The sequence below is a fragment of the Streptomyces sp. NPDC002520 genome (genome assembly GCF_053595235.1).
Genome location: NZ_JBSFXG010000017.1, coordinates 56,374 through 114,044, shown reverse-complemented (window position 1 = coordinate 114,044; position 57,671 = coordinate 56,374). Strand labels below are relative to the sequence as shown.

Sequence of the window (57,671 nt, the reverse complement as noted above, 5' to 3'; positions counted from 1 at the left end):
TCGACTAACCACAGACGACCTCGATGCACCCATCGGTTTGACGGTCGACGATCTACGCGACGACCTCTGCTTGTTGCCCCCTGGCACTCCCGAGCTCGATGCCGCGTTCATCGCCGGGTCGATTGAGACGCTCGTGCAGGAAATCAGCAGAGCTGTCTCTGGGCAGTTCCTTTCCACCAACGACGCTAACGGCCAGATTTATCTCGATCTGAAGAAGGACGTTGACTACGAGCAGCAAGTTAATGAGCGTGCGCAGACGCTAGACGAGGAGCAACTCGACAGCGCTTATTACCGAGCCCTGGAGCAACTCCTCGAAGTATCCGCGAGTCCTTACGTTGCAGGTTATCGGATCTGGTCTTACGAGCTGCCGTGGCCAGCTAAAAAGGTCAACCGGCTTGGCTACCTGTTCATGGGCGCACCGAACGAACGCTCAACGGCTCAGCCGCCCCGCGACTTCTATCTCTATTTTCTGCAACCCTACGCGCCGCCGAAGTTCGAGGATCCGATGAAGCCCGATGAGGTGTTTCTACGACTCGAAAGCCCGGACGAGCAATTCACCACGTCTCTGCGCCGCTACGCCGCATCCCTTGCGAAGGCGCAGGAGACGACCAGCCAACACCGTCCTCACTTCGAAGCGCGCGCGAAGAAGCACTTCGATGAAATCAAGAGCTGGCTGCGCATCAACCTTGTTCACAAGCTAAGGGTCACCTACCAGGGTGAGCAGAAGACGATCGCGCAGTGGCTCGCCGGCGCGCAGGGCGCGCGCAAGAGTCTCAAAGAGCAACTCAATACGATCGCCTCTACCGCATTGGCGGGGCACTTCGCGACCCGGTATCCAAACTACCCGGTCTTCTCAGAGCAGCTGACAGTCATGAATCTGTTCAGTGCCGCTCAAGCGGCGCTCGCCCAGCTCGCTGGTAAGGACACTGCCCTCGGGCGCTCAACCCTGTCTGCCTTGGCGCTCCGCGACATCGACGAACAGATCAGCGACACCGGCCCTTATGCATCGGCGTTGCTCGAGACGCTGGCAGCCGCTGATAACTCAGCCGTAAACGAGACCGACCTACTCAGCGAGCGTGATCCTGGCGTCAGGACATGGGGGTCGTGGCACCTCGAACCGCTCTGGCTTGTCGTGATCGCCGCGACGCTTACCTACCTTGGCCGGGCTGAGCTCGGCTTCGCCGGTGGTCAGAAGATCACTGCTTCTAACCTCGACGATCTCAGCCGGATGTCGCAGGTCGACCTTGAGCGACTCTCGTTCATAACCACCCCCGCGGGCGCCGATGCTGCTGGACTTACTCGCGTAGCGACCCTGCTAGGACTTCCGCCGGCCCTTGGCCAGGGCGAGCTGACAAACGAGACAACGACTCAATTCGTTACCAAGGCTGACGCTGAGTATGATGCAGCGAGCGAGCTGAAGGTGTACGTCCAGTCTGGTATACGCCTCTGGGGCGAGGAGCTGTTTGACGACCCTGCAGGTCGGTTGGCCCGTATCACGGCGTATATCGATGTTCTCGCCGATGTACGGGCACGGAACAGCGTCGGTAAGCTCAAGCGACTCAGGCTCGATCAGAAAATGCTTGATGAAGCGGCCGATGGCAAGAAGGAGCTGCGGCGTGTTGGCGATCTGAAGCGAGTTAGCGAGCAACTCACGCCAATTGTTCGCTACCTCGAGGACGCTGCCAACGTCCTAGGCAGCAAGGACCCCTACCGCGAAACGGCCGAGCAGGTGCGCGCCGAAGTTCGGAGCGTCCTGCGAGCACCGGCGCTTGACAAGAGTGCCGCAACCGCGGCGCGGCAGTCTGCCGAAGAGCTGCGCGGCCAGTACCGGGCGTTCGCCGTTGAGCGGCACACCGCCGAGCGACTTCCGGCGTCGGGCGATACCGAAAAGCAGCAGTTGGTAACTGGTCCTGCCTGGGACGATCTGACGAAGTTGTCGACTATCGAGCTCCTTCCGAACGGCCAGTTCGGCGACCTCGATGGACGTCTCATCGGTTTGGTTGCCTGCAAGCAGTTCAGCCCCAGTGACTACGACAGCACCTACACCTGTCGGCACTGTGGGTATCGGCCAGCGCCGTCGTCGGGAGCAACGGCCCAGCAGCGCCTCAGGGCGGCAGAGGACCGGGTCGGTGAACTCTGGACTGGTTGGATCGCGACGTTGCGTGATTCCGTCTCCGCACCAGAAATTGCAGGGCAACTGGATGTCCTCGCAGCCGATGAGCGTGCCCGAGTTCAGGAACTCCTTGAGGACCGCCTCACGATTGGCGGTGTCACTACGGAGCTAGTCGAGACCATCAAGCAGCTGCTCAACAAGTTTGAGATCATCCACGTCACCCCGTTCCACCTGGTGGACGCGGTCTTTCCGACCGGTCGAGCCACGACGGTGCAGGAGGCTGCGAAGGCGTTCGAGGCATGGCTTAACAGCATAAGCGCCCGTACTGGCGGAGACGCGTCCAGCGTCCGGCTCGTCGTCGATCAGGAGCAGCAATGACCGACCGGCTATTTGAAGGCGCGGATACTGGCCGCTCAGAGCTGGCCGCGTCCTCGGCAAAGCTGTTGCGTAAGGAGCTGGAAGCGGGCCATCTGCCGCTCGGACCGGGGCAGAGCGTCGCAGCGGTCGTTGCGATGTCGAGCCCTCCGTGGCACACCGCGACACTAAACCCGTTCATGCGTGAGTGGGTGGCGGCTGCCCCGCGCGATGACGGTGAGCGGCCGGATCCCGGTCCATATCTTGATGACGTCGTTGGTTCGAAGAAGACCCTGCAGTACAAGGCGCATTCGTATCCGACGAAGGTGCCGCCGGAGGTCATCGTTCGCCTGCTCCTGCACTACACGAAGCCTGGCGATGTCGTGCTGGACGGCTTCGCCGGCTCGGGGATGACCGGTGTTGCGGCGCAGATGTGCGCCACACAGGACAGGGCTATCGAGGAAGAGTTCAAGAAGCGAGGCAAGGTACCGCAGTGGGGGGCGCGACGCGCTGTCCTGAACGACCTTGCGCCGAACGCCACTTTTCTTGCCAGCGGCGTCACAGTTCCCGTCGACTCCGACGCCTTTGACAAGGCGAGCAGTCAACTGCTGAAGCGGCTCGAGGACGAGCTCGGCTGGATGTACAAGACGAAGACGCCCGAGGGCGTCGATGCCGACATCGACTACACGGTCTGGTCAGAGGTCTTCACTTGCCCGCACTGCGCATCTGCGATCGTTTTCTACGATTGTGCTTACGATCCAGAGACGCATAACGTCAAGGATAGATTTCCCTGCTCTTCCTGCGGTGCGATGGTCGGGAAGAAGGGGGCGTCCCAGCTCGAAAGGCGCTTCACTACAGTGCGGCTCCTGACCGGTGAGACGATCACGCGTATTGAACTACGTCCAATACGTGTCCACTACCGGTGGAAGTCACGCGGCAATACCGTGACCGGCAGCAAGCCACTCGACGAAGCGGATCTCGCCGTCCTGGAGCGTGTTTCTCGCCTGACTGTCACTGAGGCACCCACCTCCGAACTACCGCTCGGTGAAATGGTGCATGGTAGTCGCCTTGGGCCCAAGGGGTTCACAGCGGTTCACCATCTATACTCGGATCGCAGCTTGGCTGCCTTGACTCAGCTTTGGTCCTGGGCCCAGGAGGAAGTTGATCCAGATGTGCGTCGAGCCTTGAAGTTCTGGATTGAGCAGGGCTTCTGGGGGATGTCGTGGATGAATCGATACGTGCCGAAGCACTTCTCGCAGGTGAACCGGTTCCTGAGCGGCGTCTACTACGTGGGCTCCACAATCGCCGAGTGTTCGCCAACGTACAGCCTGGTCGGCACGCGACCCGCAACTGGCAAGCTGCAGACCCTAGTGAAGCTGTGGCGCACTGTTCCTAGCAGCGCAGATATTCGCATCAGTACAGGTGATGCCGCTGAGCTTCCACTCGACGATGACTCAATTGACTATATTTTCGTCGATCCGCCCTTCGGCGAAAATATCCCCTACTCAGACCTCGCGCAGGTCATCGAAGGCTGGCATGGTGCGCTGACCCAGGTTGAGCGTGAGGCGATCGTAGACAAGGCGCGCAGGAAGGGAAATCAGGAGTACGCAGACCTGATGACTTCATGCTTCCGCGAGTTTGCGCGCGTCCTTAAGTCCGGTCGGTGGATGACCGTTGAATTCTCCAACAACTCGAATGAAGTTTGGGCAGCCCTGCAGGAGGCGCTCAGCGCTGCAGGCTTTGTCGTCGCCGACACCCGCGTGCTGGACAAAACGCAAAACAGCTACCGGCAGGCGACCGCCGTCAACGCTGTCAAGCAGGACCTTATGATCAGCTGTTACAAGCCTGCTGCGGCGACCGTTGAGGCTATCACCGGCAGCGCGGGCAGCTCCCTATGGACGTTCGTCGGCGAACATCTCAAGCACCTACCGATCGTGGAAGACGGTGGGGCCCGAGTTAGAGCTGTACGCGAGCGTAATCCCGACCGCATTTACCATCGGGCGGTCTCCTATTACGTCAGCGCTGGACTGCCTGTTCCAATGACCGCCAGTGAGTTCTATGCAGGTCTGGAGTCGCACTACAACGAGCGCGATGGGATGTACTTCCGACCTGACCAGGTCGAGACGTACGAACGCAAGAAGATGACGTTCAAGGAGCTCGCCCAGGCCGAGCTTTTCATCACGGATGAGAAGTCCGCCGTGGCCTGGCTTCGCCAGCAGCTCAAGCGCAAGCCACAGAAGATATCCGACATCCAGCCTGATTACCTAAAAGAGATCGCTACCTCCGGCGAACGTCCCGATAAGCTACCCGACCTCCGCGAACTCCTAGAGCAAAACTTCATCCAGGACGACAAAAATGCCTGGAGCGTTCCGGATCCACGCAAAGTGGAGCACCTCGACCAGCTCCGCAACCGGGACCTGCTTCGCACTTTCGACTCCTACGCCAGCAGTACCGGACCCCTCAACCGCTTCCGTGGCGAAGCGCTTCTCGCCGGATTCAAGAAGGCGTGGGGCAACAAGGAGTACGAAACCATCGTCAAGGTCGCTGCTCGACTGCCCCAGGACTACCTTGTGGAACTCCCAGCCGTTCTCGCGTACGTCCGTAACGCCCGGTCTCGTCAGAGCCGATGACAGACACCGCGTGGCGTTGGTGGGAGACCGGCCAGCAGGTTGTCCAGGTCCTGGCCGAGCAGCACCTGTTTGGCCAGGACACCCTGGATGTGTACGCTCCGGCGGAAGGCCGGGTCTACGCCGTCGAGGCGGAAGAAGTTCTAAACCTGCGGCACCGGCACTGGAAAGCCACGGAGCTCCTACAGAGGGCAGTAACCCTGCGTGTTCTGTCCGAAGCTCAGTCGCATCCGATCGCTGCCGGAACGCGAGTGGACCTGCTGCCGCATCAGGTCTCGATTTTGCGACGCGCACTGCGCTTGGCTCGGGTGCGGCTCGCTATCTGCTGCGAAGTGGGACTCGGTAAAACCACTACGGCCGGCGCGATCGCCACCGAGCTGGTCGCCCGGGGGCGCATCAGCCGCATCCTCGTTGTCGCACCTAAAGGCGTTCAACTGCAGTGGGTAGCCGAGATGCGCGAAAAATTCGGTGTTGACTTCACTCGAATCGGGCCAGAAGGCGTGCCCATCGACGCCGAAGCTGCGGTCTGGCGAGCCTTCGACTTCGTCGTGACCAGCCTCGATGCAATTAAGCCACTGCGCCGTCGAGCCGGATGGACTCAGCAGCAACTCGATGCATACAATGCCGCGCGCGTTCGCGGCGTCGCTGCTGCGGACTGGGACCTAGTCGTTATCGATGAGGCTCACCACGTCGCGGGCTCTAGTGTCGAGGTCGCTCGCCATCAAGTCGCCCTATCCCTATCCGCAAGCTCTGAGAACTTGCTGCTGCTCAGCGCCACGCCCCATTCAGGGAAGTCTGAGTCCTTTCGGCGATTCCTGGGCCTGCTTGACGAGCGCTTCCGTCACGGGCGCGACATCAATGCCAGCACGGTCGCTGACGTTGTTGCCCGCAGCGACAAGCGAACCGCCGTCGACCACGTAGGAAGGCCACTCTTCCATCCGCGGACCACCCGACTCGAGACTGTCATGTGGGATGGACACCCGCTCCATCGTGAGCTATACGATGCCGTAACCGAATATGTGCGCGAGGGGTACCTAAATGCCCGCGCCGTCGGAGACACCGCTCGCAGTTTCCTAATGCTACTGTTTCAGCGACTTGTTGCTAGCTCCACTGCCGCTATAGTCGCCGCCCTAGAGAAGCGCCTGGAGGCGCTCGAGCATACGTCCCGCGACGAGTCGGAACAGCTTACGTGGGATGAGCTTGACGACGACGAGAGCCAACTGCTCTTCACTCGACCAAGAGTCTCGGCTGGCGACCTCGCTGACCTCAGTCGGCTCGTCAATCTTGCCCGGCATACTCTCAGTGCCGAGACCGATCCAAAGACCGTTCACTTCCTCCGGCTGCTACGTGCGCTTCAGCGCGACGAACATGACCCTGAAGTCAAGATTCTTATTTTCACACAGTTCCGAGCCACGCAACGTGCCATCGTAAAGGTCCTCAATGCCCAAGGCATTCGTACCACGACTGTGGACGGAACAATGGGCCTTGCCGAGCGTGCGGAGGTGCAAGAAGCGTTCCGGAAAGATGCTCAGGTCCTGGTCTCCACCGACGCTGGCGGAGAAGGTGTGAACCTGCAGTTCGCGCACATAGTCGTGAATTGGGACCTGCCTTGGACACCTACGCTGCTAGAGCAGCGCATCGGACGAGTCGACCGAATCGGCCAACGAGTTCCCGTGCGAGCGTTCAATTTCGCACTCGCAGACAGCGTCGACCAACGAGTCCTCGAAGTGCTCGAAGCCAAGCTAGCGTTGATCCTGCAGGAGCTCGGAGTCGATAAGCGTGGCGAAGTACTAACCACCGTCGATGCGCTCGCAGACGACCTCTATATCACCGCCATTGTTGCCCCAGACGCCCTCGCCGCCGCCGGAGAGGCTTTCCTCATATCCACGCGTAGCGAATTGGATGCCACGTTCGAGGAACGGACCTTGCTTACCAACGTTACCGTCGCCCCGCCCCGTCGAGCCCCTTCATCGATACCAGCCCTGCTCGAACGTCTCGACGCGCAGACTGGCGGTAAGGCGAAGGCCGCCCTACGCCGCAACGATATTGTTGTGCCCGGAGAACCGGTCCCTGCTGTGGAGCTGGAAGCGGGCACTGGGTGGCTGGCGATTGCCCGCGTGGCGACCGGTGACAGTAACGCAGCTGTAGCTGCCTTTGCGGTCTTCCTGCCGGATGGCGGCAGGCCCGACCCGCGTCTCGGCCGTGCGCTCCTTGACAGGTTGGCCGACACACCAAGCGTCACTCTATCGACGGTGCCGCTGACCGTGGAAACGCACGCCACCCTGTCGAAGACGCTGACTGATTTCGGCTACCAGCACCTATGCGACCTCGGCAACGGGCGTGTGCCGAAGCTGCCGAGTCTGCGGCTGGCCCTTGTGGTGCGGTGCAAATGACAAGCCCTATCACCATCGCAACCTGGCACACCATGCTAGGCGACATCAGCATGATGACCGGCGAGTTCCTGCTCTACATTGATCCCCACGGGCTCGACAGCATCCACTCCAGTCATGGCGAGACCGCTGTGATCGTCGACCGATGGAGCCTGCGGCGAATCCTCGAGCAGCGACTGCACCTGTACAAGGCGACCGACCCGCCGCTACTTATACACCTGCGGATCCCTGGTCTCACGAGCATCGAAGATCTTCCCTTTGACGCTCGTCACTATGCCCGGCGTGTCCTCGACGTACGCCTGCCTTCCGGTGCTCTCGAAGATGTATACGGCCTGCCAGCTCGCGCGGTGGAACAGCTCACGGCGAATCGGGGGCTACCGGAGAGACTCGCCGCTGTTGCGCGTGAACTCTCAGGACTCTCCTGGCCGCCGACTACCGAAACCGCCATCATTACTGTCGCGCGGTTGCTGCCGCACATGGGGCCGGCCCTGCGCGCGCTCCTCGTTCCTAGCTGTCCCCCCGGGACCGCGGCGCGGATTCTCCGTTCCGAGGATCCACTGGAGGCATTGAGCGACGTACTTGCCGAGTGGGCCCGGATGGGCTCCAGCCACCCGGAGGACGCTGCCCTTCGGGCAGCAGCAGAAGAGATCAGCCAACTCGTTACCGACGGTCAGGTGAGAGCGCCAGCTGGCCAATTGTCCCCGAGCATGCCCAAAGTACTTCGCGAGGTGGTTCGCGAGATTGACGCGCTTCCACAAGTCGAGCGTCTCCTCCACGCAATGCCAGACGCCGGCGATGATCTCGACTCATGGGCCTTGATCGCGGATCAGTGGGCCAAGCTCCGTTGGACACTTGCCGCTTTGCCGCCGACACCCTCCACCGCCGAGCTGGCCGGGGCCGTCTGGAAGCGTTGGGAGGACCTCAACAGTGCCTGGCAGGGCTGGCTTGATGCCCAGTATGCTGTCCTCCTGAGCCGGAACGTGCTGCGCCTGGCGAGCGTTCACCGAATCGCGCCGTTCCTTGCATCTCACGTCGTCGACGCCGGTTCCAAGCTCCTGCTACTGGTGATGGATGGATTGGGCGTCGCGCAGTGGCAACAGATCGTCAGCAACCTGGCATTGAGCCCCGTCGAGGACCGACGAGTGCTGGCGTGTCTGCCGACTATGACGACCGTTAGCCGTCAGGCCATCTTCGCTGGTGAACTCCCGATCAACTTCGCGGGCACCGTCGACAGGACTGACACCGAGCCGGCCCGATGGCGAGCCTTCTGGACGCAGCATGGGCTTACATCTGACGAGGTCTACTACCAGCGCACTGCTGGTTCGGATGCCGCGGCTTGGCAGGATCCACCCGCAGGTGCGGTGGTCAGCGGCGTCGCCGTCAACGCGATTGACGACCTCATGCATGGCGTAAGCGTTAACGGCGATCATCAGTTTTACGCCTGCGTCAAGACCTGGCTTACCGGCGGCTTCCTGGAACGGGCCCTTGACTGGGCAAACCGGAGCAGCGCCCAGGTGTGGATCACAGCCGATCACGGGAATCTGCCGTGCGTCGCACTGGGTGAAACCATTCCAAATGAGGGCGTACGCGTGATAGGTCGTGGCTTAAGATCACGCGTGTACGCCACGGAACTACAGCGAGATTCCTCTGCCCTCTCCGGCAAGCGCTGGACGCCACCAGGCTTCCCGGCCCAGGCCGGAGCCCCCCTCTTCGCGCCGGGCAGAACGCACTTCCGGCGCTCGGGAGGGGTCATCACGCACGGAGGGCTCAGTCTCGACGAGGTCATCGTTCCACTCTCTAGGATCGCCTGATGAGTACCGCAGTTCTAGACCGGGACCTAAGCAGCGTCTGGCTTGACGCGGCGCTGCGCGTCGCCCGGAAGCAGCTTCCGCTTGCGGAAATGCGCGACCAACTGCGGCGCGCTCTCGTAGACGCGCCGCTGAGCGATGCCGCTCTGAAGAAGACTCTCACCGCTCTGACACGAGTCTGGCTCCAACCTGTGGAGCGCCAAGCTGGGCATACTCTGTGGGCGCTCGAGCACGCCGATCGCAGCACAGACTGGCGTCCCTTGCACCTTGGAGCGATGCTCGCCGACGAACCTTTCATTCGCAGCCTTCTGGACGCCTGTGGGCGGGAACAACGCGCCAAGGGCGAGATCAACACTGTGGCGCTCCGGGCTCGGATGCGGGATACATACGGACCCAAGCGCAGCATCGACCGAGCGACACAACGTGGCGTCAAGACACTACGCAACGTCGGGGTACTCGAAGGTCTGCCCCAGGCATCCATCAGTCAGGCGGGTTGCCTCGTGATCACCGACGCTGAGCTTGCAGCGTGGCTCGTAAGGTGCCTCCTCCTCGGCCGGCAGGCCGAGTCGATTGCGGTCGACGACCTCGGACATACACCTGAGCTATTTGGACTGTGCCTGCCTTCGGCCTTGCCGAGATCAGCAGCAGGGGTCAGTAAGCACATGGAGGGTGTGGGTCGGATCGTCCTGGCGCTCGACAGATGACGGGGCGAGGGTTGATGTGTTTTTGGCGGTACATTGACTCACTCAAACCGTGAACGATCTTGAAACTGTCGTGGCGTATGTCATCGTGGTTGCAAGTCCCGCACCCGCCGCGCAGGTACGTGCCCATGCGTTGTGCCCCCTCGTTTCCGTGGTTCCCTGTGGTTTCCCGCTCGATCGGGTACGAATGGGGCCCGGCACCTTCTGATCCGTAGCTCTACAGAGATCGGTCATTGAAGGTCTTTTAGGCTGCTACGAGGGGCGGGACAGTCGATGTTGGGTACTGACGGTTGCTGGGGTTGCTGTACTCCGTTGCTGTACCGCATCACAGATCCACTCGGGTCTCCGTCTCCTGGCTCCCCTGCCGCAGCACGACGTGAGCTGGCCTGAACGGCAGACCACGAAGGGTCGGCTCCATCACCTTGAAGAGCGCGTTGGCGTCCGTCCCGTAGGCGTACAGCACGGCTTCACCTCCGCCGAACTCGTTTCCGTCCACGTCACCGACTCATGCCTCATCGACAGCGGCCGTCATGGTGCGCTCAGCCTCAAAGACCGCCTCCCGCTCGGCACGCGAGCCGTACCGGTCATCGCTCAGCCGGTAGTGAGCAATGACGGCTTCTTCCGGTGTCGCCGGTTCGGGAAGATCAAAGAGTGTGTCCACGCGTGCACGATGCCACCAGGCCCTGACAGTGCGCCCACACTGTGCCGACCGTCCACGCACGTCGGGTCAGTGATTGACGTGGTCGTGCACTGCCGGTCCCTCGACAGCGGTGCCAACTCATCGCCTGTCGGCCTGGATCCGTTTCTCCGGGCCTAGCTGTGCGTGATCTTGTCCTCCTAGGTTGCAGGACCGGCGAAGAAGGCTGATCAATTTTCGTACGAAGAGGGTGCAAAGTACTCACGACTGGCTACCATGACGCATCTAGGCTTTGAGCACAGGGGGACGAGGCGTGTCTGCGTCAAAGTACGAAATCGGATTCGATGTAATTTCAGACTTGGCGGCATCCGATGACGGCTCTAGGGGTCGTAACGAGGCGACCACGCGCATGCATCTTATTGATCGCATTGTTTTTGACGTTTTGCAGTGGCCCAAGGATCAATGTAGGCCCGAAGAAAGCCATGGCGGCTTGTACGCCGACTATGTTCTCGGCTTGCCTAAACGGCAGATGATTTGGGAGGCCAAGAAGGAAGGTGTCTATTTCGAGCTGCCACTGGAAGCCAAAACCAGAGAAGTGTCGCTCCCTTCTCTAGCGCGGAATAATGGAAACCTCGACGCTGCTCTCAAGCAAGTTGGCGGATACTGCACTAGTCGAGGAATTCCGGTGGCCGTAGCCAGTAACGGGCACCAACTAGTTGCTTTTATCGGAAGTCGTATCGACGGCGTTCCGCCGACTCAAGGGCGCGCAATCATCTTTCGCAGCCTCGCCGAAATGAGGGATGACTTCCAGACGCTCTGGAACTGCCTATCTTACCCTGCGATCGAGCGTAGGCATCTTGAAAGTCGTGTCACTAAGGAGGCATTGACGCCACCTCCGGAGAAACTATCTAGCCGACTTTTGCGCTATCCAGGAGTCAAAAGGAGGAATGAGCTCGAACACGAACTTAGAACCCTTGGTGAGATTTTTCTGCAGGATCTCGTAAAAGACGAAGATTTCAAAGATGAGTTTATCGAAAAGTGTTACTGTAGCAGTGGCGCCCTCTCTCAATACGCGCTAATCAGCAAAGAGATTCTCAAAAACCGCTACGCCGCGTCCGGCCAGGGAATGAAAAAGACTGTCACGTCGGCGAGTGACAAAAAGGGAGTTTCGAAGGACCTTCTCAATGCGGTGTTGGCGAAAAGTGTAACGAAGAGGCCCGTGATTCTACTTGGGGATGTAGGCGTCGGCAAAACCAGCTTTATTAAGAATCTAGTATCCGTCGAGGCGAGTGAAGAGCTAAAGCGGGGAATCGTTCTCTATGTGGACTTCGGTAAAGAGCCGGCCTTGCGCACCGACCTGCAGAACTATGTACTGGATTCTTTCGAGCGTCAACTTCGCGACGATCACCAGGTGAACCTTACCAGCGATACTTTCGTTCGCGGTATTTATCATGGAGACTTGCTCGCCCTGCGAGACGGTATTTACGGGTTCCTGCGCAAGGAGAACCCGGTGGCCTATCGACTTAAGGAAGTGGAACTCCTTGCAGCGAGAATCGAAAATAAGAGCGGGCATCTAAAGAAGGCCATCGAGCACCTTACTTCTGGCGAGCGTAGAACCGTCGTCATCTTCTTGGATAATATCGATCAGAGGCAGGATGACTTTCAGGAAGAAGTGTTCCTTATCGCTCAGAGCATGGCCGAGACTTGGCCAGTTACTTGCTTCGTTACTTTGCGGCCTTCTACTTACAACAAGAGCCGGAGACAGGGCTCTCTTAGCGCGTATCAGAATCGCGTTTTCACCATCTCGCCCCCACGTATTGACTTGGTGGTACAAAAGCGACTTGAGTTCGCACTAGAGCAGTTGCACGACGGAGGGCTAACTCTTTCAGGGGAGGGGGTGTCCATCGAAAGTCACATGTTGCGCGAGTACATTGAGGTGATTGTCGACTCGATCGATCGAAATTCCTCTCTCGCCGAGTGTATCGATAACGTTAGTGCGGGCAACGTTCGAGATGCTCTCGACCTGCTGACGATTTTTGTCGGTAGTGGCCATGTGGATACCGGAAAAATCCTCGAGATTAAGATCAAAACCGGGAAATATTTTATCCCATTGCATGAGTTCCTTCGTGCGGTGATCTATGGTGATAATGAGCACTACTCTCCGGATAATTCTTTCGTTGCGAACATGTTCGACGTAATCTCGTTGAATAGCTCAGAACATTTCCTGATGCCTCATATGGTTGACTACTGCTTGAGGTCATCCCAAAGCCCTAAATCTGAGGCGGGTTATGTTTTGCAGAACGAGGTTTTCTCTTATCTGCAGTCGCTGGGATACCGGGACTTGCAGATCAGTTCTGCCTTTGCTCGCGCGGAAAGGGCGAAACTCTGTGACTTCGCGATGGCGGACGAGGAGGCGCCAACTCGGCTCCGAATTACGCAGAGGGGCGCCTACATTCTGAGGAAGCTGGTCACGGAATTCGTCTATGTTGATGCCGTAGTGATTGATACGCCTATCCTTGACGAGGGATTCAGGGAGATCATCACTGATGTCTGGCATATCGAAGATAGACTAGATAGGGCGGCTCACTTTGTAGGCTATTTGGATACCAGTTGGGAAGATGCGCCTCATCCTGAAGGGGGTTTCGACTGGCCTTCTGTCTCCTCTGCGTTGAGCCGCAATATCGAGGAAGTACGCAGAAGAATCGATGCCAGGAGGCGGGAAGACTAGAACGCCGAGGTCGGCGTAGCGGCTTTGGGGTGGCGCTGCTTTGGCGCGAGTGATCATGGCCCCGTAAGCTTGCGGCGCGTCGGGCAGTCTGTGGACCTGCCCGGTAAAACACGACGTTGGGGCCATGATCTTCGAGGCTCGCGCCAAAGTGGCTCCGTAAAGCCGTGGAGCCGACCGCCCGAGCCACGACGTACCCCTTCTCTGGCATCAGGCGACTGATTGCTTAGAGCGCGGCGCGGGCGCCGGCCGGGCTGGAGCGGGGCGGAGACAGGAGCGCAGGCCCGGCAGGGGGCCGGGCCGCGCGCGGTGAGCGGAGCGAGCCGCCTTGAACCCGTGAAGAAAGTTGTTACTCAGATGCCGTCTGGGATGCGCCACAAGGGCGCGTCGTACTGCTCCGGCCGGCTATCGATGAGCAGCTGCCGCAAGTCGTCGCGCTGAGAGCCGCTCAGATCCAAGGCCTCAGTGATGCGGCGGAACGTTGTGTGGCTGACGCCGCGGGCTTGGGCTTCGTGCTCGAACTCCTCGAGCTGCGGCCAGATAGTCGCTGGGTCCAGCTTGGCCGGCTGCCGGTCGTTGAGCCACAGTGCCTTGTTGCGCTCGTAGTCGATTTCCGACGAGCCGCAGATCTCGCGGCTATGAGCTTCGGCCTCATCCAGGTGCGCCGTTGCCATGATGGCTCGGGCCAGCTCGTTCCGGCTGATGGCGTCGTCCAGGTCGACCTCGTGCACCCGCGGGCTCTCATCCGTGAGCGGTACGGGGAGGCCTGCGTCTCGGATCTCGCATGTGCCTCGTACGCCCCGGGCCGCTGCCGCAAGGAGGGCCGTCGCTTCGGACGGGTGCCACTCCAGGACGGCGCTGATCGCGGCTGCGTCACTTGCGGTGAAGGTATAGACGAGGGGACCCAGCACGTCCCCCATGTCTTCCGGCTTGAGCTCGCCGTCCATTCCGGGACCCGCGACCAGGAGTCGCACCGGTGCGTTCACCTGGCAGCATGCGGCAAGCGTGAGTGCGTCAGCTAGTGGGCTCCTGAGTGTCGGCTCGTCGCCCCGCGCGAGGATGTCCCCACCGACGTCCAGGAGGTCGATCGACTCGGGCTCCATGTGGCTCACGAAGTCTTCGAGTTGATAGGTGAGACCTTCGGCGCCCCCGGCCGGGTCGAGTAGCGCCAAGGTGTGCGGGAGGTCCGCTGCGAGCCGGGGGAGCGTGGAGCCTGCGGGCGCGATGGGACGGGCTTCTGCCGGCACTGCCCAGACGGCCGGGGTGAGACGTTGCAGGCCGGTGAAGTCATCGGGCCGCCTCGGGCCCGGTAGCGGGTCGATCAGGAGGCGGTCCCACGCGTACGTGAGGATCACCGCCTGGTCCTCCCCGCCGTAGAGAGCGGCGTGGAGCATTGCGGCGGCGACTGCGTCGCCCCCTCCTCCTGCTGCGACGATCAACCGCGTCATGCGTTCAGACTACGGGTTCACAGGTTGGCCACTCACTCTATAGTGGCTAAAGGCCATAGCCACTTGGACTAGGAGGGGAAGATGCCTCAGATCGAGGAGGCGCAACCGAAGTACCTTCAGATCGCCCACTACATCCGTGACCAGATCCTTCGGGGCGACCTGCGCCCGGGGGACGAGGTGCCCTCGGAACGACAGCTCGCCGTGGACTGGAAGGTCTCCCGCCCTACGGCAGCGCGGTCACTGGAGGCATTGAGCCATCAGGGCTTGGTCGAGAAGCGTCAGGGCTCGGGGACCTATGTCCGCAGTCTCGAAGTGAACCGGCGCGCAAGGGAGTTGTATGGACGGGCGCGGCAGACTGGGAAGATCTATACGCCCGGGGAGTACGCGGTGATTACTTCGGCCGGCTGGCTGGACGCGCCTGACTACGTGGCCGAGGCACTGGGTCTGGTGAAGGATCGTCGAGCTGTGCACCGCCGTCGCGTGACGAACAACCAGGACGGTCCGATCACTCTGTCCACCTCCTGGTTTGCTCCCGAGGTCGGCCAGCGAGCGCCCAAGCTCACGGACCCGGAGCGCATCCAGGAAGGGACGCTCATGTACGTCGAGCGGATGACAGGCCGTCAAGGTAGCTACGCAGAAGACCGTATGTGCGCTCGGGCTGCAACGGACGAGGAGGCGGATGATCTGCGGCTGGAGCCGGGATCCGCGGTCCTCATCGTCCATCACGTCGTCTTTGACCTCCAGGATCGGCCCCTGGAGTTCGCCGAAGCCACCTACCCGCCGCACCGCTGGGCGTTCGAGCAGGGCTACCCGCTCACCTGACGACTCGCCAGTTATGGCGAACCGCTTGCACCTCGCAAGTGGCTAATGCCACTATCCAGAAAGTGGCTAAGGCCACCTGAAGGAGAAGGGGGCACGACGTGACGAGTCGTCGGTCGGTGCAGGGTGCGCGATTAGCTTGCCGGGGGTGTCGGGGGCGTGGCTGGAAGCGCGTCGGCTCTCGGACGGAGCTGGCGCTCTCCACGGCCAACGACCGCAGCCGTGCCACGTCGAAGCGGCGCTGCCTCGACTGTGACGGCAGCGGCAAGGAGTGAGCACCCATGGCGTACACGATCGACCGATACCCGTGCCAGGACTCACCGCGACTCGGAGCGATGACCTTGCATCCTGTTCCAGAGTCCGTGCCGCGGGCCCGGCGCTGGTTCCGGAAGTTCATCGCTCCTCACAACCCAAGCTGCTCGGTTGACGACTGCGCGCTGATGATCTCCGAGCTGGTGACCAACGCCATCAGCTACGGCAAGTCGGATGATCCCTGGCTGGTGCGGGTCGAGTGGTTCCGTGAGGGGACCTCGCTCCGAATCGAGGTTCACAACCCGGGCTTTCCGGCGAACGTGCGGCTGCGGCACCCAGAGGCGAACGACGCGCACGGGCGGGGGCTGCTTCTGGTCGACTCAATCGCCGACTCGTGGCACTCGGGGCCCAGCTGCTTCGGTGGAACGGTCGTCTCCTTCGTGGTGGCCGATGCCTGGCCGGCGTGACGGGATAGCCCACCCCTTCTACTGTCGGTGTGCAAGTGTCGCTAGTCTGGTTGACCAGTTGACTTGGCCAATCCCGACAGGCGGCGTTCATGGCGTATGAAGTGGAGCCACCGAAGTACGTGCGCCTCGCGCAGACGCTTCAGCGTCGTATCGAGGACGGCACCTACGAGCCGGGTAGCCGTGTGCCGAGTGAGAACCAACTGGTGCAGGCCTTCGGGATGTCTCGCCCGACCGTCGTCCGAGCGTTGGAGCTGCTGAAGCGGGACGGTTGGCTCGAGTCGCGGCAGGGGTACGGCACGATCGTCCGCGGTCGTCCGGAGATCGTCGAGCGCAAAGACCGGCGGGGGCGCGAGGCGCTGGAACGCGACGAGTCGCAGGATGCAGGCCAGCTGATCGAAGTCGGGCAGGTGACTGTCCCGGCTCGGGTCGCTTCTGCGCTTGGCCTCCCGAAGGGAACCCAAGTGCTCGTGCGCCGCTTCTTGGTCGAAGAGGGCGGCGAGGCGGTCGAGCTGGTCTCGTCCTACTTCCCCGCCGGCCTTGCCGAAGGTACTGACCTGGGTTCCGGCACGCCTCTGAGTGGAAGTACCCGCGAACACATCGAGGCGCGCAAAAAAGTCCGCTTTGATCACGTGATCGAGCGCGTGTCGGCTCGGCTGCCCGAAGAACGTGAGGCCGAGCTATTGGGGCTGCCGGTCGGCGTCCCCGTTCTGAGCGTCCTGGTTATTGCCTGCGACGCCTCTGGTCGGTCCTTGCAGGTCTCCGACGTGCTCCTACCAGCTGACCAGCACGAACTCGAAGACACCTACCGCCTCAGCTGACACTGCCCTCCGGGTGAAACGCCGTCGATAGCAACTTGACAAGTCAACCTGGCAACTCTAACTTCGAACTTGCTAAGTCAACCTGTCAGGTCGACAGGTTGATCGACTCTAAGAGGGAGAATCCCTGTGCGTGTGATCCGCATCGACGCCTCTGCCGCCACGATCCTGCTCACGGAGGCCCCGGCGCCGAAGGTGCGCGACCGGCAGACGGGCGAGATCGCCAAGGATGCGTTGACCGGCGAAGCGCTGATGACCGTCGGCGTCGTCTACATCGACGAAGGGGAGTCGTCGCTGATCCAGGTCACCGTTCCGACAAGCGGAGTGACCGAGGGCCTGACCGTCGGGGCACCGGTCTCGCTTCCGGGCCTGGTGGCGCGGCCGTGGCAGAGCGTCTTCAACGGCCAGGAGCGACACGGGATCGCCTACCGGGCGACCGCCATCGCTCCGGGTGCCTTCCCGATGGCCCAGGCGGGCTGATCGCTGTGACGGACCTGGTGACGTTGGCGGAGCTGGGCAGTCCGCTCGTCGTGATAGGCGGCGCCGCCTACGTCCGGCACGCCTCCCCGGCGGCGTACTGGTCCACGGTCGGGCTGCCGCTCTCGGTGGCCCGGCTGCTGGCCTCGTACTCCTCGACCATGGACGCCTGCGGCCTGACCGTGGAGCCGTCCCGGTGGCGGGCTCTGGCTGTTCGGGCGACCACCCGCCGTGAGGTGCGGCCGGTGCCTCCTCGTCGGGGCATCATCCGGCCTACGTCGACTGGCCTGCGCATGCGGCTCCGGCTGGTTCCTGGACAGGAGCCGGCGGACGTGGCGGCTTCGGCCGAACGTCTTCGGCATGCCTGGGGCGTCCACGCGGTTCATGTGCGGGACGTGAAACCGGGTGTCGTCGAGTTGCGGCTCGTCGGCTTCGACGTCCTGCGGAAGGTGAGGATGCCCCGTCGCTCCGACAGTCGCCCGCTTGAGGTCCCCGTGGCGTTACGGGAAGACGCGACCGCCTTCGTGCGGGACTACCGGACCGTTCCGCATGAGCTTGTGCTCGGTGCCACGCTTTCGGGCAAGTCCATGTACCTGCGGAACCTGGTGACCGGACTGGCTAGTCAGCCGGTCGTCCTGGTCGGCATCGACTGCAAGCGCGGGGTCGAGCTGGCGCCTTTCGCGCCGCGGCTCTCCGCCCTGGCAACCGACCCGGATCAAGCGGCTGAGCTGCTACCCGTACTCGTCAAAGAAATGGAGGACCGATACGACCTGATCAAGACACGACAGGGCATCGCGCCTGGCACCGCGGAAGAGCTGATCACATCGGACATCTGGGGACTGCCGGAGGACGAACGCCCCGCTCCGCTAGTGCTCGTCATCGACGAGATTGCCGAGCTCTTCATGGTCGCCACGCGGAAGGAGGAGGAACGGCGGGATGAGATGGTCACCCAGCTCATCCGGCTCGCCCAACTCGGCCGGGCCGCCGGCATCTACCTCGAAGTCTGCGGGCAGCGCTTCGGTGCTGAACTCGGTAAAGGCGCGACCATGCTCCGAGCGCAACTCACTGGCCGTGTCTGCCACCGCGTGAACGACGAAGCCTCGGCGAAGATGGCGCTTGGCGACATCGCCCCTGAGGCCGTCCAAGCGTCCTGCGCCATCGCTCCCGAGCTGCCCGGCCTGGCTGTCGTCGGCGACACCTCCGGCGGCTGGTCCCGCATCCGTACTCCCTATCTCTCACTAGCCGACGCTGCGGCCACGTGTCGTGCGACGGCTCTCCTCGCGCCCGACGTCCCGGCGCTCAATCCCTTCCGGCCCTACGTCCCGCCACTGCCGGTTGCGGAGCCTGAGTCCGTGGCCACGGCTCGCCCGGTCACCGAGTAACCGCACTCACTCCCCACGGCTGGCACGGCCATCTCGTGCCAAGTCCCTACCCCTCCATGCCTGGAATTGGAAGGAGTCGCGCCGTGCGTGCCCTGTCCGTCCGCCTCGACGCCGTGCTCGTCCAAGCGGTAATCGCCGCCGCGCTGTCCTTTGCCCACCTGCACGATCTGGCCTCGGCCGCCGGACAGCACGGATGGAAGGCATGGGCCTACCCGGTCTCCGTCGACCTGCTTCTCGTGGCTGCCTGGCGGCGGCTCCGGTGCGGTGGGGCGAAAGCGGCCGGCTGGTGCTGGTTCCTCGTCGCCCTGACCGCCTCGCTCGGCGCCAATGTCTCCACGGCTGGGCTGCTCGACCTGGGCGCCGTACCGGCCTGGCTGCGCATCCTCGTAGCCGGATGGCCCGCGGTCGCCTTCCTTGGCGGAACGCTGCTCGCTCACGGTGCAACCTCCGTCACCCGGGCGGAGGGGCGCGAGTCGGCCCCGGATCCCATGGCACCAGAAGCCTCCGCCTCTGCCCCTCAATTGCCCGCTGCAGAGCCGGAACCGGCTCCGCCCCCCGCTTCTGCCGTTCCGCCAGCGCTCATCACACTCGCGCGCAAGGTCGCCGACGAACACCGGGCCCGGACCGGAACGCCGATCGACATCTCAACCCTTCGAGCCCGGCTCGGCGTTCCGCTGCCGCTGGCCGAAGCCATCGCCACCCAACTCACCTGACCCGGAGGACTCTCCACCGTGCGCCCGTCCACGCTCCGCGCGCTGCAACGCGCCGCCGAGCTGACCCGACAGAACCGCCTCACCGAAGCCGTGCTCATCGCCGAACCGGTGATCCGCGCCGCCGACAGCTACGAGGGCGACGAGATCTTGCGCTGGCTGGCCGAGCACGCCACCGACTTCACCGGCGTAAACCCGAAGGAGACCCGCTGATGACTGCCAATCGCCGCTTCCGCAACGTCACCCGAGTAGGGCCTGTCCAGGTCGCCACCTACTACGACGGTCGAGGCCGCGAGAAGCACACCGCAGCCTGCACGGCTCCTCGCTGCGGCTTCGCCACTGACTACGACAGCCGTGCCGCCGCCGAGCTGGCCGCCCGGACCCACCGCTGCGCCGTCCGCTGAGGGGGCTCCCGTGACGATCTCACTGCCGCTCGTCTTCGTCCTGGGCGTCATCACCTGGGCCGCGATCAAGTTTCTCGGTGTCCGGCTCTGGGTCGCCGTCGCGATCGCGCTGTTCGGCTTCTGGCTCTCGCACACCTTCCTCGCCCCCGCCATCGAGTCCGGCACTCGCTCCGGTGTCGGCGTCGTCGACAGCACCCACAAGTGACAAGGAGGTACGCCGTGCTCCGCCCCAAGCTGCCCGACATCCCGCCCCTGCCGACGACCGCCATCGCGCCTCAGCCGACGCAGGTTCCGCCCTCCTCGGCCGGCCGCTCGGCCACCCCGTTCGTGAGCGTCGGTGTCGGCGCGGTCGCCGCCGTGGTCGTCGTCGGAATCGTGCTCACCGCACTCCTGGCGGCAGTCGCTGTCTCGGCCGTGTCCGTGGCCATCGCCGCCGTGGTCCTGCGCTCCCTCATCAGCAGCGCCGACAAGCGCTGACCGGCCGCCGAGGCGGCAACAAGCCGCCAAGCCTTCCGCCGCCCCGGGGCCGTCCCTCCCAACCGTCGGAACAGCCGAAAGGAACTCCATCATCTCCCGGCAGACTCCGCCGCTGGCGGAACTCTCCATGCTGGCATCCCTCGGCACCATGCCCGAACTGGCCCGCCAACTGTCCGGACTGGGTGGCTGTACCCGCCCGGTACGCCTCGACGGCCACCGCACCGAACATGCGGTGGACCAGACGACCGGCGAAATCGGCCGCGTCCTGCACCATCTGGACTCGTCGAATCTTCCTGCCGGCCAGCTCCTCGTCCGCTGCAACAACCGCCGCGCCACCCGATGCGCGGCCTGCGCCGAGACCTACCGCCGCGACACCTACCACCTGATCACCGCCGGACTCCGAGGCGGCAAGGGCATTCCGGAACGCGTCGCCACACACCCGCGCGTCTTCGCCACCTTCACCGCTCCCGGCTTCGGCGCGGTCCACAACCGGCGCTCCGACGGTCGAAATTGCCGTTGCGGCGTCCAGCACGAGGAAGGTGACGCAGTCGTGGGGACGCCCCTCGACCTGGAGACCTACGACTACGAAGCGGCCGTGCTGTGGAACGCGCACGCAGGGGCGCTCTGGCGGCGGTTCTCGATCTACCTCCGCCGGGAGGTCGCCAAGCGGGCCGGCCTCACTCAGCGGGCGTTCCGAGACCACGCCCGGGTCTCCTTCGCGAAGGTGGCTGAATACCAGAAGCGGGGTGCCGTCCACTTCCACGCCGTGATCCGCATCGACGGCCCGGAGGGCGGCGAATGTCCGCCTCCCGCTTGGGCCACAGCCGAGCTGCTGACCGATGCCGTCCGGGCCGCTGCCACCACGGCGCGAGTCGATGGACCGGTGATCGGCGAACGGGCTCACGCCTTTGGGTTCGGTCGTCAGCTCGACGTCCGCACCATCCGCTCCGCTGACTTCGACGGCGGCCAGGAGCTGACCGAGCGAGCTGTAGCGGCGTATATCGCCAAGTACGCCACCAAGGGCGCCGAAACTGCCACAGGCACCCTGGACCGGCCCATCAAGTTCCTCGCCGAGCTGACCCAAGCACGGATCACGGAACACGCACGGCGCATGATCCGCACTGCCTGGTTCCTGGGCGCACGCCCCGAGCTGGCAGACCTCCGCCTGCGGGCCTGGGCTCACATGCTCGGCTTCCGCGGCCACTTCTCCACCAAGTCACGCCGTTACTCGACCACCCTGGGCGCGCTCCGTGACGCCCGTGCCGACTGGCGCCGGGCTCAGGTGGTTCCGCCCGTACCGCAGGACGGCGAGACCACGCTCGTCCTCGCTCACTGGGTCTTCGCCGGCACCGGCCTGTCCCGCGCCGAAGCCTGGCTTGCTGCATCCCTCGAACCCGCTCCCGGAACGGAAGGAGAGCCGACATGGACAGCCGCCGCGACGAGCTGATGACCGTTCGCCAAGTCCTGAACGAGCTGGGCGGTGTTTCCCGCCGAACGTTCTACCGCTGGCGTGAGTTGGGACAGGGGCCGGCCGCATTCAAGCTCCCCAATGGTGAGCTGCGAGTGTGGCGTAGCGATTTCGCCTCGTGGCTCCGGCAGCTGGAGGAGGCGGCGTGAAGTCTCTCGACGTCAAGGTCTGGGGCGTACGTAAGCGGGACACCAAGACGCCCTCCTACGGAGTGCGCTGGTCTGTTGCGGGCAACGTCTTCTCGGACTCGTTCCGTACCAAGGCGCTCGCTGATCACTACCGAGCGAAACTCATGAGTGCCATGCGGGGTGGCGAAGAATTCGACACGGAGACTGGTCTTCCGGCTTCGATGGACCAGAAGAAGTCGCCGTTGTCCTGGTACGACTTCGCCCTCAGGTACCTGGCGATGAAGTGGCCCCACGCTGCGCCCAATACGCGCGACGGCATCAACGAATCTCTTACGAGCGTGACTATGGAACTTCTCCTGGAGCGGCCAGGGCGGCCGTCCGACGAGGAGATCCGCAAGGTCTTACGCAACTGGGCCTTCGTGCTGCCGGGGCCCAAAGACCGGGAGGTGCCAGATAACGTCCGGAACGTTCTGCACTGGGTGGCAAAGGCATGTCGGCCGCTTGCGGATCTCGCCGAACCGGCAACGGCCCGTGCTGTGCTCGACGGGCTGAAGCTGAAGCTCGACGGCACTGCGGCAGCGGCCGAGACAGTGCGGCGGAAGCGGCGAACCCTCGTCAACGCTGCGAACTACGCGGTTGACCTGGGGGAGCTCCGTGAGAATCCGATCACGGCGGTTCGCTGGCAAAAGCCCAAAGTCTCGAACCAGGTCGATCCGCGCGTTGTCGCCAACCCGGAGCAGGCACGCAACCTTCTGGCGGCGGTGTCCTACGTGGGCGGCTACCGGCGTGCTCGCGGTCGGCGCCTCGTCGGGCTGTTCGCGGCTATGTACTTCGGCGGCCTCCGGCCCGCTGAGGCGGTCGGCCTGGTCGAAACTGACCTTGTCCTCCCGGAGCAGGGCTGGGGATCGGCGCTGCTCCACCGGACCCGTCCTTCGGTCGGCAAGCGATGGACGGACTCGGGGGAGACCCACGACGACCGCGGGCTCAAGAACCGGCCGACTGAGGACGTTCGGCGCGTGCCTATGCCGCCCCAGCTCGTCGCCGTGCTGCGCGAGCACCTGGCGACGTTCGGCACGGCGCAGGACGGGCGGCTCTTCTTCAGTGAGAAAGGTTCGGTTGTCCCGTCCTCGACCTACTACCGCGTGTGGCAGGAGGCTCGTCTCCTGGCGCTTCCGCCGACGGTCGCGGCCTCGCCGCTCGCGAGTAGGCCGTACGATCTTCGGCACTCGGCGCTGTCGACGTGGCTCAATGCGGGCGTGGACCCCACCGAGGTTGCCGAGCGCGCCGGTAACAGCGTTGAGGTCTTGCTGACCCGCTACGCGAAGTGCCTCGACGGACGGCAGGACGTCGCCAACCGGCGTATCGAGGATCTGCTGCGCGAGTACGAGTGAGACTCGCTGCACCCCACCGAGGCCCCGGGCAACTTGTCCGGGGCCTCTTTCATCTCTGTGAACACGGGGGACATCACGGTCCTGGTCGCCGTGTCTCGCGACGAGGGGGTCAGCGCTTGACGCGGTTGCGGACGGCGAGGACCGCGAGGCCCAGAAGGACGGGCTCGGCTAGGCGAGAGGTCATCTCGATGTAGGTGCCGGCGGTGGTTAGGTCCTGGTCGGCGGAGCGGAAGACCACCGAGTTGAGCGTAACGTTCAGGGCCTTCTCGAAACGCTCGCCGGTGAAACGGTTCCCCGTGGGGTTGCGCGGTTCGTCCTTGTCGATCTCGAATGTGATCGTGCCTCCGCCGGTGGGGACGGTGCCGGTCGCTTCCTGCTTCGGGGCGTCCTTGGGGAGGCCGAAGCTCATGAGGAGCACGATGGTGACGAGCATGGCGGCGGCGAGCCAGCCCAGGGCCCGGGATGCGCGCATACCGTAGCCAGACAGTGCCCAGTAAGCGGTCAGAAGGCTTCGCTCGCTTCGGGGGATGTCGTCGGCGTGGCGGCGCATCTCCATCTCCCCGTAATAGAAGTCGGCGGCCCCAGGTTCATGCTTGCCATCCTCGAACGCTTTGCGCAGCGCGCGGTACACCGGCGCCAGTTGCAACGGCCCGACGTGCTCGGCGCCGAACACTGCTACGTTCCAGCCCCGGACGGCCGATGGCTCGCTCGCGCGCCAGTGGTGTTCTTCGGCGAGGGTGCGGCGCTGGGTGAACCGTACGGGGCGCCAGCCCCGCCAATGCACTGCGGGCGGGACCGTGTCGAAGATGCAGGCGCCCTCCAGTCGCAGCTGGTCCAGGTGCACGGTTCCGGTGAACAGGCACCCCGATAGGTCTACGTCGGCAAGGACCAGGTGAGCTGCGTCCACCCCGCGCAACGAGGCCATCCGCACCGCGGCGTCGGGCGCATCGTCAAGAACCCGTTCGTCCACCGGCTGCCCGTCGGGGAGTACGAAGGGGGTGGCCGCCGCGGCGATCGTGAGGGGGTATTCGAAGACAGCGTGGGCGAAGTCCACTGTGGCGTAGCGCAGACGCAACTCGGCCGTTGATGTCCAGCGGGTTCGCAAGCACTCCAGCCGGCGCGCGGCGAACGAGAGGCTCGCTGGGCCGCTGAACGTCGCCTCGGAGAGCACAAACCGCCCGGCGCACACCAAAGGGCCGAGGGTGACCAACCGCTCGAAGGTCGCCTCATCGAACCTAGCGTCGCTCTCGAAAATTGCCGACCTGAAGCGGACGGCACCCTGAAATGTTGCGTACCCGAATGAGGCGTGACCCTTGAAGGTCACCTGCCCGAACTGGCCGGTTCCCTGGAAGGCAGCCCGCACAAAAGAGACGTCCTGGAAGCTCGCGGAGTCGAACCGGGCGAGGTGCTTGAAGGTCGCCGAGTCGAACTTGGTGATGCCCTGAAAGGTCGCCGAGTCGAACCACGCGAGGTCGTGGAAGGTCGCCGATCTGAACCCGGCGTAGCCCTGGAAGCTTGCCGAGTTGAAGTGGGCGTAGCCCTGGAAGTTCGCTGACTCGAAGCGAGCGAGGCCCAGGAAGGTCGCCGAGTCGAACCACGCAAGGCCCTGGAAGGTCGCCGAGTCGAACCACGCGTGGCCCTCGAAGGTCGCGCCTACGAAGTGGGCGTCGTCTTGGAAGGTCGCTGAGTCGAACCGGGCTTCGCCGATGCGGGGGTGTCCGGTGGTGGGATCGAGGAGGGCCGCGAGGAGGGCACCAAGAAGGGAATCGGTGAAGGAGGTACCGCGATGGTCGATGTCGGCGCCAGGTATCAGGCCGTCCAGATAGGTGTCGCGGTCGGCGTCGGCCAGATGGGCGAGGCATGAGGTGTGACCAGGGGCGTGAATCCCGCGGCAGCCGACAGTGTCCTCCGCGGTAGTGCCGTGGCCACAGTGCGGCCAGCCAGGCGGGGTCGGGGGCGGTTCAGGGCTCGGGTGTGGCATACCTGAAGGACGATCGAGCACGGTCGATGGTTGCCGCGCTCGCATCCGACACGGCCAGCACGGAAATCTTCGCTGCGGCACTGAAGGACGTATTGAAATGAATCGTGCGCTACTGAAATCGTTCGCGCGTTTCGACAAGCGTGTTCAGCATCAATGCGAAGCACCACGATAAGCGGGCCGTATGGGGTCGACGATGAGCCTCGTCGTTTACCGGGCCTGTCAAACAGGCCTGGTGGCCTGTTCGGAGGCGAGTAGCCGCTCGAGACTCCTGCGTTCTGTGTCAAGCACAGTGAGCATCCGCGTACGGGTGCGCTCGAAGTCGGGCTCGACCTCGACGCCGAGGTCATGGCGCAGGGTGACCCGCAGTAGATACACCCCGTCGGACAGGGCGCCACTGAACCAGTCTCTGGCCCGGCTGTACGCCTCGACTCGGTTAGGGGCGCTCGGCAACTGCTTTACGACGGAGTACCCGACTCCGAGCGCCCTGTTGAGGGACGAGGCGATTTCGTGGACATCCTTCGGGAGTGCCATCTGTGCCAATGAGTATTGCTCTGCCCAGGCTTCCTTCGCGGCATCGAGGACTGCTGGTTCGACGCTTTCGCCGCGCTCGGCTGCTCGGATCGCGTCTCGGGCAGCGACCCGGTAAGCGCGAGCCGTGGTGTTCAGGCGGGCGTAGAGATCCCGTCTGGCTTCCTGCGCTCGGTCGTGACGGTCCTCCGCTCGTTCACGATCCGCGCGCTGGTTCTGCTCCCGGGTGACGCGCTGGCTGAGCAGTGCTCCACCCAGAGTTCCGCCCAACGTTCCTCCGACGCCGATGAGCGCAACTGCAAGCGTGGTCGCGTCCACGAGATCCCCCACCTCGTCCGATTGACTGTCCGCCGCCCCGCGGCGGTCGAAGACGGCGCGGCAGCACCAAGCAACGCTCAGGCTTCCCATCCTCGGCGCCATCCAATACCGGGATGACGATAACGAGGGGCGCAGCTGCTCGGCTTCGATGTGCGGCATCACCTGCGGGAATGTCTCAAGATCCCGTCCACGCCTCGTCCACAGACCCCGACATAAGCCCGCGCCGGGCCGCACATGCCTGCACATACGCGAAGACCCCGGCCTCAGCGTTTCCGCTGGTGACGGGGTCTTTGGGCACTTCAAACAGGGTGCCCCCGGCAGGATTCGAACCTGCGCACACGGCTCCGGAGGCCGTTGCTCTATCCCCTGAGCTACGGGGGCGTGTCGGGCGCTGAGCTGTTGCTTGCGGCGACGGGTAGAACCCTAGCAGGTCTACCGGGGTGATCAGGAACGCGTTTTGTGGGGTGGGGGAGGGGCGGGGTTCCGGGAAGGGAGGGGGTGGGTCGCGCGGAGGGGTTGGAAGTGGGGAAAAGCCGGACGCGGTGGCTGGTGCGGACCTACTCTCGAGTTGTGCCGGGCGCGTCGGGTCGGGTGCTTGTTGTGGACGACAACAAGGTCATCCGGCAGCTGATCAGGGTCAACCTTGAGCTGGAAGGGCTCGAGGTCGTGACCGCGGCCGATGGTGCCGAGTGTCTGGACGTGGTGCATCAGGTGCGGCCCGATGTGGTGACCCTCGATGTCGTGATGCCGCGCCTCGACGGGCTGCGGACCGCCGCTCGGCTCCGGGCCGATCCGCGGACGCGTGATCTTCCCCTCGCGATCATCAGTGCCTGTACGCAGTACGAGGTCGAGAGCGGCCTCGACGTCGGCGTCGACGCCTTCCTCGCCAAACCCTTCGAGCCGGCCGAACTCGTCTGCCTCGTCAAGAGTCTGATGCAGCGTCGGAGCGGCTCGGACCTCGGTCTCGGTCTCGGTCTCGGTGTCAGTCTCAGCACGGACGGCGAGGTCGGGGACGGTGGCGGGGATGGGGATGGGGATGACGGTGAAGAGGGTGGGGATGGTGACGGGGCGAGTGGCAGTAGTGGGGACGGGGGCAGTCGTGGTGTGAGTGGTGGGGTTGCTGGTGGGGTGGCCTTCGGGGGATAGCACGCCGGGACAGGCCGCCGAGCCGAGTCCCCCAGGGGGCTGTGCGTGGTCGGTGATTGCTCCGGTACGGCCCCGTCCGTGGTCAGTGAATGCTCCAGCACAGCCCCGTCAGTGCCGGCCACCCCCCGCCTCCGCGTAAACCACGCCCCCTCGACATAAACCACGTCGCCTACCCACCCCCCTCCTCCCCTACGCTTGTCCCGTGACACCCGTTGAACTCTCCCGCACCGTGCTGCACGCGGTGCGTCGTGCCGTGGACGGCGGGGAGCTGAACGTGACCGTTCCGGAGCTGGTCGTGGTGACCGAGCCGGGGCCCGGGGGGTGCGGGGACTTCGCGACCAATGTCGCGCTGCAGCTGGCGCGGCCGGCCGGGATGCCGCCGCGGCGCGTGGCCGAGATTCTGCGGCCGTATCTGGTCGAGGCCGAGGGGATCCAGGACGTCGTCGTCACCGGTCCGGGGTTTTTGAACATCAGCCTCAGTGAGCGGGGCGATCTCGCCGTCGGCGTCGTGCGGGAGATCCGGGAGCGTGGTGCCGGGTACGGGCACAGCGACGCGCTCGCCGGGGAGGTCGTCGTGCTGCGCGTGCCGTACGAGGTGCGTGCCGAGGTCGTCGCCGACGCCGTGGCCAGGATCGTCGCGACCCAGGGCGGGCGCGTCGAGATCGAGCATGGGGAGCCCGTCAATCTGCGGCCCGTTCCGGCGCCGGAGGACCCCGCGCCGCTCGGTGCCGATGCCGCCCAGTGGGCGCTGCTGCACCCCGCCGCGCACGACCGGCCACGGATCACCGCCGACCATCTCGTGCAGCGGGAGAGCAATCCGCTGTTCCGGGTGCGGTACGCCCACGCCCGTACCCGAGCCCTCACCCGCAACGCTGCCCGCCTCGGCTTCGCTGCCGAGCCCGGGGACCTGTCCGAGCTGTCCCACGGCGCCGTTCCGGGTACGGCACCGGCCGAGCGGACCGACACCGCGCACCCCGACACCGCTCACCCCGACACCGCTCACCTCGGCTCCGTCCACGCCGCCTTCCCGAGCGCGTCCACTTCCCGAGGCGTCCCCCAAGTCACCCCCCAAATCACCCCCCTCCTCACCACCCTCACCGCCCTCACCGCCCACCCCCGTACGCTCACCGCGGCCGCCACCCACCGTGCCCCGGACCGGCTCGCCCGGCATCTGGTCACCCTCGCCGATGCCGTTCTGCCGTTGCTGCCCTTCGTGCTGCCGTGCGGCGAGGAGAAACCCTCGGCCGCCCACCGGGCCCGGCTGGCTCTTGCCGAAGCCGCCGGGACGGTGCTGGCCGGTGGCCTTTCCCTGCTCGGCATCGACGCACCCGAACACCTCTGACGGCCGTAAGAAGGACACCCATGGGCCCCGGAGAGACACAGAGAGTCTGAGAGTCAACGTCATGAGCCGTTCCGCGCACCCCGCCGGGCCCCGTCACGCCGACGTCCTTCCCGAGGGGCACTATTCGGCCCCGCCCGCGGACCTCAACGCCCTCGATCCCAAGGTGTGGGCGCAGACCGTCGTACGGGACGACGAAGGTGTGGTCACCGTGGGCGGGATTCCCGCCACCCGGCTCGCCGAGGAGTTCGGCACGCCCGCCTACATTCTCGACGAGGCCGACTTCCGGGCCCGGGCGCGCGCCTGGCGCAACGCCTTCGGAGCCGACGCCGACGTCTTCTACGCCGGGAAGGCCTTCCTGTCGCGTGCCGTCGTGCGCTGGCTGTACGAGGAGGGGCTGAACCTCGACGTGTGCAGCGGCGGCGAGCTGGCCACGGCCCTGTCCGCCGGCATGCCCGCCGAGCGCATCGCCTTCCACGGCAACAACAAGTCCCCGGCGGAGATCACCCGGGCCGTCGAGGCCGGTGTCGGGCGCATCGTCCTCGACTCGTTCCAGGAGATCGTGCGCGTCGCCCACGTCGCGCAGGATCTCGGGAAGCGGCAGAAGGTCCAGATCCGGATCACCGTCGGGGTGGAGGCTCATACGCATGAGTTCATCGCGACCGCCCACGAGGATCAGAAGTTCGGGATTCCGCTGGCGGGTGGGCAGGCTGCCGAGGCTGTGCGGCGGGCGCTGATGCTGGACGGGCTCGAGCTGATCGGGATCCACTCCCACATCGGGTCGCAGATCTTCGACATGTCCGGGTTCGAGGTCGCCGCGCACCGCGTCGTGGGGCTGCTCAGGGACATCCGTGACGAGCACGGGGTCGAGCTGCCCGAGATCGACCTCGGGGGCGGGCTCGGGATCGCGTACACGAGCGACGACGACCCCCGTGAGCCGCACGAGATCGCCAAGGCGCTCACCGAGATCGTCACACGCGAGTGCGAGGCCGCCCGGCTGCGCACGCCCCGGATCTCCGTCGAGCCAGGGCGCGCGATCGTCGGTCCCACCGCGTTCACGGTGTACGAGGTCGGCACCATCAAGCCGCTCGACGGGCTGCGTACGTACGTCTCCGTCGACGGCGGGATGTCCGACAACATCCGCACCGCGCTGTACGACGCCGAGTACAGCGTCGCCCTCGTGTCGCGGACCTCCGCCGCCGAGCCCATGCTCGCGCGTGTCGTCGGGAAGCACTGCGAGAGCGGGGACATCGTGGTCAAGGACGCGTTCCTGCCGGCCGACCTGGCGCCGGGCGACCTGATCGCCGTACCCGCCACGGGTGCCTACTGCCGCTCGATGGCCAGCAACTACAACCATGTGCTGCGGCCGCCGGTCGTCGCGGTGAAGGACGGCAGGGCCAAGGTGATCGTCCGGCGCGAGACGGAGGAGGACCTCCTGCGTCTCGACGTCGGCTGAATCGGCTCCGTCACGTACCGGGGGCCGGAAGTTCTCCGGTCGGAGCCGTCCGGCAAGATGAAATAGATGTCTCAGGATCCGGACGAAGGGGAGAAACCTCCGTCCGGTGAGTGAGACTGGTCCAACCATAGAAGTAGAAGGAAACGAGGTCGGATGATGCGTACGCGTCCGCTGAAGGTGGCGCTGCTGGGCTGTGGAGTGGTCGGCTCAGAGGTGGCGCGCATCATGACGACGCACGCCGACGACCTCGCCCAGAGGATCGGGGCCCCCGTGGAGCTCACGGGTGTCGCCGTACGACGCCCCTCCAAGGTGCGCGAGGGCATCGACCCGGCGCTCGTCACCACCGACGCCACCGCCCTCGTCAAACGCGGGGACATCGACGTGGTGGTCGAGGTCATCGGCGGTATCGAGCCGGCCCGGACCCTCATCACCACCGCCTTCGAGCACGGCGCCTCCGTCGTGTCGGCCAACAAGGCGCTGCTCGCCCAGGACGGTGCCGCGCTGCACGCCGCCGCCGGCGAGCACGGCAAGGACCTGTACTACGAGGCCGCCGTGGCCGGTGCGATCCCGCTGATCAGGCCGCTGCGCGAGTCCCTCGCCGGCGACAAGATCAACCGGGTGATGGGGATCGTCAACGGCACGACCAACTTCATCCTCGACAAGATGGACTCCACGGGGGCGGGGTACCAGGAGGCGCTCGACGAGGCCACCGCCCTGGGATACGCCGAGGCCGACCCCACCGCCGACGTCGAGGGCTTCGACGCCGCCGCCAAGGCCGCCATCCTCGCCGGAATCGCCTTCCACACGCGCGTGCGCCTCGACGACGTCTACCGCGAGGGCATGACCGAGGTCACCGCCGCCGACTTCCGCTCGGCGAAGGAGATGGGCTGCACCATCAAGCTGCTCGCCATCTGCGAGCGGTCCGCCGACGGCGGCTCCGTCACCGCGCGCGTGCACCCCGCGATGATTCCGCTGACCCACCCGCTCGCCTCCGTGCGCGGCGCGTACAACGCCGTCTTCGTCGAGTCCGACGCGGCCGGTCAGCTCATGTTCTACGGCCCCGGCGCCGGCGGTTCCCCGACGGCGTCCGCCGTGCTCGGCGACCTCGTCGCCGTCTGCCGCAACCGGCTCAGCGGCTCGACCGGGCCGGGCGAGTCGGCGTACGCGGCCCTGACCGTCTCCCCGATGGGCGACGTCGTCACGCGCTACCACATCAGCCTCGACGTCGCGGACAAACCGGGTGTCCTCGCCCAGGTCGCCACGGTTTTCGCCGAGCACGGGGTTTCGATCGATACGGTTCGCCAACAGGGCAAGGACGGCGAGGCCTCCCTCGTCGTCGTCACCCACCGTGCCTCCGACGCCTCCCTCTCCGGGACCGTCGAGGCACTGCGCAAGCTCGACACCGTGCGGGGTGTCGCCAGCATCATGCGGGTTGAAGGAGAGTAAGCAGCAATGACCCACCAGTGGCGCGGAATCATCGAGGAGTACCGGGACAGGCTGCCCGTCTCCGACACGACGCCGGTCGTGACGCTCCGCGAGGGCGGTACGCCCCTCGTGCCCGCGCAGGTGCTCTCCGAGCGCACGGGCTGTGAGGTCCACCTGAAGGTGGAGGGGGCCAACCCCACCGGCTCCTTCAAGGACCGGGGCATGACCATGGCCATCTCCAAGGCCAAGGAGGAGGGGGCCAAGGCGGTCATCTGCGCCTCCACCGGCAACACCTCCGCCTCCGCCGCCGCGTACGCGGTGCGCGCGGGCATGGTCTCCGCCGTGCTCGTGCCGCAGGGCAAGATCGCCCTCGGCAAGATGGGCCAGGCCCTCGTGCACGGCGCGAAGATCCTCCAGGTCGACGGAAACTTCGACGACTGCCTCACGCTCGCGCGTGCCTTGAGCGAGAACTACCCGGTGGCGCTGGTCAATTCGGTCAACCCGGTGCGTATCGAGGGCCAGAAGACGGCCGCTTTCGAGATCGTGGACATGCTCGGCGACGCGCCCGACATCCACGTCCTGCCGGTCGGCAACGCGGGCAACATCACGGCCTACTGGAGGGGCTACAAGGAGTACGCCGCCGACGGCATCTCCACCCGGACCCCGCGCATGTGGGGCTTCCAGGCCTCCGGCAGTGCCCCGATCGTGCGCGGCGAGATCGTCAAGGACCCCTCGACCATCGCCACCGCCATCCGCATCGGCAACCCCGCGTCCTGGCAGTACGCGCTCGCCGCGCGGGACGAGTCCGGCGGTGCCATCGACGAGGTGACGGACCGTGAGATCCTGCGCGCCTACCGGCTGTTGGCCGCGCAGGAGGGCGTCTTCGTGGAGCCCGCCTCCGCCGCGTCCGTGGCCGGTCTGCTCAAGGCCGCCGAGCAGGGCAAGGTCGACCCGGGCCAGAAGATCGTGTGCACCGTCACCGGCAACGGTCTGAAGGACCCCGACTGGGCCGTCGCCGGCGCCCCGCAGCCGGTCACCGTCCCGGTCGACGCGGCCACCGCGGCCGAGCGCCTCGGCCTGGCCTGAGCAGGGCCGATCCGCGGCGGCCGCACAGGGCCGACTTCCCGGCTCCCGGCCAGGGGCGAATCCCTGACAGGGTGCACAGGGGGCTTGCGACACGCATCGTGCGCCTCCTGTGCGCCCTATGTCGCCGCACAACCTTCCTTCGATAGGCTGTACTGAACCCGCCCACCGCATATGCCCTCGCGTGTGGCACGGCGCCGCGCCGTCTCCGCGGCCCGACGGGTCTTCGTACGTCATCGAATGTCCACATCGAAATGTCCGTCGAGTGTCATTCGGCAGTCACGCAGCTCAAGGAGAGTCTTCGAGCGATGGCCGGTCCAGCGTTCCGCGCCGCCGCCGTCCGGGTGCGCGTTCCCGCCACCAGCGCCAATCTCGGTCCGGGCTTCGACGCCCTGGGCCTCGCGCTGGGGCTGTACGACGACGTCGTCGTCCGGGTGGCCGACTCCGGGCTGCACATCGACATCGCGGGTGAGGGCAGCGAGAGCCTCCCTCGTGACGAGAGCCACCTCCTCGTCCGTTCGCTGCGCACCGCCTTCGATCTGCTGGGCGGCCAGCCCCGCGGCCTGGAGATCGTCTGCGCCAACCGCATCCCGCACGGCCGCGGCCTGGGGTCCTCCTCCGCCGCCATCTGCGCCGGCATCGTCGCCGCGCGCGCGGTGACCATAGGCGGCGAGGCCCGCCTCGACGACGCCGCCCTGCTGGAACTCGCCACCGAGATCGAGGGCCACCCGGACAACGTGGCCCCGTGTCTGCTCGGCGGCTTCACCATCGCCTGGATGGAGGCCGGCGCCGCCCGCGCGATCAGGCTGGAGCCGAACGATTCCATCGTTCCGGTGGTTTTCGTCCCCGGAAAGCCGGTCCTCACCGCAACCGCACGAGGTCTCCTCCCGCGCACCGTGCCGCACGTCGACGCCGCCGCGAACGCGGGCCGTGCCGCCCTGCTCGTCGAGGCCCTCACCCGGCGCCCCGAGCTGCTGCTGCCCGCCACCGAGGACCGTCTGCACCAGGAGTACCGCGCCCCGGCCATGCCGGACAGCGCCGCACTGGTGGAGCGGCTGCGCGCCGACGGCGTCCCGGCCGTCATCTCCGGCGCAGGACCGACCGTCATGGCCCTGGCCGACGCCGACACCGCGGACAAGGTGCAAGCCCTGGCCGGTCCCGAATGGGCCGCCAACCGGCTGAACCTCGACGTCCAGGGAGCGAGCGTGCTGCCGCTTGCGCCCTCCGGTCTGAATTAACTGCGTACGGTTGCCGGATTTGGAGAGGGGGAATGTTTGTTGGATCCGGTAGTGTTAACCTCAAGTCTGCACCCGACCCCACCATGGCGAGGTGCCTCGTGTCCCCGTCCGGGACAGACATTCTTCCGGGAGTCTCCCAAGCCACTTCGTGTTCCGTGCGCCGTACCTGGGCAGTACGTCGTACGCGGGCATTGAGCGGATCGCCGGGCACACTCCGGAATCGGTGCTACCACGCCACGTGACACTGGATGTCACGCTCGCGGAAGCGCCATCACCAGCAAATTCTCTTCCGCCGCATTGGGCGGACCACCGCCCCGGCTTGGTTCACAGAGACAGAACCGAAGCCGGACAGCACAACCGGTCGCCGAGCCAGACAGGCCGACGTCCGCTCCAGGGAAGGACCCTTCGTGAGCGACACCACCGATCTGATGGGCGCACGTGTCGAGGAGACCGCTGCCGCGCCCGCCACGGACGCCTCCGCGCCTGCCGCCGGTGCCGGCTCGCGGCGGCGCCGCGGTACCGGCCTCGAGGGCATGGTGCTGGCCGAGCTGCAGCAGGTCGCCTCGGGCCTCGGCATCAGGGGCACGGCGCGTATGCGCAAGAGCCAGCTGATCGAGGTCATCAAGGAGGCGCAGGCCGGTGGGGGCGCCGCCCCCAAGGCCGAGGCCGCCACCGAGACCAAGCCCAAGCGCCGGACGACCTCCAAGGCCCGCACGGGTGAGGACGCGGAGAAGAAGGCGGAGACGGCGGAGAAGGGCGCGGAGGCCCCCGCCGAGAAGGCCCAGCAGCAGATCGAGATCCCCGGTCAGCCCGCCGGCGGCGAGGACGCCCCGGCCGAGCGCCGCCGTCGTCGCGCCACCGCCGACGCCGGCAGCCCCACCGCGAGCGGCGCCGAGACCGTCGTGGCCGAGGCGAAGACCGAGTCCAAGGCCGAGACGCCCGCCCAGCAGCAGGGCGAGGCCAAGGGCGACGCCGGTGACGGCGAGGGCCGTGGCCGCCGCGACCGCCGTGAACGCGGCCGCGACCGCGACCGTGACCGCCGGGGCAAGGGCGATGAGCAGCAGGGCGGCGGCCGTCAGGACCGCCAGGACCGTCAGGACCGCCAGCAGCAGGGTCAGCAGCAGGGCGGCGGCCGTCAGGACCGCAACGCCGGGCCGCAGGACGACGACGACTTCGAGGGCGGCCGTCGTGGCCGTCGGGGCCGCTACCGCGACCGCCGTGGCCGCCGTGGCCGCGACGAGTTCGGCGCGAACGAGCCGCAGCTCGCCGAGGACGACGTCCTGATCCCCGTCGCGGGCATCCTCGACATCCTCGACAACTACGCGTTCATCCGGACCTCCGGCTACCTGCCGGGCCCGAACGACGTGTACGTCTCCCTCGCCCAGGTCCGCAAGAACGGCCTGCGCAAGGGTGACCACGTCACCGGTGCGGTCCGTCAGCCCAAGGACGGCGAGCGCCGCGAGAAGTTCAACGCGCTGGTCCGCCTCGACTCCGTCAACGGCATGGCGCCCGAACACGGCCGTGGCCGCCCGGAGTTCACCAAGCTGACCCCGCTCTACCCGCAGGACCGCCTCCGTCTGGAGACCGACCCGGGCGTGCTGACCACCCGCATCATCGACCTCGTGTCGCCGATCGGTAAGGGCCAGCGCGGTCTGATCGTGGCCCCGCCGAAGACCGGCAAGACCATGATCATGCAGGCGATCGCCAACGCGATCACGCACAACAACCCCGAGTGCCACCTGATGGTCGTCCTCGTCGACGAGCGTCCGGAAGAGGTCACCGACATGCAGCGGTCGGTCAAGGGCGAGGTCATCTCCTCGACCTTCGACCGCCCGGCCGAGGACCACACCACGGTCGCCGAGCTCGCCATCGAGCGCGCCAAGCGCCTGGTGGAGCTGGGCCACGACGTCGTCGTGCTGCTCGACTCGATCACGCGTCTGGGCCGTGCGTACAACCTGGCCGCGCCCGCTTCCGGCCGTATCCTGTCCGGTGGTGTCGACTCGACCGCCCTGTACCCGCCGAAGCGCTTCTTCGGTGCCGCGCGCAACATCGAGGACGGTGGCTCGCTCACCATCCTGGCGACGGCGCTCGTCGACACCGGGTCCCGCATGGACGAGGTGATCTTCGAGGAGTTCAAGGGCACCGGCAACATGGAGCTCAAGCTCGACCGGAAGCTCGCCGACAAGCGCATCTTCCCGGCGGTGGACGTGGACGCGTCCGGCACCCGTAAGGAAGAGATCCTGCTCGGCAACGAGGAGCTGGCCGTCGTCTGGAAGCTGCGGCGCGTTCTGCACGCGCTCGACCAGCAGCAGGCGATCGAGCTGCTGCTCGACAAGATGAAGCAGACGAAGTCGAACGTCGAGTTCCTGATGCAGATCCAGAAGACGACGCCGACGCCGGGCAACGGCGACTAGTCGCTCCGCAGGGAGAGCCGGAAGACTTCGGTGATCCGCTGACCGCCGAAAGGCCTGCCCCCGTCACTGTTGTGACGGGGGCAGGCCTTTCGGCGCTGAGAGATGTGGGGGGCGTGTCATGTGCCCCGTCCTGCTCGTCTCTCCTGGGGGGAAACACCCTTGTCCACGTCCCAGCCGGGGCGGCACAGGCGGCGCATACGCCTGGCCCTGCCCCTCGCCGCCGCCGGTGTCGCCGGCGCCGTGGCCGCCGCCGTGATCACCGTGTCCGCCAGTGCGGCCACCGCGCTGCCCAAGCCCAGTACCGCGCCGGCGGTCAGTCAGCCGTCGCAGGCCACGCTGGTGAAGCGCATCGCGGGTGCCGACGCCACCAGCAAGCCCGCGAAGGGCGGTACCAAGAGCAGCGGTACCGGCACCAGCGGCGGTGCCGTCTCGCCTGCGATCATCGGCGGCAGCGAGACCACCATCTCCACCGCGCCCTGGATGGCCCAGCTCTGGTACTACGACGACCGGGGCACCAGCGACACCAGCGACGACATCGGCTTCTTCTGCGGGGGCTCGGTCGTCTCGCCGACGAAGATCCTCACCGCCTCGCACTGCCTGCGCGACGAGAACAACAAGGCCTACAACTGGGCGGCCAACGGTGCGGTCGTCACCGGCACCGACCAGCTGCCCACCACCGGCTCCTCGGGCACCACGGACCTGCACGGCGGCCAGGCCACCGGCGTGCTGCGCCAGTGGAACAACCCGTCGTACAACCCGGCGGAGATCGACAACGACATCGCCGTGCTCACCCTGGGCGTCCCGGTCAAGGCCACGCCGATCCGGATGGTCACCTCCGGCGACACGGCCTCCTACGCCGCTGGCACCAGCGCCAAGCTCTACGGCTGGGGCCGTACCAGCTCCACCAGCCAGGACATCTCCCAGACGCTGAAGACGGCCATGTTGCCCGTCCAGTCGGACACCACCTGCGCCGGCTACTACGGCGCGGACTTCATCAAGAATCACATGGTGTGCGCGGGCAGCCCCGCCACCGGCAGCGACAGCGGTACGACCTCCGCCTGCAACGGCGACTCCGGTGGCCCGCTCGTGGTGAACGGCCGGATCGCAGGAGTGGTCTCCTGGGGTGTCCAGGACTGCGTGGAGAAGGGCGCCTACAGCGTCTTCAGCAAGGTCTCCACGTACGTCGGCGCGGTCTACCCGCAGATCGACGACAGCAACCTGAGCTACGCCGACGGCAAGGCCGACCTCTTCGTGCGTAACTCCTCCACGAAGACCGGCTACGAGAAGGACTCCAAGGGCACCTCGCTCGCCACCCGGATCTCCCTGGGCGACTGGAGCGGCGTCAACCTGGTGCTGACGACCGACCTCAACCGCGACGGCTACCAGGACTTCGTCTACCGGGTCAGCTCCACCGGTGACGTGTATTGGGACCACTTCGTGCTCAACAGCGCGCGCACCGACGGTTCGTGGACCTCGACGAAGCTGTTCTCCGGCTGGACGACCCGCAAGCGGATCATCATCCCCGGCGACGTCACCGGCGACTACAAGCCCGACGTGCTCTCCGTCGACTCCAGCGGCACGATGTGGATCTACCCGGGCAACGGCAACGGCACCTTCGGCTCGCGCGTGTCGGTCGGCACCGGCTGGAACCAGTACAACTCGGTGCGCGGCCACGGTGACTTCACCGGCGACGGCAAGGCCGACCTGCTCGCCCGCCAGTCGAGCACCGGCGACCTCTACCTCTACAAGGGCACCGGCAAGTCCGGCACCGGCGCCTTCTTTGCCCGTATCAAGGTGCGCAGCGCCTGGACCGGGTACAACGCCTTCGACGCGGTCGGCGACGTGAGCGGTGACGGCAGGGCCGACTTCCTGGCCCGCACCCCCGGCGGCACCCTGTACCTCTACAAGGGCACCGGCAAGGCGACCAGCGAGATCTTTGCCACACGTGTCTCGCTCGGTACCGGATTCGATCAGTACGACCTTTTCGGCTGAAAACGCAGGTGAGCGGGGCGCGCCTCCGTTTCACCCTCTTACGTACCGTGCCCACCGCCCCACGCGGTGGGCACGGTGCGTTGTGCAACCCTGTCCCGAGTTTCTCCGTCCGACCGGGCGGGGGGACGATGGTGTGGTGATGACCGCATCCGACCCTGAAAGCAGGGGGTACCGACCGGACGAGACCTAGGAGTGACGTGTCCGCCGAGAACACGCCCGAGCCCGGCATAGCGGAGCCGGCCCACACCGGCCCCCCGGCCAGGGGCAGCCGCCGCAAGCCCCGCAGCAAAGGCCGTACGGCCCTGCTCGCCACGGCCTGGACGGCCGCCGGCGTGGTGGTACTCGGCGGCACCGGCGTCGGATACGTCTACTTCAAGCTCAACGGCAACCTCAAGAGCGTCGACATCAACCAGGCCCTCGGCGCCGACCGGCCCACGAAGGTCGACAACGGCTCCCAGAACATCCTGGTCCTCGGCTCGGACACCCGCGCCGGCTCCAACGAGAAGCTCGGCGGCGGCGCCGACGACGGCAGCGCCCGCTCCGACACCGCGATGATCGTCCACGTGTACAAGGGCCACAAGAAGGCCACCGTCATCTCCATCCCGCGCGACACCCTCATCGACCGCCCCGCCTGCACCGACGCCAAGGGCACCACGTATGCGGCCGCGTCCCAGGTGATGTTCAACTCCGCCTACTCCACCGGCGGCGCCGCCTGCGCGGTGAAGACGGTCGAGTCCCTCACCGGCATCCGCATGGACCACTACCTCGAGGTCGACTTCAAGGGCTTCCAGAAGCTCGTCGACGACCTCGGCGGCGTCCCCGTCACCACCACCCGGGCCATCCACGACCCGCAGAGCCATCTGAACCTCCCGGCCGGCACCCACACCCTGGACGGCGGTCAGGCCCTCGGCCTGGTCCGCACCCGGCACGGCGTCGGCGATGGCTCCGACCTGGGCCGCATCCAGCTCCAGCAGGCCTTCGTCAAGGCACTGCTCGACCAGGCCGAGCAGGTCGGCGTCCTCAGCAACCCCAAGAAGCTGTACGACCTCGCCGACACCGCCACCAGGTCCGTCACCACCGACTCCGACCTCGGCTCGGTCAACTCCCTCGCCGACTTCGCGGGCGGCCTCAAGGGCATCGGCTCGTCCCACATGAACATGGTCACGATGCCGGTCCGGTACGACCCGGCCGACCTCAACCGCGTCCTCGTGCAGAAGGCGAAGGCCCAGCTGATCTGGGACGCCCTGAAGAAGGACCGGCCGGTCCCGAAGTCGGCCACGACGGGCACGGCCACAGGAGGAGCCAAGGGCGTGGTGAGTTCCTGAGGGACACCCTCAGCGGCAGGCCCGTCACAGGAATAGAACACCCTCACCCCCGGTTTGGGAGGATGGCCCCAGTCCTGGCAGACTGGTACGTCGGCTCCGGTTCACGCTCCCGCATCCCGCGGCGGCGACCCGGCGCCCTCCCGAACCTAGGAGACTCCCTTGAAGCGCGACATCCACCCCGAGTACGTCGAGACGCAGGTCAGCTGCACCTGTGGCGCGTCGTTCACCACCCGTAGCACGATCCAGAGCGGCACCATCCGCGCCGAGGTCTGCTCCGAGTGCCACCCGTTCTACACGGGCAAGCAGAAGATCCTCGACACCGGTGGCCGTGTGGCCCGCTTCGAGGCCCGCTTCGGCAAGGCCGCAGCCGGCTCCAAGAAGTAGCGAGCCCCATTTCGCCGGTCCACGGTCACGCCCCAAGCCGGGGTGTGCCCGGGACCGGCGTTTTTGGTCGCCCGCCCTTCCCTTCATCGCAGTACAGGAGCCCAAGATGTTCGAGGCCGTCGAGGAACTCGTCGCCGAGCATGCCGATCTGGAGAAGAAGCTCGCCGACCCGTCGGTCCACGCCGACCAGGCCAACGCGCGCAAGCTGAACAAGCGCTACGCCGAGCTCACCCCGATCGTCGCCACGTACCGCTCCTGGAAGCAGTCCGGTGACGACATCGAGACCGCACGCGAGTTCGCCGCCGACGACCCCGACTTCGCAGCCGAGGTCAAGGAGCTGGAGAAGCTGCGCGAGGAGCAGACCGAGAAGCTGCGCCTGCTGCTCGTCCCGCGCGACCCCAGCGACGACAAGGACGTCATCCTGGAGATCAAGGCGGGCGCCGGTGGCGACGAGTCCGCGCTGTTCGCCGGTGACCTGCTGCGCATGTACCTGCGCTACGCCGAGCGCGTCGGCTGGAAGACCGAGATCATCGACGCCACCGAGTCCGAGCTGGGTGGCTACAAGGACGTCCAGGTCGCCGTGAAGACCAAGGGCGGCCAGGGCGCCACAGAGCCCGGCCAGGGCGTGTGGGCCCGGCTGAAGTACGAGGGCGGTGTGCACCGCGTGCAGCGCGTGCCGGCCACCGAGTCCCAGGGCCGTATCCACACCTCCGCCGCCGGTGTCCTCGTGACCCCGGAGGCCGAGGAGATCGACGTCGAGATCAACCCGAACGACCTGCGCATCGACGTCTACCGCTCCTCCGGCCCCGGCGGCCAGTCGGTCAACACCACCGACTCCGCCGTGCGCATCACGCACCTGCCGACCGGTGTCGTCGCCTCCTGCCAGAACGAGAAGAGCCAGCTCCAGAACAAGGAGCAGGCGATGCGTATCCTGCGCTCCAGGCTGCTCGCCGCGGCGCAGGAGGAGGCCGAGCGGGAGGCCGCCGACGCCCGCCGCAGCCAGGTCCGCACGGTCGACCGCTCCGAGAAGATCCGTACGTACAACTTCCCGGAGAACCGCATCTCGGACCACCGCGTCGGCTTCAAGGCCTACAACCTGGACCAGGTCCTGGACGGCGAGCTCGACGCGGTGATCCAGGCCTGCGTCGACGCCGACTCGGCGGCCAGGCTCGCGGCCGCCTGAGGCAGCCAGGACCCACGCAGGACGAAGCACGAGGACCGGAGGACGAGCGTGCAGCAAGACCTCGGGGGGCGACCCCCGACCCCTCGCAGCGTGCTGCTCGCGGAGGTGGCCCAGGCCACCCAGCGGCTGGCCGACGCCGGTGTGCCCTCGCCGCGCAACGACGCCGAGGAACTCGCCGCGTTCGTGCACGGCGTCAAGCGCGGCCAGCTGCACACGGTGAAGGACTCCGACTTCGACGCCCGCTACTGGGAGGTCATCGCCCGCCGCGAGCAGCGCGAGCCGCTCCAGCACATCACCGGGCGGGCCTACTTCCGGTACCTGGAACTCCAGGTCGGCCCGGGTGTCTTCGTGCCCCGGCCGGAGACCGAGTCCGTGGTCGGCTGGGCCATAGACGCGGTGCGCGCCATGGACGTCGTGGAGCCGTGCATCGTCGACCTGTGCACCGGTTCGGGCGCCATCGCGCTGGCCCTCGCCCAGGAGGTCCCGCGCTCGAGCGTGCACGCCGTGGAACTGTCCGAGGACGCCCTGGTGTGGACCCGGAAGAACGTCGCGGGCTCCAGGGTCGACCTGCGCCAGGGCAACGCCCTCGACGCCTTCCACGACCTCGACGGTCAGGTCGACCTGGTCGTCTCCAACCCGCCGTACATCCCGCTCACCGAGTGGGAGTACGTAGCCCCCGAGGCCCGTGACTACGACCCGGAGCTCGCGTTGTTCTCCGGCGAGGACGGTCTGGACCTCATCCGGGGTCTGGAACGCGCCGCGCACCGGCTGCTGCGCCCCGGCGGGGTCGTCGTCATCGAGCACGCCGACACCCAGGGCGGGCAGGTGCCGTGGATCTTCACCGAGGAGCGGGGCTGGGCCGACGCGGCCGATCACCCCGACCTCAACAACCGGCCGCGCTTCGCCACCGCCCGCAAGGCGCTGCCGTGAGCACCCTGACGACTTTCCCCCCGCTGTACGTGTACGAGGAGGCCAGCTAGATGGCACGGCGATACGACACCAACGACGCGACCGACCGCGCGACGGGTCTGCGCGAGGCCGCGTCGGCCGTCCGCCGGGGCGAGCTGGTGGTGCTGCCGACCGACACGGTGTACGGCATCGGTGCCGACGCGTTCTCCTCGGAGGCCGTCGCCGACCTTCTCGCCGCCAAGGGCCGGGGCCGCAACATGCCCACCCCTGTCCTCATCGGCTCCCCGAACACCCTGCACGGCCTTGTCACGGACTTCTCCGAGATGGCCTGGGAACTGGTCGACGCGTTCTGGCCGGGTGCCCTCACGCTCGTCGCCAGGCACCAGCCGTCCCTGCAGTGGGACCTCGGCGACACCCGGGGCACCGTCGCGGTGCGCATGCCGCTGCACCCGGTCGCCATCGAGCTGCTGACCGAGGTCGGCCCCATGGCCGTCTCCTCCGCCAACCTCACCGGCCACCCGGCGCCGGAGGACTGCGACGCCGCCCAGGAGATGCTCGGCGACTCCGTCTCCGTCTACCTCGACGGCGGCCCCACCCCCGGCATCGTCCCGTCGTCCATCGTGGACGTCTCCGGCGACGTGCCGGTGCTGCTGCGCGAGGGCTCGATCTCCCCGGACGAACTGCGGAAGGTCGTACCCGACCTCGAGGTGGCGAATTGACGGCCCCTGAACCGGGGCGTGGCATAGGCAACGGGGAACGTACGGCGGAGCAGACCACGACCTTCGGGTTTCCGCGCGACACCTTCCGCATCCTCAACGTCAGCACCGGCAACGTGTGCCGCTCGCCGATCACCGAGCGCCTGACCCGCCATTTCGTGGCGGAGCGGCTCGGTGTACTCGGCGGCGGGCTGATCGTGGAGAGCGCGGGAACCTGGGGCCACGAGGGAGCCCCGATGGAGGCGAACGCGGAGGCCGTGCTCGCCGAGTTCGGCGCGGACGCCACCGGCTTCACCGGCCGGGAGCTGCTGGACGAGCACGTCATCATGGCCGACCTCGTCCTGACGGCCACCCGCGACCACCGCGCCCAGGTCATCTCCATGGGCCACTCCGCGGGCCTGCGCACCTTCACGCTGAAGGAGTTCACCCGCCTGGTCCGCGCCATAGACCCGACGACGCTGCCTCCGCTGGAGGACGGCGTGGTCGCGCGTGCGCGCGCCCTGGTCCGGGCCGCCGCCGCTCTACGCGGGTGGCTGCTGGCCCCCACGGCGGAGGCCGACGAGGTGTACGACCCGTACGGCGCACCGCTGCCGTTCTTCCGGTCGATCGGGGACGAGATACACGAGGCGCTGGATCCGGTGGTGACAGCGCTGACGGGGGTCACGGCGCGGATGTAGGGCTCCTGAGCGCTCCGAAGGGGCGCGGGGCTGTCCCATGTGCGGCTCCGCCGCGTGGGCGCGACCGGCCACGGCGAACCCGCGGTCGTCATCACCGCGGAGCCCTCCGCGGGCTCCGGAGCGTCGCAAAACCGGGCATCCCGCCCACCCCGGGCCTACATTGGACCTAGGTCCCCCGCCGACGCCCAGGAGCCCACCATGGCGGTCACCCTTGCCCTCGAGACCGACGTCCTGCGGCAACAGGACCCCGAACTCGCCGACATCCTGTTCGCGGAGCTCACACGGCAGTCGACGACGCTCCAGCTGATCGCCGCCGAGAACTTCACCTCGCCGGCCGTGCTCGCCGCCCTCGGCTCGCCGCTCGCCAACAAGTACGCGGAGGGTTATCCCGGGGCCCGGCACCACGGTGGCTGCGAACTGGTCGACCTCGCCGAACGCCTCGCCGTCGAGCGGGCCAAGGCGCTCTTCGGGGCGGAACACGCCAACGTCCAGTCCCACTCGGGCTCTTCGGCCGTCCTGGCGGCCTATGCCGCCCTGCTGCGCCCCGGCGACACCGTCCTGGCCCTCGGGCTGCCCTACGGCGGCCACCTCACGCACGGCTCGCCCGCGAACTTCTCCGGCCGCTGGTTCGACTTCGTCGGGTACGGCGTCGACGCCGAGACCGGGCACATCGACCACGACCAGGTGCGCCACCTGGCCCGCAACCACCGGCCCAAGGCCATCGTGTGCGGCTCGATCGCCTACCCACGCCACATCGACTACGCGTTCTTCCGCGAGGTCGCCGACGAGGTGGGCGCCTATCTGATCGCCGACGCGGCGCACCCGATCGGTCTGGTCGCCGGGGGAGCGGCGCCGAGCCCGGTGCCGTACGCCGATGTCGTGTGCGCCACCACGCACAAGGTGCTGCGCGGTCCGCGCGGCGGGATGATCCTGTGCGGGAGCGAGCTGGCCGAGCGGGTCGACCGGGCCGTCTTCCCCTTCACACAGGGCGGGGCGCAGATGCACACCATCGCCGCCAAGGCGGTGGCGTTCGGCGAGGCGGCGACGCCGGCGTTCGGCGCGTACGCCCATCAGGTGGTCGCCAACGCCCGGGTGCTCGCGGCGGGCCTGGCGGACGCGGGGCTGGCCGTCGTCACCGGAGGCACGGACACGCATCTGATCACCGCGGACCCGGCGCCGCTCGGTGTGGACGGCCGCACCGCGCGCGGCCTGCTCGCGGCGGCCGGGATCGTGCTGGACTGCTGTGCGCTGCCGCACGGGGACCTCAGGGGCCTGCGCCTGGGCACGGCCGCGGTGACCACCCAGGGCATGGGGGAGCAGGAGATGGCCACGATCGCCGCGCTGCTGGCGGGCGTGCTGCGAGGTGAGCGGGACCCGGCCGGGGCGCGTGCGCGGGTGCGTGAGCTGACCGGTAGATTTCCGCCGTATCCCGGCTGAGCGGGGGGTGCGAGGGGTTTCGCACACCCGGAGGTGGACGTCGTGCACAGCCGCACGTGCAACCATCGTCGCTACCCGGAAGTCCTCAACCATATGCGTCCGTCGCTAGGGTGTGAGGCTGAGATGGCCAGCGAGACCTGTGGGGAAGCCCGTGCGTGAATACCTGCTGACGCTCTGCATCACGGCCGCGGTGACGTATCTGCTGACAGGGCCGGTACGGAAATTCGCGATCGTGGCCGGAGCCATGCCGGAGATCCGGGCACGTGACGTGCACCGGGAGCCCACTCCGCGCCTCGGCGGGATCGCGATGTTCTTCGGGCTGTGCGCGGGTCTGCTGGTCGCCGACCACCTGACCAACCTCAACGAGGTCTTCGTCAAGTCCAACGAACCCAGGGCGCTGCTCTCCGGGGCCGCGCTGATCTGGCTGATCGGTGTGCTGGACGACAAGTTCGAGATCGACGCGCTGATCAAGCTGGGCGGCCAGATGATCGCCGCCGGCGTCATGGTCATGCAGGGGCTGACGATCCTGTGGCTGCCCATCCCGGGTATCGGCAACGTGGCGCTGACCCAGTGGCAGGGCACGCTGCTGACGGTGGCGCTGGTCGTCATCACGATCAACGCGGTGAACTTCGTGGACGGCCTGGACGGCCTCGCGGCGGGCATGGTCGGCATCGCGGCGACGGCGTTCTTCCTGTACTCGTACCGGATGTGGTACTCGTACGGCATCGAGGCCGCGGCGCCGGCGACCCTCTTCTCGGCGATCCTGATCGGCATGTGCCTGGGCTTCCTGCCGCACAACATGCACCCGGCGCGGATCTTCATGGGCGACTCGGGCTCGATGCTGATCGGCCTGGTGCTGGCGGCGGGCGCGATCTCCATCACCGGTCAGGTCGACCCGGACGCGCTGGCGCTGTTCACGGGTTCGGAGAAGGCGGCGGTCCACCAGACGGTGCCCGTCTACATCCCGCTGATCCTTCCGCTGACGGTCATCGCGGTGCCGGCCGCGGACCTGGTCCTGGCGATCGTCCGCCGTACCTGGCGCGGACAGTCCCCGTTCGCCGCCGACCGCGGCCACCTGCACCACCGGCTGCTGGAGATCGGCCACTCGCACAGCCGGGCCGTGCTGATCATGTACTTCTGGTCGGCCCTGATCGCGTTCGGCGCGCTCGCCTACTCGGTCAACTCGGCGTCGATGTGGATCGTCCTCGGCGTGGTCTTCCTCAGCTCCATCGGCCTGGTCCTGCTCCTGCTGCCGCGCTTCACGCCGCGTGCCCCGAGGTGGGCGGAGCGGTTCGTCCCGCCGCGCTACCGCAGGCGCCGGCGGGACGCGGAGGCGCCGGCCGGGGCCGAGGACGCCGTGGACGCCGTGGACGCCGTGGACGCCGAGGAAGCCGAGGACACGGCGGCCCTCGAGGACGAGACGGCGGAGGCCGCGGGACGCACTCCGGTCACGGCCGCCGCGTCCGGTGTCAACGGAGCGACCGCGATCGGCCCCCGTTCGCGCATCCGCTGAGGGCGCCAAGGTAAGAATCTGACTAGAGCATTGCCCAGTCATGGGGGAACGAAGTTCCCCAATACCAGACAAAGGGGCTCGGTTTTTGCTCAGACGTGCAGGTTCACTCTCACGTGTGACAGCAAGCACACCTAGCAGGTAAAGACCTCATCAAATAGTTTGTGATACCGTTCACGAGAACCCCGGAGAGAACCGAAGGACCGTAGTGCGACGGCCCCTTGGTGTGAGGTCTCGTTCACTCAGCCCGGGACTACGCTCGTCCATGACGACACCCCTTGCCCCCTGTGAAAAGCGGAGTTGCCGCCATGCCGTCCAATGACGTCCGGATCCTGGCCCAGGCCGCCGTGCCCACGGCTGCCGTCGGCGCGATCGCCGCCGTCGTCAGCGGTGTGGTCGCGGGCGGCAAGGGAGCCATCGGTGCGGTCGTCGCGACGCTGATCGTGATCCTCTTCATGGGGCTCGGTCTCTACGTGCTCCAGCGCACCGCCACATCATTTCCGCAGCTGTTCCAGATGATGGGCCTGATGCTCTACGCGGCCCAGCTGCTGCTGCTGGTCATCTTCGTCGCAGCGTTCAAGAACACGACGCTGTTCAACCCCCGGGCCTTCGCCATCGTCCTCGTGGTCTCCACCCTGACGTGGATCGCCGCGCAGACGCGTGCGCACATGAAGGCCAAGATCCTCTACGTCGATCCCGATGCCTCGTCGAAGGGCGACAAGCCCGAGAAGTCGGGGCACTCGTCGTGAGAGGTAGGCCCGGGATAAAGGCGCACGAGGGATCCTGCTATCGTCCGGTGCCAACTGCGGCATCGCGGGCGCGGGCATCCGAGCTGACGCCTGTTCCATCGCGAGGCGAGATGCCCCACAGCCGCCCCCACATCCGTAACACCAGTCCCGTGCCGAACTGCGGCCGCACGCCGCGCCGACACAACGAGGTTGCCGTACCTATGCGCCACGATGAAGGAGCCCGCGGTGAGTGCTGACCCGACGCAGACGCTCGCTTTCGACACGAGCTGTCACCTGTTCAACGGGTGTGGCTTCGACACCGTCGCCCCGGGCCTCCACTCGTTCCTCTTCGAGCCGCTCTGGGGCAACGCGGACAGCAACGCGTACTTCAACAAGACGATGCTGCTGGCGCTGCTCGGCTCCGTCATCGTCGTGGGCTTCTTCTGGGCCGCCTTCGCCAAGCCGAAGGTTGTCCCGGGCAAGCTCCAGCTGGTGGCCGAGAGCGGCTACGACTTCATCCGCCGTGGCGTCGTCTACGAGACCATCGGCAAGAAGGAGGGCGAGAAGTACGTCCCGCTGGTCGTCTCGCTGTTCTTCTTCATCTGGATGATGAACCTCTGGTCGATCATCCCGATCGCCCAGTTCCCGGTCACGGCGATCATCTCGTACCCCGCCGTCCTGGCCGGCATCGTCTACATCCTCTGGGTCTCCCTGACCTTCAAGCGGCACGGCTTCGTCGGTGCCCTGAAGAACTTCACCGGCTACGACAAGTCGCTGGGCGGGGTGCTCCCGCTCTCGATGACGATCGAGCTGTTCTCGAACCTGCTCGTGCGGCCCTTCACGCACGCCGTCCGACTCTTCGCGAACATGTTCGCGGGCCACACCCTGCTGCTGCTCTTCACGGTCGCCAGCTGGTACATGCTCAACGGCATCGGCATCGCCTACTCCGGCGTGTCGTTCGTGATGGTCATCGTCATGACGGCCTTCGAACTCTTCATCCAGGCTGTTCAGGCCTACGTCTTCGTACTCCTGACCTGCAGCTTCATCCAGGGCGCGCTCGCCGAGCACCACTGAGCCTCCCGACCACCCACCCAGACATCCGGTGGCCAACCCCCACCGGAATTTGAAAGAGAAGGAAGAACCGGCATGTCCGCTCTCGAAACCCTTGCCGCCGGCGTCCAGATCAAGGGCAACCTCGGCTCCATCGGTTACGGTCTCGCCGCCATCGGCCCGGGCGTCGGCGTCGGCATCATCTTCGGTAACGGCACGCAGGCCCTGGCCCGTCAGCCCGAGGCTGCCGGTCTGATCCGCGCCAACCAGATCCTCGGCTTCGCCTTCTGTGAGGCGCTCGCCCTGATCGGTCTGGTCATGCCGTTCGTCTACCCGGCCTCCTGACCCGACCGCCGCGTATCCATAGACGAAAGGCACTGATATGAGCCCCCTGGTTCAGCTGGCGGCTGAGGGACCCGAGAACCCCCTCATCCCGCCGATCCCAGAGCTCGTGATCGGCCTGATCGCCTTCGTCATCGTCTTCGGTTTCCTCGCCAAGAAGCTCCTCCCGAACATCAACAAGGTTCTGGACGAGCGCCGCGAAGCCATCGAGGGCGGTATCGAGAAGGCCGAGGCCGCGCAGATCGAGGCTCAGAGCGTCCTTGAGCAGTACAAGGCCCAGCTCGCCGAGGCTCGGCACGAGGCCGCGCGGCTGCGCCAGGAGGCTCAGGAGCAGGGCGCCGCGCTCATCACCGAGATGCGGGCCGAGGGCCAGCGGCAGCGCGAGGAGATCGTCGCCGCCGGTCACGCCCAGATCGAGGCCGACCGCAAGGCCGCCGCGCAGGCGCTCCGGCAGGACGTCGGCGCGCTGGCCACCGAGCTGGCCGGCAAGCTCGTCGGCGAGTCCCTCGAGGACCACGCCCGCCAGAGCCGTGTGATCGACCGCTTCCTCGACGAGCTTGAGGAGAAGGCCGAGGCCGCGCGATGAACGGAGCGAGCCGCGAGGCACTGGCTGCCGCGCGTGAGCGTCTCGACGCGCTGACGGACTCCACGTCCGTGGACGCGGTCGCGCTCGCCGACGAGCTGGCGGCCGTTACCGCGCTGCTCGACCGCGAGGCCGGCCTGCGCCGGGTCCTCACCGACCCGGCGCAGCACGCGGAGGCGAAGGCCGAGCTGGTCCAGCGCCTGATCGGCGGCCAGGTGAGCGGCCAGGCCGCCGACCTGGTGGCCGGGCTGGCCCGGTCCCGCTGGTCGCAGTCCCGCGACCTGGTCGACGCGCTGGAGGAGCTGGCGGACATCGCCGACCTCACCGCCGCGGAGAAGAACGGCACGCTCGACGACGCCGAGGACGAGCTGTTCCGGTTCAGCCGGATCGTCTCCTCGAACACCGAGCTGCGTGCCGCGCTCACCGACCGGTCCGCCGCCGTCGCGGCCAAGGTCGAGCTGCTGCACCGCCTGCTCGGCGGTCGGGCCAAGCCCGTCACCGAGCGTCTGGTGGTCCGCCTGGTCACCGCGCCGCGTGGACGTAGCCTGGAAGCGGGACTGGAGTCCCTGTCCAAGCTCGCCGCCGAGCGCCGGGACCGTCTGGTGGCGACCGTCACCTCCGCGGTGCCGCTGAGCGACCCGCAGAAGCAGCGCCTGGGCGACTCCCTGGCGAAGCTCTACGGCCGCCGGATGCACCTCAACCTCGACGTCGACCCCGAGGTCGTCGGCGGGATCCGGGTGCAGGTCGGTGACGAGGTCATCAACGGCTCCCTCGCGGACCGTCTCGAGGACGCCGCCCGCCGCATGGCGAGCTAGCAGCAAGCGGTAATCCACAACAGCAGTACGTACTTACGGCCCTGGTTGGGCCGTGCAGAGGATTCACCTCGTTCAGGGGGGAGTCCCCATCCCCCCAAGTGAAACTTCGGGCCCAACAAGGAGAGCAGGGAACCCAGATGGCGGAGCTCACGATCCGGCCGGAGGAGATCCGGGACGCGCTGGAGAACTTTGTCCAGTCGTACAAGCCGGACGCGGCCTCGCGCGAGGAGGTCGGTACGGTCACCCTTGCCGGCGACGGCATCGCGAAGGTCGAGGGCCTGCCCTCGGCCATGGCCAACGAACTTCTGAAGTTCGAGGACGGCACCCTCGGCCTCGCGCTCAACCTGGAAGAGCGCGAGATCGGCGCCATCGTCCTCGGTGAGTTCAGCGGCATCGAGGAGGGTCAGCCGGTGCAGCGCACCGGTGAGGTCCTCTCCGTCGCGGTGGGCGAGGGCTACCTCGGCCGCGTCGTCGACCCGCTCGGCAACCCGATCGACGGCCTCGGCGAGATCGAGACCAGCGGTCGTCGCGCCCTCGAACTGCAGGCCCCCACGGTCATGCAGCGCAAGTCCGTGCACGAGCCGATGGAGACCGGCTACAAGGCCGTCGACGCGATGACCCCGGTCGGCCGTGGTCAGCGTCAGCTGATCATCGGTGACCGCCAGACCGGCAAGACCGCCCTGGCTGTCGACACGATCATCAACCAGCGCGACAACTGGCGCACGGGCGACCCGAAGAAGCAGGTCCGCTGCATCTACGTCGCCATCGGCCAGAAGGGCTCCACCATCGCCGGCGTGCGCCGCGCGCTGGAGGAGAACGGTGCCCTGGAGTACACGACCATCGTCGCCGCCCCGGCGTCCGACCCGGCCGGCTTCAAGTACCTGGCGCCCTACACCGGCTCGGCCATCGGTCAGCACTGGATGTACGAGGGCAAGCACGTCCTGATCATCTTCGACGACCTGTCGAAGCAGGCCGACGCCTACCGCGCCGTGTCGCTGCTGCTGCGCCGCCCGCCGGGCCGCGAGGCCTACCCGGGTGACGTCTTCTACCTGCACTCCCGTCTGCTGGAGCGCTGCGCGAAGCTCTCCGACGACATGGGCGCCGGCTCGATGACCGGTCTGCCGATCGTCGAGACCAAGGCCAACGACGTGTCGGCGTTCATCCCGACCAACGTCATCTCCATCACCGACGGCCAGTGCTTCCTGGAGTCGGACCTGTTCAACGCCGGTCAGCGCCCCGCGCTGAACGTCGGTATCTCCGTCTCCCGAGTCGGTGGTTCCGCGCAGCACAAGGCGATGAAGCAGGTCTCCGGCCGTCTCCGCGTCGACCTGGCCCAGTTCCGTGAGCTGGAGGCGTTCGCCGCCTTCGGTTCCGACCTGGACGCCGCCTCGAAGGCGCAGCTGGAGCGTGGTCAGCGCATGGTCGAGCTGCTGAAGCAGGCTCAGTACCAGCCGATGTCCACCGAGGACCAGGTCGTCTCCGTCTGGGCCGGCACCACCGGCAAGATGGACGACGTTCCGGTCGCCGACATCCGCCGCTTCGAGAAGGAGCTCCTGGAGTACCTGCACCGCAAGGAGCAGGGCCTCATGACCTCCATCAAGGAGGGCGGCAAGATGTCCGACGACACGCTGACGGCCACGGCCGACGCCATCGCGGACTTCAAGAAGCAGTTCGAGACCTCCGACGGCAAGCTGCTCGGCGAGGACGCTCCGGCCGCTGCCGCCAAGTGACGTAAGGAAGGGACCTGACTCATGGGAGCCCAGCTCCGGGTCTACAAGCGTCGCATCCGATCCGTCAGCGCGACCAAGAAGATCACCAAGGCGATGGAGATGATCGCCGCCTCGCGCGTCGTCAAGGCGCAGCGAAAGGTGAGGGCCTCCACGCCGTACGCGAACGAGCTGACGCGCGCGGTCACGGCGGTCGGTACGGGTTCGAACACCAAGCACCCGCTCACCACGGCGGCGGAGAACCCGGCCCGTGCCGCGGTTCTGCTCCTCACGAGCGACCGCGGTCTGGCCGGCGCCTTCAACTCCAACGCCATCAAGGCGGCGGAGGAGCTGACCGAGCGCCTGGAGCGCGAGGGCAAGCAGGTCGACACGTACATCGTCGGCCGGCGTGGTGTCGCCCACTACAACTTCCGTGACCGCAAGATCGCGGAGTTGTGGACCGGCTTCACCGACGAGCCGACGTACGCGGACGCCAAGAAGGTCGCGGCGCCCCTGATCGAGGCCATCGAGAAGGACACGGCCGAGGGTGGTGTGGACGAACTCCACATCGTCTTCACCGAGTTCGTCTCGATGATGACGCAGACGGCGCTCGGCGCCCAGATGCTGCCGCTCAGCCTCGAAGAGGTCGCCGAGGAGGCCGCCCCCCAGGGGGAGATCCTCCCGCTGTACGACTTCGAGCCCTCGGCGGAGGACGTCCTCGACGCCCTGCTGCCGCGCTACGTGGAGAGCCGTATCTACAACGCGCTGCTCCAGTCGGCCGCTTCGAAGCACGCCGCCACGCGGCGCGCTATGAAGTCGGCCACCGACAACGCGGGTGAGCTGATCAACACGCTCTCCCGTCTTGCCAACGCGGCCCGCCAGGCCGAAATCACCCAGGAAATCAGCGAGATCGTCGGTGGCGCGAGCGCCCTGGCCGACGCGACCGCGGGGAGTGACCGATAATGACCACCACTGTTGAGACCGCGACGGCTACGGGCCGCGTCGCCCGGGTCATCGGCCCGGTCGTCGACGTGGAGTTCCCCGTCGACGCGATGCCGGACATCTACAACGCGCTGCACGTCGAGGTCTCCGACCCGGCGAACGCGGGCGAGAAGAAGACGCTGACCCTGGAGGTCGCCCAGCACCTGGGTGACGGCCTGGTCCGCACCATCTCCATGCAGCCCACCGACGGTCTGGTCCGCCAGTCCCCGGTGACCGACACCGGCGACGGCATCACCGTCCCGGTCGGCGACTTCACCAAGGGCAAGGTGTTCAACACCCTCGGTGAGGTGCTGAACGTCGACGAGAAGTACGACGGCGAGCGCTGGTCCATCCACCGCAAGGCCCCGAACTTCGACGAGCTCGAGTCGAAGACCGAGATGTTCGAGACCGGCGTCAAGGTCATCGACCTTCTCACCCCGTACGTCAAGGGTGGAAAGATCGGTCTGTTCGGCGGTGCCGGCGTCGGCAAGACGGTGCTCATCCAGGAGATGATCTACCGCGTCGCCAACAACCACGACGGTGTCTCCGTGTTCGCCGGTGTCGGCGAGCGCACCCGTGAGGGCAACGACCTGATCGAGGAGATGTCGGACTCCGGCGTCATCGACAAGACCGCGCTGGTCTTCGGTCAGATGGACGAGCCGCCGGGCACCCGTCTGCGCGTCGCGCTGGCCGGCCTGACCATGGCCGAGTACTTCCGTGACGTCCAGAAGCAGGACGTGCTGTTCTTCATCGACAACATCTTCCGCTTCACGCAGGCCGGTTCCGAGGTCTCGACCCTGCTCGGCCGTATGCCCTCCGCGGTGGGTTACCAGCCGAACCTGGCCGACGAGATGGGTCTCCTCCAGGAGCGCATCACCTCGACCCGTGGTCACTCGATCACCTCGATGCAGGCGATCTACGTCCCCGCGGACGACCTGACCGACCCGGCCCCGGCCACCACCTTCGCCCACCTCGACGCGACGACGGTTCTCTCCCGTCCGATCTCCGAGAAGGGCATCTACCCGGCCGTGGACCCGCTGGACTCCACGTCCCGCATCCTGGACCCGCGTTACATCGCGCAGGACCACTACGACGCCGCCATGCGCGTCAAGACGATCCTGCAGAAGTACAAGGACCTCCAGGACATCATCGCGATCCTCGGTATCGACGAGCTGGGCGAGGAGGACAAGCTCGTCGTCCACCGTGCCCGTCGTGTGGAGCGCTTCCTGTCCCAGAACACCCACGTCGCCAAGCAGTTCACCGGCGTGGACGGTTCGGACGTGCCGCTCGACGAGTCGATCGCCGCGTTCAACGCGATCTGCGACGGTGAGTACGACCACTTCCCCGAGCAGGCGTTCTTCATGTGCGGTGGTATTGAGGACCTCAAGGCCAACGCCAAGGAGCTGGGCGTCTCCTGAACTCACTCTGAGTTCGTGTGAGGGGGCGGGCGCGTCCCGCCCCCTCATCCACGCCCACTAGACTTGTAACCAACACCCGGCACAACCGCCGGGTGGTGACCCGAGGAGCCACCTTGGCTGCTGAGCTGCACGTCGCGCTGGTCGCGGCCGACCGAGAGGTCTGGTCCGGCGAGGCCACCCTGGTCGTCGCGCGCACCACGTCCGGCGACATCGGCGTCATGCCCGGTCACCAGCCGCTGCTCGGTGTGCTGGAGTCGGGCCCGGTGACCATCCGTACGAGTGATGGTGGAACGGTCGTCGCCGCGGTGCACGGCGGTTTCATCTCGTTCGCGGACAACAAGCTGTCGCTGCTGGCCGAGATCGCGGAGCTGGCCGACGAGATCGACGTCCAGCGTGTCGAGCGCGAGCTCGAGCGCGCGAAGGCGGAGGACGACGCGGAGGCGGAACGCCGCGCCGACGTCCGTCTGCGGGCGGCGACCGCGGCGCGGTGATCCACCGCGCCGTGTGATGACGTCACTCAGCCGCGGTCGGCCCGGAGCAATCCGGTGCCGACCGCGGCTGAGGCAGATGTGGGTGTTTTTTCCGTTCCATTACCTAGTTCGAGCCTAGTTCCACTATCTGGGAGACGAGGAGGTCGGTGCCGATGGTCCTCGCTCTGACTGTGTGCGGAATCGTGGTCGCGCTCGTGGTGGTGGGACTGTTCCTGTTCGGCCTGCGCCGCCGGCTGATCCAGCGCTCGGGCGGCACCTTCGACTGCTCGCTGCGCTGGGACGTGTCCGAAAGACCGGACGCCAACGGCAAGGGCTGGAGCTACGGCGTCGCCCGCTACAACAGCGACCGCATCGAGTGGTTCCGCGTCTTCTCCTACGCTCCCCGCCCGCGCCGCACGCTGGAGCGCGCCACGATCGAGGTGGCCGGCCGCCGGCTTCCCGAGGGCGAGGAGGAACTGGCGCTGCTCTCCGACGCGGTGATCCTCGCCTGTATCCACCGGGGCACGCGCCTCGAACTCGCCATGAGCGAAGACGCGCTGACCGGGTTTCTCGCGTGGCTGGAAGCAGCCCCACCCGGACAGCGCGTCAACGTCGCTTAGGGCCTCTTGGCCCTCCGAACCGTCTTACGACAGCCCGGTGTTGATGGCGCTCACCAGCTCACCGTTGCTGGTGTCACCGCTGAACTCCCAGAAGAACGCGCCGCCCAGTCCCTGGGACTTGGCCCACGACATCTTGCTGTTGATGGTGGCGGGAGTGTCGTACGACCACCAGTTGCTGCCGCAGTGCGCGTAGGCCGTGCCGGCGATCGTGCCGGTGGCCGGGCAGGACGACTTGAGCACCTTGTAGTCCTCGATGCCCTGCTCGTAGGTGCCGGCCGCCGGTCCCGTGGCCGTGCCGCCCGGGGCGTCCTGGGTGACACCGGTCCAGCCGCGGCCGTAGAAGCCGATGCCGATGAGCAGCTTGCTCGCGGGGACACCCTTCGCCTTGAACTTGGCCATCGCGTCCGCCGTGGTGAAGCCGGCGGTCGGGATGCCGCTGTACGAGGTGAGCGGGGAGTGCGGGGCCGTCGGGCCCTGCGCCGCCCACGCGCCGAAGAAGTCGTACGTCATCACGTTGTACCAGTCGACGGACTGGGCCGCGCCCGCGTAGTCGGCCGCGTCGATCTTGCCGCCGGAGGAGCCGTCCGCGGTGACCGCCGCGGTGACCAGGTTGTTCGAGCCGAACTTGGCGCGCAGCGCGGACATCAGGTTCTTGAAGGCCGCCGCACCGCTGGTGTCACAGGACAGGCCGCAGGCGTTCGGGTACTCCCAGTCGATGTCGATGCCGTCGAAGACATCGGCCCAGCGCGGGTCCTTGACCAGGTTGTAGCAGGACTGCGCGAAGGCGGTCGGGTTGGCCGCCGCCTGGGCGAAGCCGCCGGACCAGGTCCAGCCGCCGAAGGACCACAGCACCTTGATGTTCGGGTACTTGGCCTTCAGCTCGCGCAGCTGGTTGAAGTTGCCGCGCAGGGGCTGGTCCCAGGTGTCGGCGACGCCGCTGACCGACTGGTCCGCGGTGAACGCCTTGTCGTAGTCGGCGTAGGAGTCGCCGATGGCGCACTGGCCGCCCGTGACGTTGCCGAAGGCGTAGTTGATGTGGGTGATCTTGGCGGCCGAGCCGGACGTCACCAGGTTCTTGACGTTGTAGTTGCGGCCGTAGATGCCCCACTCGGTGAAGTAGCCGAGCTTGACCTTGTCACCGGTGGCCGGGGGAGGGTTGGTGCCGCCGCCGGTGGTGTGCACGGCGACCGCTCCGCTGACCGGTCCGGTCTGGTCGGCGGTGTCGCGGGCCTGCACGGTGTAGGAGTAGTCGCTGCCGGCGGTCAGACCGGTGTCCGTGTACGAGGTCGTCGTCACGGTGGCGACCTTGGCGCCGTCGCGCAGGACGTCGTAGTTCTTGACGCCCTTGTCGTCGGTGGCGGCCGACCAGGACAGCTTCGCCGAGGTGTCGGTGATGCCGGAGGCGGTCGGGGTGCCGGGCGCGGAGGGGGCGGCGTCGCCGGGAACCGTGGTGCCGTCACAACTGTCGCCGTTGAGCTTGCAGTTGGAGGGCGAGCCGGGGCCCGCGCCGTTGAAGCCGAAGGAGACGGTGGCGCCCGGGGCTATGGAGCCGTTGTAGGACTTGTTCCTGGCGGTCCAGTGGGTGCCGGAACTGGTGACGTCCGCGTCCCAGGCCGAGGTGACGGACGTACCGGAGGGGAAGTCCCACTCGATCGTCCAGGAACTGATGGCCGTGGTGCCGGTGTTCTTGACGGTCCACTTGCCCTCGAAGCCGGTTCCCCAGTCCTGGGTCTTGGCGTAGGAGGCGGTGGCGGTCGTCGCGGCATGGGCGGGTTCCGCGAGTCCGACCAGGCCGGCCAGGGGGAGCAACAGGGTCGCGAACCCTGCCGCGGCTCTGTGTCTGAAGCGCATGGAGCGCCTCCCTCACATATCGGGGGTGTCAGGGGCATGACTGAGCCTTCACGCCCACAGTGCCGCGAGAATAGAAAGGTCTGGACCATCGGTCAATAGGTCTGGACCAGTTGTTCTCTAGTTCGAGCTGATCCCCAACTCCTTTGCCAGCACGGAGGCTTGGACCCGACTGCGCAGCTCCAGCTTGGCCGGCAGACGGCTGACGTGCGTCTTCACGGTGCCCTCCGCCATCTCCGGCCGCCCCGCGATCTCGGCGTTGTCGTGCAACTCCCTGGCCATGCGAGCCCGTTCGGCCGTGACCGCCTGCGTCCGGTCCATCTCCGTGGGCAGCGCGGTCTGTTGGGCCCGCAGTCGGGCGGCCTCGGCGGCGTCCCGGTGGTTGCGTCACCCATCCGGTGGCGGCCGGCGCGAACGCCACCACGCCGACGCCCACCCCGATCAGCAGACCCTGCG

General features: G+C 66.6%; 52 protein-coding genes, 1 tRNA gene and 1 pseudogene (2 of these 54 only partly in view). 45 read left to right on the top strand and 9 right to left on the bottom strand.

The features are described 5' to 3' along the window. The 5 genes in view from ACWD5D_RS23915 to ACWD5D_RS23895 are tightly spaced (each overlapping or abutting the next) and all read left to right on the top strand, a layout consistent with a single transcriptional unit that may run on beyond the window. Positions 1 to 2,491: the 3' portion of a DUF6079 family protein gene (locus tag ACWD5D_RS23915; protein ID WP_451374764.1), read on the top strand. It extends 1,196 nt beyond the left edge of the window; 2,491 of the gene's 3,687 nt are visible here — the last part of the coding sequence; its start codon lies off the left edge, out of view; the stop codon is at positions 2,489 to 2,491. Beyond that, entirely contained in the window at positions 2,488 to 5,097 is a 2,610-nt protein-coding gene (locus ACWD5D_RS23910; protein ID WP_451374763.1) for a DNA methyltransferase, read from the top strand. Before ACWD5D_RS23915 ends, ACWD5D_RS23910 begins: the two co-directional genes overlap by 4 nt. Further along, on the top strand, positions 5,094 to 7,487 hold the full coding sequence (locus ACWD5D_RS23905) for a DEAD/DEAH box helicase (RefSeq protein ID WP_451374762.1): 2,394 nt from the start codon (positions 5,094 to 5,096) through the stop codon (positions 7,485 to 7,487). The genes ACWD5D_RS23910 and ACWD5D_RS23905 overlap by 4 nt, the downstream gene beginning before the upstream one ends. Continuing rightward, the gene (locus tag ACWD5D_RS23900) at positions 7,484 to 9,295 is read left to right on the top strand and encodes a PglZ domain-containing protein (protein ID WP_451374761.1); all 1,812 of its coding nucleotides are present in this window, start codon (positions 7,484 to 7,486) and stop codon (positions 9,293 to 9,295) included. The genes ACWD5D_RS23905 and ACWD5D_RS23900 overlap by 4 nt, the downstream gene beginning before the upstream one ends. Continuing rightward, positions 9,295 to 9,996, top strand: a complete 702-nt coding sequence (locus tag ACWD5D_RS23895; protein ID WP_451374760.1) for a hypothetical protein — start codon at positions 9,295 to 9,297, stop codon at positions 9,994 to 9,996. Before ACWD5D_RS23900 ends, ACWD5D_RS23895 begins: the two co-directional genes overlap by 1 nt. A 322-nt stretch (positions 9,997 to 10,318) precedes the next feature. Here the strand turns inward: ACWD5D_RS23895 and ACWD5D_RS23890 are convergent, their stop codons facing one another. Both ACWD5D_RS23890 and ACWD5D_RS23885 read right to left on the bottom strand, forming a co-directional pair. Further along, positions 10,319 to 10,489 carry a hypothetical protein gene (locus ACWD5D_RS23890; RefSeq protein WP_451374759.1) on the bottom strand — a complete coding sequence of 57 codons (171 nt, stop codon included), beginning with the start codon at positions 10,487 to 10,489 and terminating at the stop codon, positions 10,319 to 10,321. Between the two features lie 9 nt (positions 10,490 to 10,498). After that, positions 10,499 to 10,654: a hypothetical protein gene (locus tag ACWD5D_RS23885; RefSeq protein ID WP_451374758.1), complete on the bottom strand. Its 156-nt coding sequence runs from the start codon at positions 10,652 to 10,654 to the stop codon at positions 10,499 to 10,501. A 289-nt stretch (positions 10,655 to 10,943) separates the two neighbouring features. Between ACWD5D_RS23885 and ACWD5D_RS23880 the strand changes: the two genes are divergently transcribed. Next, positions 10,944 to 13,358: a hypothetical protein gene (locus ACWD5D_RS23880; protein WP_451374757.1), complete on the top strand. Its 2,415-nt coding sequence runs from the start codon at positions 10,944 to 10,946 to the stop codon at positions 13,356 to 13,358. Positions 13,359 to 13,708: 350 nt separating this feature from the next. On the opposite strand, the gene ACWD5D_RS23875 is transcribed toward ACWD5D_RS23880, so the two are convergent. Then, the gene (locus ACWD5D_RS23875; RefSeq protein ID WP_451374756.1) at positions 13,709 to 14,803 is read right to left on the bottom strand and encodes a DUF1152 domain-containing protein; all 1,095 of its coding nucleotides are present in this window, start codon (positions 14,801 to 14,803) and stop codon (positions 13,709 to 13,711) included. A gap of 81 nt (positions 14,804 to 14,884) precedes the next feature. Between ACWD5D_RS23875 and ACWD5D_RS23870 the strand changes: the two genes are divergently transcribed. The 13 genes from ACWD5D_RS23870 to ACWD5D_RS23810 all read left to right on the top strand — a co-directional run bounded on the left by ACWD5D_RS23870 (position 14,885) and on the right by ACWD5D_RS23810 (position 23,593). Continuing rightward, a complete protein-coding gene (locus ACWD5D_RS23870) occupies positions 14,885 to 15,625 on the top strand; it encodes a GntR family transcriptional regulator (protein ID WP_380881961.1) in 741 nt (246 codons plus the stop codon). A gap of 278 nt (positions 15,626 to 15,903) precedes the next feature. After that, the gene (locus tag ACWD5D_RS23865; protein WP_380881963.1) at positions 15,904 to 16,341 is read left to right on the top strand and encodes an ATP-binding protein; all 438 of its coding nucleotides are present in this window, start codon (positions 15,904 to 15,906) and stop codon (positions 16,339 to 16,341) included. 89 nt (positions 16,342 to 16,430) lie between these two features. After that, entirely contained in the window at positions 16,431 to 17,159 is a 729-nt protein-coding gene (locus ACWD5D_RS23860) for a GntR family transcriptional regulator (RefSeq protein ID WP_451374755.1), read from the top strand. Positions 17,160 to 17,285: 126 nt separating this feature from the next. Further along, entirely contained in the window at positions 17,286 to 17,636 is a 351-nt protein-coding gene (locus ACWD5D_RS23855) for an SCO3933 family regulatory protein (protein WP_123436669.1), read from the top strand. A 5-nt stretch (positions 17,637 to 17,641) separates the two neighbouring features. Further along, positions 17,642 to 19,015 (top strand): FtsK/SpoIIIE domain-containing protein, encoded by a 1,374-nt coding sequence (locus ACWD5D_RS23850; RefSeq protein WP_380881967.1) that lies wholly within the window; start codon positions 17,642 to 17,644, stop codon positions 19,013 to 19,015. An 83-nt stretch (positions 19,016 to 19,098) separates the two neighbouring features. Beyond that, positions 19,099 to 19,728, top strand: a complete 630-nt coding sequence (locus ACWD5D_RS23845) for a DUF2637 domain-containing protein (protein ID WP_380881969.1) — start codon at positions 19,099 to 19,101, stop codon at positions 19,726 to 19,728. 18 nt (positions 19,729 to 19,746) lie between these two features. Beyond that, a complete protein-coding gene (locus ACWD5D_RS23840; protein WP_451374754.1) occupies positions 19,747 to 19,938 on the top strand; it encodes a hypothetical protein in 192 nt (63 codons plus the stop codon). Next, a complete protein-coding gene (locus tag ACWD5D_RS23835; RefSeq protein ID WP_451374753.1) occupies positions 19,938 to 20,129 on the top strand; it encodes a mobile element transfer protein in 192 nt (63 codons plus the stop codon). Before ACWD5D_RS23840 ends, ACWD5D_RS23835 begins: the two co-directional genes overlap by 1 nt. 10 nt (positions 20,130 to 20,139) lie before the next feature. Then, positions 20,140 to 20,334 carry a hypothetical protein gene (locus tag ACWD5D_RS23830; RefSeq protein ID WP_451374752.1) on the top strand — a complete coding sequence of 65 codons (195 nt, stop codon included), beginning with the start codon at positions 20,140 to 20,142 and terminating at the stop codon, positions 20,332 to 20,334. A 14-nt stretch (positions 20,335 to 20,348) separates the two neighbouring features. Next, positions 20,349 to 20,606: a SpdD protein gene (locus ACWD5D_RS23825; RefSeq protein ID WP_451374751.1), complete on the top strand. Its 258-nt coding sequence runs from the start codon at positions 20,349 to 20,351 to the stop codon at positions 20,604 to 20,606. A gap of 127 nt (positions 20,607 to 20,733) precedes the next feature. Beyond that, positions 20,734 to 22,053, top strand: coding sequence for a replication initiator (locus ACWD5D_RS23820; protein ID WP_451374750.1), 1,320 nt, complete (start codon positions 20,734 to 20,736; stop codon positions 22,051 to 22,053). Next, positions 22,029 to 22,223, top strand: a complete 195-nt coding sequence (locus ACWD5D_RS23815; RefSeq protein ID WP_355984844.1) for a helix-turn-helix transcriptional regulator — start codon at positions 22,029 to 22,031, stop codon at positions 22,221 to 22,223. Before ACWD5D_RS23820 ends, ACWD5D_RS23815 begins: the two co-directional genes overlap by 25 nt. Further along, the gene (locus ACWD5D_RS23810; RefSeq protein ID WP_451374749.1) at positions 22,220 to 23,593 is read left to right on the top strand and encodes a tyrosine-type recombinase/integrase; all 1,374 of its coding nucleotides are present in this window, start codon (positions 22,220 to 22,222) and stop codon (positions 23,591 to 23,593) included. The genes ACWD5D_RS23815 and ACWD5D_RS23810 overlap by 4 nt, the downstream gene beginning before the upstream one ends. Positions 23,594 to 23,702: 109 nt before the next feature. Here the strand turns inward: ACWD5D_RS23810 and ACWD5D_RS23805 are convergent, their stop codons facing one another. The 3 genes from ACWD5D_RS23805 to ACWD5D_RS23795 form a co-directional block, all read right to left on the bottom strand. Next, entirely contained in the window at positions 23,703 to 25,574 is a 1,872-nt protein-coding gene (locus ACWD5D_RS23805; protein ID WP_451374823.1) for a pentapeptide repeat-containing protein, read from the bottom strand. A gap of 219 nt (positions 25,575 to 25,793) precedes the next feature. Next, entirely contained in the window at positions 25,794 to 26,420 is a 627-nt protein-coding gene (locus tag ACWD5D_RS23800; protein ID WP_451374748.1) for a hypothetical protein, read from the bottom strand. Positions 26,421 to 26,729: 309 nt separating this feature from the next. Beyond that, positions 26,730 to 26,801: transfer RNA gene (locus ACWD5D_RS23795), tRNA-Arg, on the bottom strand. Between the two features lie 168 nt (positions 26,802 to 26,969). Between ACWD5D_RS23795 and ACWD5D_RS23790 the strand changes: the two genes are divergently transcribed. From ACWD5D_RS23790 to ACWD5D_RS23665, 26 genes are all read left to right on the top strand, one after another. Beyond that, positions 26,970 to 27,566 carry a response regulator gene (locus tag ACWD5D_RS23790; RefSeq protein WP_451374747.1) on the top strand — a complete coding sequence of 199 codons (597 nt, stop codon included), beginning with the start codon at positions 26,970 to 26,972 and terminating at the stop codon, positions 27,564 to 27,566. Positions 27,567 to 27,768: 202 nt separating this feature from the next. Continuing rightward, positions 27,769 to 28,908, top strand: a complete 1,140-nt coding sequence (nrtL, locus tag ACWD5D_RS23785; protein WP_451374746.1) for an ArgS-related anticodon-binding protein NrtL — start codon at positions 27,769 to 27,771, stop codon at positions 28,906 to 28,908. 61 nt (positions 28,909 to 28,969) lie between these two features. After that, on the top strand, positions 28,970 to 30,361 hold the full coding sequence (gene lysA / locus ACWD5D_RS23780) for a diaminopimelate decarboxylase (protein ID WP_451374745.1): 1,392 nt from the start codon (positions 28,970 to 28,972) through the stop codon (positions 30,359 to 30,361). A gap of 153 nt (positions 30,362 to 30,514) precedes the next feature. Beyond that, positions 30,515 to 31,807 (top strand): homoserine dehydrogenase, encoded by a 1,293-nt coding sequence (locus ACWD5D_RS23775; protein WP_451374744.1) that lies wholly within the window; start codon positions 30,515 to 30,517, stop codon positions 31,805 to 31,807. A gap of 6 nt (positions 31,808 to 31,813) precedes the next feature. Next, a complete protein-coding gene (gene thrC / locus ACWD5D_RS23770) occupies positions 31,814 to 32,872 on the top strand; it encodes a threonine synthase (RefSeq protein ID WP_451374743.1) in 1,059 nt (352 codons plus the stop codon). 305 nt (positions 32,873 to 33,177) lie between these two features. Further along, a complete protein-coding gene (gene thrB, locus ACWD5D_RS23765; RefSeq protein ID WP_451374742.1) occupies positions 33,178 to 34,107 on the top strand; it encodes a homoserine kinase in 930 nt (309 codons plus the stop codon). A 407-nt stretch (positions 34,108 to 34,514) separates the two neighbouring features. Then, a complete protein-coding gene (gene rho, locus ACWD5D_RS23760; protein WP_451374741.1) occupies positions 34,515 to 36,521 on the top strand; it encodes a transcription termination factor Rho in 2,007 nt (668 codons plus the stop codon). 240 nt (positions 36,522 to 36,761) lie between these two features. Further along, a complete protein-coding gene (locus ACWD5D_RS23755) occupies positions 36,762 to 38,513 on the top strand; it encodes a trypsin-like serine protease (RefSeq protein ID WP_451374822.1) in 1,752 nt (583 codons plus the stop codon). Between the two features lie 197 nt (positions 38,514 to 38,710). Beyond that, positions 38,711 to 39,838, top strand: coding sequence for an LCP family protein (locus ACWD5D_RS23750; protein ID WP_451374740.1), 1,128 nt, complete (start codon positions 38,711 to 38,713; stop codon positions 39,836 to 39,838). 159 nt (positions 39,839 to 39,997) lie between these two features. After that, positions 39,998 to 40,222 carry a 50S ribosomal protein L31 gene (rpmE, locus tag ACWD5D_RS23745; RefSeq protein ID WP_030672379.1) on the top strand — a complete coding sequence of 75 codons (225 nt, stop codon included), beginning with the start codon at positions 39,998 to 40,000 and terminating at the stop codon, positions 40,220 to 40,222. Between the two features lie 106 nt (positions 40,223 to 40,328). Next, positions 40,329 to 41,405: a peptide chain release factor 1 gene (gene prfA / locus ACWD5D_RS23740; protein ID WP_451374739.1), complete on the top strand. Its 1,077-nt coding sequence runs from the start codon at positions 40,329 to 40,331 to the stop codon at positions 41,403 to 41,405. A gap of 90 nt (positions 41,406 to 41,495) precedes the next feature. After that, positions 41,496 to 42,335 carry a peptide chain release factor N(5)-glutamine methyltransferase gene (gene prmC / locus ACWD5D_RS23735; protein WP_451374738.1) on the top strand — a complete coding sequence of 280 codons (840 nt, stop codon included), beginning with the start codon at positions 41,496 to 41,498 and terminating at the stop codon, positions 42,333 to 42,335. A 50-nt stretch (positions 42,336 to 42,385) separates the two neighbouring features. After that, the gene (locus ACWD5D_RS23730) at positions 42,386 to 43,033 is read left to right on the top strand and encodes an L-threonylcarbamoyladenylate synthase (RefSeq protein ID WP_451374737.1); all 648 of its coding nucleotides are present in this window, start codon (positions 42,386 to 42,388) and stop codon (positions 43,031 to 43,033) included. Beyond that, entirely contained in the window at positions 43,030 to 43,707 is a 678-nt protein-coding gene (locus ACWD5D_RS23725) for an arsenate reductase/protein-tyrosine-phosphatase family protein (protein WP_451374736.1), read from the top strand. The genes ACWD5D_RS23730 and ACWD5D_RS23725 overlap by 4 nt, the downstream gene beginning before the upstream one ends. 198 nt (positions 43,708 to 43,905) lie before the next feature. Then, on the top strand, positions 43,906 to 45,144 hold the full coding sequence (locus ACWD5D_RS23720) for a serine hydroxymethyltransferase (RefSeq protein ID WP_451374735.1): 1,239 nt from the start codon (positions 43,906 to 43,908) through the stop codon (positions 45,142 to 45,144). Between the two features lie 151 nt (positions 45,145 to 45,295). After that, positions 45,296 to 46,657 (top strand): MraY family glycosyltransferase, encoded by a 1,362-nt coding sequence (locus ACWD5D_RS23715; RefSeq protein WP_451374734.1) that lies wholly within the window; start codon positions 45,296 to 45,298, stop codon positions 46,655 to 46,657. Positions 46,658 to 46,962: 305 nt separating this feature from the next. Beyond that, positions 46,963 to 47,403: a hypothetical protein gene (locus ACWD5D_RS23710; protein WP_451374733.1), complete on the top strand. Its 441-nt coding sequence runs from the start codon at positions 46,963 to 46,965 to the stop codon at positions 47,401 to 47,403. Positions 47,404 to 47,613: 210 nt separating this feature from the next. Next, positions 47,614 to 48,456, top strand: coding sequence for a F0F1 ATP synthase subunit A (gene atpB / locus ACWD5D_RS23705; RefSeq protein WP_451374732.1), 843 nt, complete (start codon positions 47,614 to 47,616; stop codon positions 48,454 to 48,456). A gap of 72 nt (positions 48,457 to 48,528) precedes the next feature. Next, a complete protein-coding gene (locus tag ACWD5D_RS23700) occupies positions 48,529 to 48,777 on the top strand; it encodes an ATP synthase subunit c family protein (protein ID WP_018544514.1) in 249 nt (82 codons plus the stop codon). A gap of 37 nt (positions 48,778 to 48,814) precedes the next feature. Next, positions 48,815 to 49,360 carry a F0F1 ATP synthase subunit B gene (locus ACWD5D_RS23695; RefSeq protein WP_451374731.1) on the top strand — a complete coding sequence of 182 codons (546 nt, stop codon included), beginning with the start codon at positions 48,815 to 48,817 and terminating at the stop codon, positions 49,358 to 49,360. Continuing rightward, the gene (locus ACWD5D_RS23690; protein ID WP_451374730.1) at positions 49,357 to 50,172 is read left to right on the top strand and encodes a F0F1 ATP synthase subunit delta; all 816 of its coding nucleotides are present in this window, start codon (positions 49,357 to 49,359) and stop codon (positions 50,170 to 50,172) included. Before ACWD5D_RS23695 ends, ACWD5D_RS23690 begins: the two co-directional genes overlap by 4 nt. 137 nt (positions 50,173 to 50,309) lie before the next feature. Further along, the gene (gene atpA / locus ACWD5D_RS23685; protein ID WP_451374729.1) at positions 50,310 to 51,902 is read left to right on the top strand and encodes a F0F1 ATP synthase subunit alpha; all 1,593 of its coding nucleotides are present in this window, start codon (positions 50,310 to 50,312) and stop codon (positions 51,900 to 51,902) included. 21 nt (positions 51,903 to 51,923) lie between these two features. Further along, the gene (locus tag ACWD5D_RS23680) at positions 51,924 to 52,841 is read left to right on the top strand and encodes a F0F1 ATP synthase subunit gamma (protein ID WP_451374728.1); all 918 of its coding nucleotides are present in this window, start codon (positions 51,924 to 51,926) and stop codon (positions 52,839 to 52,841) included. After that, the gene (gene atpD / locus ACWD5D_RS23675) at positions 52,841 to 54,277 is read left to right on the top strand and encodes a F0F1 ATP synthase subunit beta (protein ID WP_451374727.1); all 1,437 of its coding nucleotides are present in this window, start codon (positions 52,841 to 52,843) and stop codon (positions 54,275 to 54,277) included. The genes ACWD5D_RS23680 and atpD overlap by 1 nt, the downstream gene beginning before the upstream one ends. A 113-nt stretch (positions 54,278 to 54,390) precedes the next feature. Further along, positions 54,391 to 54,768 (top strand): F0F1 ATP synthase subunit epsilon, encoded by a 378-nt coding sequence (locus ACWD5D_RS23670; protein ID WP_451374726.1) that lies wholly within the window; start codon positions 54,391 to 54,393, stop codon positions 54,766 to 54,768. Between the two features lie 152 nt (positions 54,769 to 54,920). After that, positions 54,921 to 55,367 carry a DUF2550 domain-containing protein gene (locus tag ACWD5D_RS23665; protein ID WP_451374725.1) on the top strand — a complete coding sequence of 149 codons (447 nt, stop codon included), beginning with the start codon at positions 54,921 to 54,923 and terminating at the stop codon, positions 55,365 to 55,367. A 24-nt stretch (positions 55,368 to 55,391) separates the two neighbouring features. Here ACWD5D_RS23665 and ACWD5D_RS23660 read toward each other — a convergent pair whose 3' ends face one another. The 3 genes and pseudogenes from ACWD5D_RS23660 to ACWD5D_RS23650 all read right to left on the bottom strand — a co-directional run. Next, complete coding sequence (locus ACWD5D_RS23660; protein ID WP_451374724.1) at positions 55,392 to 57,218, bottom strand: glycosyl hydrolase family 18 protein; 1,827 nt, start codon at positions 57,216 to 57,218, stop codon at positions 55,392 to 55,394. Positions 57,219 to 57,335: 117 nt separating this feature from the next. Beyond that, positions 57,336 to 57,449 (bottom strand): LuxR C-terminal-related transcriptional regulator, encoded by a 114-nt coding sequence (locus ACWD5D_RS23655; RefSeq protein ID WP_451374821.1) that lies wholly within the window; start codon positions 57,447 to 57,449, stop codon positions 57,336 to 57,338. A 27-nt stretch (positions 57,450 to 57,476) separates the two neighbouring features. Beyond that, positions 57,477 to 57,671, bottom strand: a pseudogene (locus ACWD5D_RS23650) (two-component sensor histidine kinase); its annotated part runs 124 nt beyond the window's last position; the annotation flags it as partial.

Bases quoted from the DNA above. Each gene is read 5' to 3' on its own strand.
- atpB (WP_451374732.1), top strand. From the start codon at position 47,614: ATGAAGGAGCCCGCGGTGAGTGCTGACCCGACGCAGACGCTCGCTTTC.
- ACWD5D_RS23910 (WP_451374763.1), top strand. From the start codon at position 2,488: ATGACCGACCGGCTATTTGAAGGCGCGGATACTGGCCGCTCAGAGCTG.
- ACWD5D_RS23865 (WP_380881963.1), top strand. From the start codon at position 15,904: ATGGCGTACACGATCGACCGATACCCGTGCCAGGACTCACCGCGACTC.
- ACWD5D_RS23805 (WP_451374823.1), bottom strand. From the start codon at position 25,574: ATGCCACACCCGAGCCCTGAACCGCCCCCGACCCCGCCTGGCTGGCCG.
- ACWD5D_RS23900 (WP_451374761.1), top strand. From the start codon at position 7,484: ATGACAAGCCCTATCACCATCGCAACCTGGCACACCATGCTAGGCGAC.
- ACWD5D_RS23710 (WP_451374733.1), top strand. From the start codon at position 46,963: ATGCCGTCCAATGACGTCCGGATCCTGGCCCAGGCCGCCGTGCCCACG.
- ACWD5D_RS23680 (WP_451374728.1), top strand. From the start codon at position 51,924: ATGGGAGCCCAGCTCCGGGTCTACAAGCGTCGCATCCGATCCGTCAGC.
- ACWD5D_RS23860 (WP_451374755.1), top strand. From the start codon at position 16,431: ATGGCGTATGAAGTGGAGCCACCGAAGTACGTGCGCCTCGCGCAGACG.
- lysA (WP_451374745.1), top strand. From the start codon at position 28,970: ATGAGCCGTTCCGCGCACCCCGCCGGGCCCCGTCACGCCGACGTCCTT.
- ACWD5D_RS23775 (WP_451374744.1), top strand. From the start codon at position 30,515: ATGATGCGTACGCGTCCGCTGAAGGTGGCGCTGCTGGGCTGTGGAGTG.
- atpD (WP_451374727.1), top strand. From the start codon at position 52,841: ATGACCACCACTGTTGAGACCGCGACGGCTACGGGCCGCGTCGCCCGG.
- ACWD5D_RS23695 (WP_451374731.1), top strand. From the start codon at position 48,815: ATGAGCCCCCTGGTTCAGCTGGCGGCTGAGGGACCCGAGAACCCCCTC.
- ACWD5D_RS23660 (WP_451374724.1), bottom strand. From the start codon at position 57,218: ATGCGCTTCAGACACAGAGCCGCGGCAGGGTTCGCGACCCTGTTGCTC.
- ACWD5D_RS23665 (WP_451374725.1), top strand. From the start codon at position 54,921: ATGGTCCTCGCTCTGACTGTGTGCGGAATCGTGGTCGCGCTCGTGGTG.
- prfA (WP_451374739.1), top strand. From the start codon at position 40,329: ATGTTCGAGGCCGTCGAGGAACTCGTCGCCGAGCATGCCGATCTGGAG.
- thrC (WP_451374743.1), top strand. From the start codon at position 31,814: ATGACCCACCAGTGGCGCGGAATCATCGAGGAGTACCGGGACAGGCTG.
- ACWD5D_RS23835 (WP_451374753.1), top strand. From the start codon at position 19,938: ATGACTGCCAATCGCCGCTTCCGCAACGTCACCCGAGTAGGGCCTGTC.
- ACWD5D_RS23700 (WP_018544514.1), top strand. From the start codon at position 48,529: ATGTCCGCTCTCGAAACCCTTGCCGCCGGCGTCCAGATCAAGGGCAAC.
- ACWD5D_RS23815 (WP_355984844.1), top strand. From the start codon at position 22,029: ATGGACAGCCGCCGCGACGAGCTGATGACCGTTCGCCAAGTCCTGAAC.
- ACWD5D_RS23820 (WP_451374750.1), top strand. From the start codon at position 20,734: ATGCTGGCATCCCTCGGCACCATGCCCGAACTGGCCCGCCAACTGTCC.
- ACWD5D_RS23875 (WP_451374756.1), bottom strand. From the start codon at position 14,803: ATGACGCGGTTGATCGTCGCAGCAGGAGGAGGGGGCGACGCAGTCGCC.
- atpA (WP_451374729.1), top strand. From the start codon at position 50,310: ATGGCGGAGCTCACGATCCGGCCGGAGGAGATCCGGGACGCGCTGGAG.
- ACWD5D_RS23690 (WP_451374730.1), top strand. From the start codon at position 49,357: ATGAACGGAGCGAGCCGCGAGGCACTGGCTGCCGCGCGTGAGCGTCTC.
- ACWD5D_RS23895 (WP_451374760.1), top strand. From the start codon at position 9,295: ATGAGTACCGCAGTTCTAGACCGGGACCTAAGCAGCGTCTGGCTTGAC.
- ACWD5D_RS23655 (WP_451374821.1), bottom strand. From the start codon at position 57,449: ATGGCGGAGGGCACCGTGAAGACGCACGTCAGCCGTCTGCCGGCCAAG.
- ACWD5D_RS23720 (WP_451374735.1), top strand. From the start codon at position 43,906: ATGGCGGTCACCCTTGCCCTCGAGACCGACGTCCTGCGGCAACAGGAC.
- thrB (WP_451374742.1), top strand. From the start codon at position 33,178: ATGGCCGGTCCAGCGTTCCGCGCCGCCGCCGTCCGGGTGCGCGTTCCC.
- ACWD5D_RS23905 (WP_451374762.1), top strand. From the start codon at position 5,094: ATGACAGACACCGCGTGGCGTTGGTGGGAGACCGGCCAGCAGGTTGTC.
- ACWD5D_RS23870 (WP_380881961.1), top strand. From the start codon at position 14,885: ATGCCTCAGATCGAGGAGGCGCAACCGAAGTACCTTCAGATCGCCCAC.
- ACWD5D_RS23730 (WP_451374737.1), top strand. From the start codon at position 42,386: ATGGCACGGCGATACGACACCAACGACGCGACCGACCGCGCGACGGGT.